Origin of the sequence: Affinirhizobium lemnae (genome assembly GCF_022968395.1) — a bacterium.
Classification (GTDB): Bacteria; Pseudomonadota; Alphaproteobacteria; order Rhizobiales; family Rhizobiaceae; genus Neorhizobium; species Neorhizobium lemnae.
Genome location: NZ_JALJQZ010000010.1, coordinates 1 through 55,902, shown reverse-complemented (window position 1 = coordinate 55,902; position 55,902 = coordinate 1). Strand labels below are relative to the sequence as shown.

The window sequence follows — 55,902 nt, the reverse complement described above, 5'->3', positions numbered from 1 at the left end:
AGGGCATGCAGAACGGCTGATGGCCATGGTTGAAGAAGCTGTGGGCACTGCCGGTATTTCGCTGAGTAGCATCGAGCGGATCGGCGTAACGATTGGCCCTGGCTCCTTCACCGGAATCCGTGTCGGCGTTGCCGCTGCCCGGGGTTTTGGTCTGGCTCTTGGCGTCGATACGGTCGGCGTGTCGACCCTGCACACGCTCGCGCAAATGCATCTCAATGCAGATGCATCACTTCCCGTCATCGCCGCCATGGATGCCAAACGCGACGAGATCTATGCACAGGTCTTTGCGGTAGATGGAAAGCCGCTTAATCCACCGCAAAGCATTGATGTTCAGCAACTCCGACGTTGGGTCGCACATTTCGGAGCTAAAGTGACCGGCACCGCTTGCGCCTTGCTCGACGATGCGGACCAGACAGTCGAACCCGATCGGTTCGACATCGCCGTGGTCGCCCGGCTTGCTGCCTTGGCGGACGTGACTGTGGATTGGCCAAAACCTCTTTACCTGCGCGGGCCGGATGCTAAACCGCAGGATGGTTTTGCCCTACTTCGTGCCTGACGAGACTTCATGTTTGAGGACTACCTGACCTGGAAGCCGTTTTTCGACATCGTACCGATGCGCGATGCGGATGCGGCTGAAGTTTCGGAAATGCACGGGCAGCGCTTTGCGCGCCAGTGGAGTGAGCAGGAGGTTCTGAACCTTCTCGAACAGTCGGGTGTCTTCGGCTTTTGCGCCATTCAGACGAATGCTTTCTTCAGTAGGCCGTTGGGTGGCTTCGTGCTTGCCCGTGAGGCGGGCGGCGAATCGGAAATTCTCACGATTGCTGTTGGCGAAAAAGTCGGTCGCTCCGGGCTCGGCTGGCGGCTCATGCAGGCAGCGCTTCGCGATGCCGTTGAGCGCGGCGCCGAAGAGATGTTCCTGGAAGTCGAGGAGACCAACGACCCAGCTGTCGGGCTTTATCGCAGGCTTGGCTTCAAGCAGGTTGCCCGCAGACCCGCCTATTATGCCAGCGCCGATGGAACGCGTTCCGCGGCGCTTGTCATGAAGCGTGATCTTCGCTAGTCCCTTGGCGATGACGGGAACGCGCAAGGCCGTGACACGATGACCGATTTGACCAAATCGCTGGAAGAGCTTTGTGCTCAAAAGGGCATGCGCATGACCGAGCAGCGCCGCGTGATTGCGCGGACCTTGCAGGAATCCGATGATCATCCGGACGTCGAGGAGTTGTATAGACGCTCCAGCAAGATTGATCCGCGCATTTCGATCTCGACTGTCTATCGCACGGTCAAGCTGTTCGAGGATGCCGGGATTATCGAAAAGCATGATTTTCGCGATGGCCGCTCGCGTTACGAAACGGTGCCGGAAGAGCATCATGATCATATGATCGATGTGAAAACTGGCACGGTGATCGAGTTTCATTCCGCCGAAATCGAGGCGCTGCAGGAGCGCATTGCACGCGAGCATGGCTTCCGGCTCGTGGGTCATCGTCTGGAGCTTTATGGTATCCCGCTCGACAAGGACGACACGTGATCGCTTGGTTGCGAATCGTCGCGATTGTTTTCATCCTCGCAGTCGTCACACTCTGTCTGCTGCCCGTGCAACTGTTGGGGCTGAAGTTCGACTGGCGCCTGCGACGAACCCTGCCGCGTTTGTGGCATCGGGTAGCATGTCGGCTGCTGGGCATTCATGTTCGCACTCACGGGAGCCTGGAAGCGCGTCGCCCGCTGATGATTGCCGCAAACCATGCATCCTGGAAGGATATCCTCGTCCTCGGCTCCGTCGCAGACGTGGTCTACGTCGCCAAGGCGGAAGTCGCTAGCTGGCCGGTCTTCGGCGTTCTGGCCAAGCTTCAGAAGACGATCTTCGTCGAGCGCGAACAGAAGCGCAAAGCCGGAGACCAAGTGAACGAGATTGCATCGCGGCTTGGCGGTGGCGAGATCGTCGTTCTCTTCCCTGAGGGGACAACATCGGATGGCAACCGTCTGCTTGATGTGAAGTCATCGCTTTTCGGCGCCGCAAGCGCCGCCGTGGCCTCCTCACCAGAGGGTGTGGTCTATGTGCAGCCGGTTTCGATTGCCTATACGGGCATCTACGGAATGCCGATGGGGCGCTATCATCGACCGATCGCAGCCTGGCCCGGTGATATAGAGCTTACGCCCCACCTGATGGGCGTTCTGAAGGCCGAAGCGCTGGAAGTCGACGTGGATTTTGGTGAGGCTGTCGAGTTTCGCGCAGACACGAACCGCAAGGTTGCGGGCGCATCGGTGGTCTTGCGCCTGCGCACGATGCTCAATCAGCGCCTTTACCCGCGTTCTGGCTGAAAGAACCCTTCATTTCCGGGCGATCTTGCAGTAAAGAACCCGCCATGACCGACCAGACAGCTCTCATCCCGAACCCGGTGGCTCAGGCCGCTGACCGCACCAATGCACGTAAGGTGTTCATCAAGACCTACGGGTGTCAGATGAATGTCTACGATTCCGTGCGTATGGGCGACGCGCTTGCCAGCGAAGGCTATGTCACGACCGATACGGCTGAGGACGCTGACCTCGTACTGTTGAACACCTGTCATATCCGCGAAAAAGCGGCCGACAAGGTCTATTCCGCTCTGGGCCGTTTGCGCGACATGAAGAAGGAGCGCAATGCCGAAGGCAGGGAGTTGATGATCGGGGTCACGGGCTGCGTTGCGCAGGCGGAAGGCGAGGAAATTCTACGCCGCTCCTCCGCAGTCGATGTCGTCATCGGTCCGCAGACCTATCACCGCCTGCCGCAAGCTCTGAAACGCGCTCGTCAGGGCGAACGTGTTGTCGATACAGACTACGCGGTCGAAGACAAGTTCGAACACTTGCCGGTGCCGGACAAGAAGGTGATCCGCTCGCGCGGCGTAACCTCCTTCCTGACAGTGCAGGAAGGATGCGACAAGTTCTGCACCTTCTGCGTCGTACCATATACCCGCGGTTCCGAGGTTTCCCGTCCACTGGCGCAGATACTCGATGAGGCGAACAAGCTCGTTGATGCCGGCGTTCGTGAGATCACGCTGCTGGGGCAGAACGTCAATGCGTGGCATGGAATGGGATCGGACGGTTCAAGCTGGGGGCTTGGCGATCTGCTCTACCGGCTGGCAGAAATTCCGGGCCTTGCGCGACTTCGCTACACGACAAGCCATCCGCGTGACATGGATGATCGGCTGATCGAGGCGCATCGGGACCTGCGTGCCCTCATGCCTTACCTCCATCTTCCGGTTCAGGCGGGTTCTGATCGGGTCCTGAAGGCCATGAACCGGCGACATACGGCAGACGAGTATGTTCGCCTTATTGAACGTATTCGCGCGGCACGCCCTGATATTGCTCTTTCCGGCGACTTCATCGTTGGCTTCCCCGGCGAGACGGATGCCGAATTCGAGGATACGCTGAAGCTGGTGGAAACAGTTCGTTATGCGCAATCCTTCTCGTTCAAATATTCGACACGGCCGGGAACGCCGGGCGCGGAGCTCGGTTCTCAGGTAGCGGAAGAGGTCAAGGCGGAGCGCCTGGAAAGGCTGCAGGCATTGCTCTTGAAGCAGCAGCATGAATTCGCCGAATCATGCGTCGGCAAAGTCATCGATATCCTGCTTGAAAAGCCGGGTCGCATGCCAGGGCAACTGATTGGTCGTTCTCCGTGGCTGCAATCTGTGAATGTTGATGCAAAATCATCGCAAATCGGTGACATTATTTCTGTACGAATCGTCGGCACCGGACCAAACAGCTTGTTTGCGGAGCGGATTGAGCGTTAAACTCTGACCATCGATCCTGTTGGGAGCATGCCTACTTGAACGAACGTGAACTGGTACACCCCTCATCATCGCGCAACACCCGCGCCGCTGCGATAGACGCCAATCACTTCGTTTTGACGTTTGAGAACAACCGGCTGGCAAGCGAACTGTTCGGTCGGTTCGATCAGCATCTGAAGCTTCTCGAAGAACGCCTTCACATCGATGCCCGCGCCCGCGGCAATTCTGTCAGCATAACCGGTGAACTGCAGGCGACCAACCAGGCACGCCGCGCACTCGATTTTCTATATGAGCGTCTTCAAAGGGGCGGTTCCGTAGACGTGTCGGACGTAGAGGGAGCCATTCGCATGGCAGTGGCCGCCGATGACCAATTGACGCTGCCGACACTTGAACGGAAGGCGAAGCTTTCCATGGCGCAGATTGCCACACGCAAGAAAACCATTTCGGCGCGCACCCCGACTCAGGACGCCTATATGCGCGCACTGGAGCGTTCTGAACTTGTGTTCGGCGTCGGTCCGGCTGGCACTGGCAAAACCTATCTCGCCGTTGCTCATGCCGCGCAACTTTTAGAACGAGGTGCTGTCGACAAGATCATCCTGTCGCGTCCAGCCGTGGAGGCGGGGGAGCGTCTGGGTTTTCTACCCGGTGACATGAAGGAGAAGGTCGATCCCTACCTTCGTCCACTCTATGACGCCCTTTATGACATGATGCCCGGGGACAAGGTGGAGCGCGCAATTACCGCCGGTGTCATTGAAATAGCACCGCTGGCCTTCATGCGCGGACGCACCCTTGCCAATGCGGCGGTCATTCTCGACGAAGCGCAGAACACGACATCCATGCAGATGAAGATGTTTCTGACCCGTCTTGGTGAAAATTCGCGGATGATCATTACCGGCGATCCGAGCCAGGTTGACCTGCCTCGTGGTGTGAAATCCGGGCTTGTGGAAGCACTCCAAATCCTGAAAGGCGTGGAAGGGATTTCGGTAATCCGCTTTAAGGATACTGATGTTGTCCGCCACCCGTTGGTTGGCCGGATCGTTCAAGCCTATGACGCGCAATATGCCGTGCATGAGGAAAGCGAGGCAGCGGATTCGTAAGAATCCCATGTTCTATGCCTAAACTCGACATACAGATCAGCGTCGAAGATGAACGCTGGGGTAATGAAGACGAATTGCTGAGGACGGTGGATAAGGTGCTGGTATGTGCTGCCACGTACCTTGCAGGCCACGAAAAGCAGCCTTTTCCTTCTCATCCCGTCGAGCTTTCACTTGTCTTCACGGACGACGAATCGATTCGTGAAATCAACACCGAATGGCGTGGCAAGGACAAGCCGACCAATGTTCTGTCCTTTCCTGCATTCCCCATCACGCCGGGCAAGAAACCGGGTCCGATGTTGGGTGACATCGTCATTGCCCGTGATACCGTCGAGCGGGAAGCGCTTGACCTCGAGAAGCCTTTCGAGGACCATTTGATCCATCTGATGGTGCATGGATTTTTGCACCTGTTCGGCTACGACCACCTGAATGATGACGAAGCAGAAAAAATGGAAGAGCTGGAGACTCGCATTTTGGCAGAGCTCGGCCTATCTGACCCCTATGCGGGACAGGACCCGATAGTGTAAACTTGGAACTATGAACGAGATTTCGACCAGCGCCGCGCACAGCGGCACCGAATCGGAGCACTCATCTTCTGATGAAGGTGGCAGTCCGTTAAAGCGTGAAGCGAGCAGTCGCAACGGCAATTCCTTCTGGGCGAGAGCTGTAAGGCTTTTGCGTCCGGCGCAAGGAGAACGGTTGCGCGAGGATCTTGCCGATGCGCTTTTGACCGATACTGCGGTGGGTGCAGCATTTTCTCCTGAAGAGCGCGACATGTTGCACAATATCCTTCGTTTCCGGGAAGTCCGGGTCGAGGATGTCATGGTGCCCCGTGCCGATATCGAGGCCATCGATATCACGATGACATTAGGCGAGCTGCTGATCCACTTTGAAGAAACGGGGCGCTCCCGTATGCCGATTTACAGCGAAACGCTGGATGATCCGCGTGGCTTCGTCCATATCCGCGACCTTCTGTCCTATCTGGCTAAACAGGCGCGTAACAAACGCAGGACGTCGACTGCCAAGACGGTGCAGGTGGATGTGGCGCCGGATGCAGTTTCGAAGGAAAAGCCTGTGCGAGTGCCAAGGTCGGCCTTCGATTTGGGGCGCGTCGATCTCACCAAGACCGTGGCGGAGGCGGGCCTCATCCGCAAAGTGCTGTTTGTTCCGCCATCCATGCTCGCCTCGGACCTGCTGCGAACCATGCAGGCAACCCGCACCCAGATGGCGCTGGTCATCGACGAATATGGCGGCACGGACGGACTGGTGAGCCACGAAGACATCGTCGAAATGGTCATTGGTGATGTGGACGATGAGCATGACGACGAAGAAGTCATGTTTTCTCGTACCGGCGACGACATCTGGCTTGCCGATGCGCGCGTCGAACTGGAAGACATAGCGAAAGCGATCGGATCGGATTTCGATATTGCCGAAAAGCTCGACGATGTCGATACTCTGGGCGGCCTGATCTTTTCTGCGCTCGGTCGCATTCCTGTGCGCGGAGAACTGGTCCAGGCGGTGCCCGGCTTCGAGTTTCAGATTCTCGATGCTGATCCGCGGCGGATCAAGCGTGTGCGGATCGTTCGGCGCAAACAGATTGTTGCGCGCCGCCGCTTGCCGAAGGGGGAGCAGGATGCGCCGATTTCCGAGCCCGAGGCAGTCGCGTCAACGCCACGTGCTGAAGAGCAGACCTCATCACCATGACCTTTTGACCCGTTCGGCCTTCCTGCTAAACAGTTGCCAGGAAGGCCGCATCAAATCGGCCGAATCGATTCGTTGAGCGGATCCGAAAAGGGGTGGGAATGGAGCGTCTGGCGGATAGGGTCATTCTGCTATGGGGCTTTCGTCGGGCCCTCCTTGCCATTTTCGCCGGAGCGCTCGGAGCTTTGGCCCTTCCTCCGTTCTCGTTTGTTGCAGCTCTGTTCGTGTCCTTCACTCTTCTCGTCTGGTTGATGGATGGATGTGCCAGTGCGCCCGGAACCGGCATCCTGGGACGATGCCGAGCGAGCTTTGTCCTCGGCTGGCTTTTTGGCTTTGGTTACTTCGTCGCCGGACTCTGGTGGCTGGGCAACGCACTGCTTGTGGACGGAGACGAATTCGCCTGGGCGCTGCCGTTGGCCATCTTCGGTCTTCCTGCATTTCTTGCGCTTTATTATGGCCTCGCGACAATGCTGGCAGGTCTGCTTTGGTCGGAGGGCTTTGGCCGTTTGGCGGCGCTCGCCGTCAGCTTTACGCTTGCGGAATGGCTGCGTGGAATTCTGCTGACCGGCTTTCCGTGGAACGCCATCGGCTATGGCGTCATGCCGATCCCGATCATGATGCAATCCGCGCACGCCATAGGTATTCTGGGCGTGACTGGCTGCGCAGTATTTGTTCTATCCACGCCCGCTTTGTTCGGCACACGTCGTGGATTGGCAACGGGAGTCATTCTGTCGGTTCTGTTGACTTGCGCACATTTTGGTTACGGCTATTACCGCTTGAACCAGCCTCTCCCGACCGACCCAAAGGCTTCAGATACGCCTTTCACCATAAGGATCGTTCAACCCTCCATTGATCAGGCACGAAAGATGGACAACAGGGAGCGGGAGGCCGTCTTCGAAGAGCACCTGTCTTTGTCATCGCACCCCCCGAAGCCGGGCCAGAGAAGGCCAGATATAATTGTCTGGCCGGAAACTTCGGTGCCGTTCTTGCTGACGGAAAATCGCGATGCGCTTTCACGCATTGCAGATGTCTTAAGCGATGGGCAGGTTTTGATTGCGGGTGTAGTGCGAGCGGAGGGGGCGCGCGCAGGCCAGCCGACCCGTTATTACAATTCGATTTACGCCATCGATGACCAGGGACAAATCATTGGTGCATCCGATAAGGTTCATCTTACGCCCTTTGGCGAATATCTTCCCTATGAGGCGTTTTGGAACTCGGTCGGAATCGGCAATATCGTTAATATGCCCGGTGGCTTTACTGCTGGTTCTACCCGCTCGCTCATCACCCTTCCAGACGGAAGGCTCTTGTATCCACTGATTTGCTACGAGGCTATTTTTCCGGATGAAATAACGCCGGACGTAAACAAGGCCTCTTTCGTCCTCAACTTGACGAATGATGCCTGGTTTGGAGATACGCCGGGGCCCTACCAGCACTTTCTCCAATCCCGCTTGCGTGCCGTTGAAACCGGTCTTCCTCTGATTCGTGCCGCGAACAGCGGTATCTCTGCAATCATAAATCCCCATGGTGACATATTGCAGGGTCTCGATTTTGGCCAGAAAGGATTTGTTGATTCCACCTTGAGTGGACCTTATGTCTCTGATTGGAACAGCTTTACGCGCAATAACAATTTTTGGTTGATTTTCATATCGCTGTTTTTGATTGCAGTAATTTCGCGCCTAGGTTACAAAATAAAGCTCAATTGACCGCAAACCCCTAAAATTGCATAGTGCTCGCGCACGTCGTGCCGCCTTATTGCAATCAGCCGTTTGGGCAGCGGATATTAGCAATAACGTATATTTGCACGTTCTGCGGGCTGTGGGGACAATTGAGAAAAAATTAGGACGCGTGAAATGATGGAAAACAAGAAGAAGCCGAACCCGATTGATATACATGTCGGAAGCCGCATCCGACTTCGGCGCACGATGCTGGGGATGAGCCAGGAAAAGCTGGGGGAAAGCCTTGGCATTACCTTTCAGCAGATCCAGAAATACGAAAAAGGCACGAACCGCGTTGGTGCGAGCCGGTTGCAGAATATCTCCAGCATACTGAATGTACCTGTTTCATTCTTTTTCGAAGATGCGCCAGGTGAGCAATCTTCCGCCCTGGGCGGCATGGCAGAGGCTTCCAGTTCAAACTACGTGGTGGATTTCTTGTCGTCATCGGAAGGTCTTCAACTCAATCGCGCCTTCGTCAAGATTTCTGATCCAAAGGTCCGTCGCAAGGTTGTGGACCTTGTGAAGGCATTGGCCGCCGACGGTGATGTGGACTGACGTCTTACCACATTGTTCAGAGAAAAGCGGTTGAAAGGCCGCTTTTTTTCGTTTGACGCAGAAAAAATAGCGAAAGCTACCCTTCTTAAACCAGACTGTGCCATATAAAGATATATTTATGTGGTTCTGTCCTTGTCATGACGGTTGGAAGTGACTAGGACAGTTGCGGTTTGTTCTTGAGGGGAATCCCAGCATGCGCGCCAATTACCTGTTCACCAGCGAGTCTGTCGCAGAAGGCCATCCTGACAAAGTTTGCGATCGGATCTCCGACGAAATCGTGGATCTCGTCTATCGTGAAGCGGCCAAGACCGGGGTTGATCCCTGGAAAGTGCGCATCGCCTGCGAGACGCTTGCTACGACGAACCGGGTGGTCATCGCCGGCGAAGTCCGACTGCCGCCGAGCCTTATGAAACAAGACAAGAACGGCAACGAGGTTATCAATCCTTCCAAGTTCAAGGCTGCGGCGCGCCGCGCGATCAAAGACATCGGCTATGAGCAGGATGGCTTTAATTGGCGCACTGCCAAGATTGACGTTCTCCTGCATTCTCAGTCTGCCGATATTGCCCAGGGCGTGGATAACGCCGCTGACCATCAGGGCAATGAAGGCGCTGGCGACCAGGGCATCATGTTCGGTTACGCCTGCAACGAGACACCGGACCTGATGCCGGCGCCGATCTATTATTCGCACCGCATTTTGCAGTTGCTCGCAACTGCACGCAAGAAGGGGGAAGGCGATGTTGGTAAACTGGGACCTGATGCCAAGAGCCAGGTCACAGTGCGCTATGTCGATGGAAAGCCGACGGAGGCTGTGTCCATCGTTCTCTCAACGCAGCATCTGGATGAGAGCTGGGATTCTGCCAAGGTTCGTACCGTTGTCGAACCCTATATCCGGGAAGCGCTCGGTGATCTGAAGATTGCCGATGATTGCAAGTGGTACATTAACCCAACCGGAAAATTCGTTATCGGTGGACCGGACGGAGACGCAGGCCTGACAGGTCGTAAAATCATCGTGGATACCTATGGTGGCGCAGCGCCTCACGGCGGCGGCGCCTTCTCGGGCAAGGATACAACGAAGGTCGATCGTTCGGCTGCCTATGCTGCGCGCTACATCGCAAAGAATGTCGTAGCTGCGGGGCTGGCGGAAAAGTGCACGATCCAGCTGTCCTACGCGATCGGTATCGCCCAGCCGCTGTCGATCTATGTTGACCTGCACGGTACCGGCAAGGTAACCGAAGACCAAGTCGAGGCGGCTATCCGTCAGGTGATCGATTTGTCGCCAACTGGCATTCGCCGCCATCTCGATCTCAACAAGCCGATCTATGCAAAGACGGCTTCCTATGGACATTTCGGGCGTAAGGCCGGCCGCGACGGCTCCTTCTCCTGGGAAAAGCTGGATCTCGTGAAGCCGCTCAAGGAAGCCCTGAAAAACTGAGGATAGAAGCGATGGACTCCGAACGTCGGTCGCGCGCCACCGAGGCGTTTTTCGGCCGGCGCAAGGGTAAACCATTGCGGGAGCGGCAGGCCGACATGATGGCCACCAGACTCCCGGAACTGAAGGTGGATTTGTCCCAGCCCGCACCTGCGGCACTGGGGCAACTCTTTCCAGAGCCTGTTGAGCGTATTCGTCTGGAAATCGGCTTTGGCGGTGGAGAGCATCTCATCCACCGTGCCAAGGAGAAACCGACAACCGGTTTCATCGGTGTCGAGCCATTCATCAATTCTATGGCCAAATTACTGGCCCATGTCGAAGAAGCGGGCGTGAACAACATCCGGCTATACGACGATGATGCGACGGTACTCCTGGACTGGCTTCCCGACGCATCACTGGATCAGATTGATCTGCTTTATCCGGATCCATGGCCTAAGAAAAAGCACTGGAAGCGTCGCTTCGTGTCGCAGGTCAACCTCAACCGGTTCCATCGTGTCCTGAAACCGGGCGGCCTGTTTTGCTTTGCCTCCGACATTGACACTTACGTCAACTGGACATTGCAACATACCTATTCGCATGGCGGTTTCGCCTGGACGGCGCAAGAGCCAAGCGATTGGCTGACGCCGTTTGCGAACTGGCCCAGCACGCGTTACGAGGCGAAGGCTCGCCGCGAAGGTCGTTCATCCGCTTACTTGACCTTCGAGCGCGTCTCAATCTCTTGAAGTGCCAATCGGTTTAGCTCGGGAAAATCGGGGCGATAACTCTTGGGCAGCCCGTCATCTAAAGTATGTCGCGCAAAAGTGTGCCGCGGTTTTGCGATAACGACATGCGTGAAAACAAAGAGTTAAAGCGTCAGGAGCGAATCTGAAAGATCGCGACGCGCTTTAATGCCATGACGGGCCGATTGCCTCTCAGTGGAGGCTGACGGTCTTCAAGTCGTCTTCCGCTGCCTTGAAAAAGGTGCTGGAACGGTTATCCGTCAGCAGGATCGGTGTGCCATCGGCCCCGAAAAGCGCCCAGAGGTCAAGGCCGGGATCAATTTCCGGAGCTTCCGGAAAGCAGCGGCTCACATCTTCAAGGCGCATCTTGCGAATGTAACCCACTTCTCCCGCGCCAAGATGCGCGAGCTCGTTGAGTGTCAACTGGGCTGAGGTGTTCTTCAGGAGCATGGACGCCTCCGTCTTACTGATTCTGGCAAAACTGCCACGAAGATCAGTCTGAGACGGAAATATTAATTTTTCGCACCATTCGCTCCGGTTCCGGTCGGACGAGATCAACCGAAAGCAAGCCATTCTTCAGACCAGCCCCCGCCACCTGCATCCCATCTGCCAAAACAAACATGCGCTGGAACTGGCGCGCGGCGATACCACGATAGAGATATTCCCTCTCGCCCGGATCAGCCTGGCGTCCGCGAATGATGAGCTGGTTTTCCTCCACGGTGACGTCCAGATCGTCTTCCGCGAAACCGGCGACAGCCAGAGTGATTCGCAGTTTTTCTGGCTCCCCGCCGATGCTTGGGCGTAGGCGCTCGATGTTGTAGGGAGGATATCCGTCATTGGCCTTGGTCAGGCGTTCGAGTGTCTTCTCCATTGTGTCGAAGCCCAGGAGAAGCGGGCTGGCAAACGGTGTCATCCGGCTCATCAAACAGTCCTTGAAACAAGCGACCTATCACGCACCCTTACGGCATGCGGCTGTGCGACAGCATATGGGAACTGGGATCGGCAAGTGCAAGCGCCTGCCTGGATCCTGCAAGGCAGCAGCCTCCCGACCTTCCCTGCTAGATGAACCATACTCGGTATTAGAGATGCCCGGCAACGTCGTCCGAAGTAGGAATCGATGGCTGTGCACCGGCTTTCAGACAAGCGAGCGAACCGGCGACGGCCGCGCGACGCAGTGCCGAGGCAAAGTCCAAACCTTGGTCAAGACTCGCAGCAAGATAACCGCAGAACGTATCTCCTGCTCCAACGGTATCGACGGGTGCAATCTTGAGGCCGGTTGCTCTCAGGATCTGCCCCTTGTGGATCGCCACCACCCCATCGGCGCCGAGCGTTACCACCAGCGTCTGGCCGCTTCTTTCTGCCATCTGCTGCATCTCAGAAACTCGTTCATCGGCTGAGAGCCCAGACCGACCGACGAGGAGTTCGAATTCGGTTTCGTTCGAAACGACGATATTTGCGAGGCAAGCCAGCCGAATTGCATCATCCGTTAAAGGCGCGGTGTTGAAGATGGTGGTAGTTCCTTGCGTCTTGGCAAGACGAAACGCGGCTTCCATGGCGTCTGCGGGCACTTCCATCTGCATCATCAGGATGTCGCGTTCCGACAGCAGACCAACACTTTTCTCTGCGTCCTCTGCAGAAACAGCCCCGTTGGCGCCGGGCACGACCGCAATCATGTTCTCGCCATCACCGCCCACGAGAATGATGGCGGTTCCCGTCGGGTCAGAAACCGGGCGCACCGTATCCAGTAGCACGCCTGCTTCCTTCAGCAAGGTGAGCGCGGGTTCCGCAAAGCCGTCCTCACCCACGGCACCCGCCATGCGAACAGTGCTGCCTGCACGCCGCGCCGCCAGTGCCTGGTTCGCGCCCTTGCCGCCAGCAGCTGTAGTGAAGCTTTGTCCCGCAACGGTTTCGCCCGGTTTCGGCAAGCGGGTGGTGGTGGCGATGAGATCCATGTTGATGGAGCCGAAAACGGTAATCATGATATGAGCCTGTCGTGTCGTATGGTTTTGGAGACACTGCCCGACAGTATCAATCCTCGTCAACCACCCTCAGCTTCAGCATCCCCGTTCTGCTTTCAACACTTTTCGGTTCCACCGTCGTCGCTTCGGCTGGAGTTGATTCGCGCGCCAGGTCGAGAGAGGCAATGCGATCTCCGCGGCGAACAAGCTTGTCGGATGAGGTCAGGATCTGCTCCACGTCCTTCTGCGCCGCCGCGAAGTGTGATTGCAGTTTCCGCGTCCGCTCATCCAGACGACCGAGATCGTCCATCAGGCTTGCGACTTCGCCCTGGATGAGATGAGCCTGCTCGCGCATACGCTGATCTTTCAGCACAGCCTGAATGACCTGAATGGACAGCATCAGCAAGGAAGGGGAGACAATGACGATGCGCGAACGTTGTGCCTTCGCGACGCACGCCTCGAAGTGTTCGTGAATTTCCGCAAAGATTGACTCGGAAGGCACGAAGAGAAAGGCCGTCTCCTGTGTCTCACCCTTGAGGAGATATTTCTCCGCGACATCACTGATATGCTTTTCCAGATCACGCCGGAATTGTTGTGCCGCGATCTTGCGCAGGTCCGGCTGTGTTGCGTCCCGGAATGCGTGCCAGGCTTCCAGCGGAAACTTGGCGTCGATCACCAGCGGCGGAGTGTCGTTTGGCATGTCGATCAGGCAGTCTGGCCGCATTCCATTCGAAAGGGTCGCCTGGAATTGATAGCTGGCCTTTGGCAAGGCATCGGCGATGATGGCTTCCATTCGGCCCTGCCCAAAGGCGCCGCGGGTCTGCTTGTTGGAAAGAATGGCCTGCAGGCCAACGACGTCTCTTGCCAATGTCTGGATATTGTTCTGCGCCGCGTCGATAACCGCCAGACGTTCCTGTAATTGCCGAAGGTTGTCGTGCGTGGATCTGGTCTGTTCGACGATACTGCTGCCCAGACGATGGGCCATGCCATCCAGGCGTTGGTTGACGGCACGGTTGAGCTCGGTCTGACGCATGCCGATGGCTTCCGTCATGGCGGAAACGCGTCCCTGCATTTCTATTTGCGCCTGCATCAGTTCCGCAAAACGCTCATCCAATGCCTTCTCGCCTCCAGACCGACGGGCTTGTATGAGCCAGAACAGCAGCGCGAGCACGGCCACTCCCAGCACGATGAAGAGAGTGCTGTTGCTTTCAACGAACTGCATGAAACGCTCTGTATTCGAAAAGACTTGGCTTTGCATGACCGGAAGCTAGCCCAATCGTGTCCAGATAGGAAGATCAAAACAAGAACAAATTGCATTTGCGCTCCTTCTGACGCTTGCAGGGATGTTCCATCTTGCAAAAAGATCGGCTATGGGAGGCGCATGACGATCAAGCCGCTTATCATTCTTCCCGATCCTCTTCTGCGTCAGGTTTCCAAGCCGATCGAGCAGGTGGATTCCGACGTTCTCAAGCTTGCTGATGACATGCTGGAGACCATGTATGACGCGCCAGGCATCGGCCTTGCCGGCATTCAGATTGGTGTTGCACGCCGTATTCTCGTAGTCGACGTCTCGCGCGAGGATGAGGAAAAGAAGCCGATCGTTATCATTAATCCCGAGATCGTCAGAAGCTCGGACGAGCGCTCAGTTTACGAAGAGGGTTGCCTATCGATCCCGGAATATTATGCGGAAGTCGAGCGTCCTGCGGCGGTGACGGTCAAGCATGTCGGTCGGGACGGCAAGGAGCACCTGCTTGAGGCCGATGGCCTGCTGGCGACGTGCCTGCAGCATGAGATCGATCATCTGAACGGTGTGCTCTTTATCGATCATATCTCGCGGTTGAAGCGCGAAATGGTTATCAAGAAGTTCACCAAGGCTGCCAAAGCCAAGGTTTGAGCGCGCACGGCGCTGATCTTCAATACGTACCGGTCAGGATGGAGGTCTGAATGGCTCTTCGCATCATCTTCATGGGGACGCCGGATTTTTCCGTGCCGACCTTGAAGGCTCTGGCCAAGGCGGGTCATGAGATCGTTGCCGTCTACAGCCAGCCCCCGCGTCCGGGTGGCCGGCGCGGCTTGGATCTTCAAAAGTCCCCCGTCCATCAGGCTGCGGAAGAACTGGGCATACCGGTCTTCAACCCGGTCAACTTCAAGGATCCTGAAGATCGGCTGATATTCCGGGCCTTGAATGCCGATGTGGCTGTCGTTGTCGCCTACGGGCTTCTGCTGCCGGTCGAGATCCTCGAGGGCACCAGGCTTGGCGCCTATAATGGCCACGCGTCGCTTCTTCCGCGCTGGCGTGGTGCAGCGCCCATTCAGCGCGCCATCATGGCCGGGGACGCAAAGACCGGCATGATGGTGATGAAAATGGAAAAGGGGCTGGATACAGGCCCTGTCGCGCTGACGCGCGAGGTCGCAGTTGGTGCGACCATGACGGCAGGCGAATTACACGATATCCTTATGGAGCAGGGCGCAGAGGCCATGGTGGAAGCCATGGCAAGGTTGGAAGACGGCGATTTGCCGCTGGTCACGCAGGCCGAGGATGGCGTTCTTTACGCCTCCAAGATCGAAAAAAGCGAAACGCGCATCGATTTCACGCGCCCAGCCATTGAGGTGCACAACCACATCCGTGGTCTTTCGCCGTTTCCCGGCGCATGGTTCGAGGTTGAACTGGGCGGCAGGCCGGAACGTATCAAGGTTTTGTCGAGTGAAATGGCAGACGGAAATGGCCAGCCGGGTGAGGTTCTGGATGATCGCCTGTCCATTGCCTGCGGCTATGGCGCGGTCCGGTTGACGCGACTGCAAAAAGCCGGTGGTAAGCCCCTCGACGCACAGGAATTTCTGCACGGTACCCAGTTGCCGCCCGGTTTGAGGATTGGTTGATGCCACGCTACAAGATGGTCGTGGAGTATGATGGCACGCCCTATGTGGGCTGGCAGCGACAGGAAAACGGCCATTCCGTTCAGGCAGCAGTCGAAGCGGCCATTCTGTCGCTGACCTCGGAAACCGTTGTCATTCGCGGAGCGGGCAGAACGGATTCCGGCGTTCATGCACTGGGCCAGGTCATCCACGCGGATCTTTCGCGCGAATGGGCGCCTTTCAAACTGCGCAATGCGCTGAATGCACACCTGATGATGGCGAGCGAAAAGGTGTCGATCATCGATGTCGATCGGGTGTCTGATGATTTTGATGCCCGTTTCTCGGCGCTACGCCGCCACTATCTCTACCGCATCATCAGCCGTCGCGCGCCGCTGGCGATCGAAGCGAAGCGTGCCTGGTGGGTGTCCAAGGATCTCGATCACGAAGCCATGCATGCGGCCGCGCAGATGCTTGTCGGTCACCACGATTTCACCACCTTCCGTTCGGCGCACTGTCAGGCGCCAAGCCCGATCAGGACACTCGACAGGCTGGATGTGACGCGGCAGGGAGAGTTGATCGAGATCCGCGCTTCTGCCCAGAGCTTCCTGCACAACCAGATTCGCTCTTTCGCAGGAACGCTGAAGCTGGCGGGTGAGGGCAAGATGAGCCCGCAGGATGTTCGCGCCGCGCTGGAGGCCAGAAGCCGGGCCGCCTGCGGGCCGGTCGCTCCGCCGGAAGGACTTTACTTCATGCAGGTCGATTATCCGGATCAGCCGGGATAGACGCCGAGAAAGCGTTCCAGGACGTCGGACAGCAGCAATGACGGCACGATCAGCACCATTGTCAGCGTCGCAATCGTCAATCCCTGCGGACCGATGATCATGCGAAAGATGCGCGACAGGCAGACGACCAGCGCGACGATCGCGCCAAGCCAGATAAGTGCAATCAGGCCGGTCAGTCCGGGCATGAGCACCAGCAAGATGCTGAGCAATCCGTACAGATAGGAAAACGGCACGGACAGCCAGTTAGCCGTGAAAACAATGGCCGGGAATTGTCGGGCAAGCCCCATTGTGAGAGCCATCAGACCGGCAAGAACGAGCGGCACCAGCCAGTTCGAGGCCTCCAGCAGGGCCATGCGGAAAAAGAATATCCCGCCAAGACGGAAGCCGGGGGGCATGGTTTCCAGAAAGGCAAGCCGCCACCAGATCCAGGAAAAGCCGATGGCCGGAATGCACCAGACGATGGCCCAGAAGGAGCGCATCATTCCACGGTCGGTAAAATCGACCAGTGCTAATCCTGCCCGGTCGCCTTTGACCAGAAGCCAGAGACCAAGCACGTAAAGCTTCACTTCGGAGAAAGAGGGCAAGAATCACGCCTCGCGATGGAACAGAATTTCAAGGATAGGGAATATTGAGTCCCAGAGATATTTCAAGTGTGCGGATGGCCCAGAGCGACGCAGCCAGAACCAGAAGCAGGAAACCGCCACGCTTCCACGCTGGGCCGCCCACAAGTGTCAGAAGAATACGCCAGATGAGATAGAGCGGGATTGCGATTGCTACAATCCAGAATGACATATTCAGCATCCAGGACAGGAGGCCGGTTCCGCGTGTCAAATGTAGGATCGGCTGAACAAGTCCGGCGATGGCGTAAAGCACGGGAACGCTGCCCCAGTTCGCCATGACCACCATCGGTCTCAGCAATGGACGATAACCAAATGCCAGCCCGAACAGGATGATGCAGATCAGAACGAAGGCCCAACTCGCCAGTTGCAGCACGATCGCCTGAAACACAAAGATCACATGTCCGCGTGCAGGATCGGCGAGAACCTCGATATAGGCGGCACGAAGCAGGATCGCTTTGAGCAGGAAGATGGGCAGGCAGTAGGCGAGAGCCCAGAAGGAGCGTGCCAGACCCTCATCGGAAATGTCGAATAGAGACAGTCCACGGGCATCTCCACGGGCTATCTGCCACAGTCCTCCCCAAAGGGAGCGGACCTCTTCAAGCCTTGGCATTCTCGAACCATTGCTCGATGAAGTGAGCGTAGATCTCAGTCAGCTTTTCCAGATCTGCCACGGCCACCCGCTCATCCACCATGTGCATGGTCTGTCCCACGAGGCCGAACTCCACCACCGGGCAGTAATCTTTAATGAACCGTGCGTCGGATGTGCCGCCTGTCGTGGAAAGCACAGGGCGCCTGCCGGTCTTCGCCTCGACCGCCTTGGAGAGCGAAGAGATCAACGCATCGTCGCGGGTCAGGAACACGTGGCTGGGTCGCTCAGACCAAGTGATGTCATAGCGAATGGCAGGGCGGCCCGCGCGCAATTCCTGATCATTGGCAGCTTGGTTCAGCCGCCGGATCAGTTCGGCTTGAATGCTATCAGCCGTCCATGTGTCGTTGAAGCGTACATTGAAGGCAAAGCTTGCCTTGGCGGGAATGACGTTGGTCGCGGAATTGCCTGTGTCGATCGACGTGACTTCGAGATTGGTGGGTGGGAATTCGGCCGTTCCTGCATCGAGAGGCGGGCTCATCAATGCCTTGGTCATAGCCGTGACGGCGCGAATGGGATTATCTGCCAGATGCGGATAGGCCACATGGCCTTGCACCCCATGCACGGTTACGAAACCTGAGATCGAACCGCGACGGCCGATCTTGATCATATCGCCCAGTTGATCCGGGTTTGTCGGCTCGCCGACAAGGCAGGCATCCCAACGCTCACCCTTCGCCGCCGCCCATTCCAGCAGCTTGACGGTGCCGTTGATGGCAGGGCCTTCCTCGTCACCGGTGATCAGGAACGAAATGGAGCCTTTCGGTGCGCCATGCGCCTCGATGTGGCGAGCGACAGCTGCGACAAAACAGGCAATGCCGCCCTTCATGTCAACCGCGCCGCGCCCAAACATCTCACCATTGGCAATATCGGCTGAAAAGGGCGGATGCGTCCAAGAGGCTTCATCGCCAACCGGAACCACATCCGTATGACCGGCAAACATCAGATGCGGCCCGGAGGAACCCAGGCGCGCATAGAGGTTCTCGATGTCAGGCGTGCCCGGCTCGGTAGCCGTGACACGCTCGACGGAAAAACCCAGTGGTTCGAGCATGGCCGTAAGAGCTGAAAGGGCCCCGCCTTCCTTCGGTGTGACCGAAGGGCAGCGGATCAGCGTCTGCAGGTTTTGGACAGGATCTGTAACAGCCATGATCTCGACAATGCTCACTATGCTCAATCAGTCGCGCAGCAACTCGTTGATGCCGGTCTTGGAACGCGTCTTTTCATCGACACGCTTGACGATCACGGCGCAATAGAGGTGCGGGGCTGGCTGGCCATTGCCCATGGTGGCGTTGGCGGATGGCATGGAGCCTGCAACTACCACCGAGTAAGGCGGTACTTCGCCATAGGTGACTTCGCCGGTTGCGCGGTCCACGATCTTGGTGGACTTGCCGATGTAGACGCCCATGCCGAGCACGGAGCCTTCGCGAATGATGCAGCCTTCCACCACTTCCGAACGCGCGCCGATGAAGCAGTTGTCTTCGATGATGGTCGGGCCTGCCTGCATGGGCTCCAGAACGCCGCCAATCCCAACGCCGCCGGAGAGATGGACGTGCTTACCGATCTGAGCGCAGGAGCCGACGGTCGCCCATGTATCGACCATGGTGCCTTCGCCGACATAGGCGCCGAGATTGACGAAGGAGGGCATCAGAACGACGCTTGGCGCGATATAGGCGGAGCGGCGAACGACGGCGTTTGGCACTGCGCGGAAGCCAGCTGAACGGAACTCCGTTTCGCCCCAGTTTTCGAACTTGGAAGGAACCTTGTCCCACCATGTAGAAGCGCCGGGACCACCCTTCACGACTTCCATGTCGTTCAGGCGGAACGACAGAAGAACGGCCTTCTTCAGCCACTGGTGAACAGTCCAGTCACCGTCTTCGCCGCGTGTTGCGACGCGCAGCTTGCCGCTATCGAGCAGGTTCAGCGCCTCTTCCACGCTGTCGCGCACTTCGCCGCGCGTGCTGATTGAAATGCTGTCGCGCTCGTCGAAAGCCTTTTCAATCAGGGCTTCAAGGGAGGCGTAGTCCTGGCTTGCTGTGCTGGTCATCGGAAATCCTGCGGCTGTCGCTCGTAACGTGATGGGGTAGGCTCTCTTGCCGACTGGCAAATTGGTGCCTTTTGCTCTAAGCGAGCGCCATCCGGGCGTCAATGCGAATTGGCGCCCTCCGTGATTCGTATCTTGAGGGATTGTGCGCAATGGCGAAAGCAGGCGATGAGAAGAAGATGCGGCGCAAGGATGGTGTATGGGATCCGTTGAAGGCGAGTTCCGTCGACAAGCTGCGCGCCCGTCAGGTTCCCAAGACGCCGCAGTCTGAGTCGCCGTCCTATCGCCTTGCCTATGTGGATGAGGATTTCCTGTGCCGCCCGGAGCTGCGCCCCGTCCGCCTGCAATTGGAACTGCTCAAGCCTGAAATGATGCTGACCGAGATGGGCATCAAATCCACGGTCGTACTGTTCGGCGGTGCGCGCATTCCCGCACCCGGCGCGGAACCCTGGGCTGCCAAGAACGATGTTCAGCGGGACAATCTTAAGAAGGCTTCCGTTTTCTACGAGGAGGCTGAGAAGTTCGCGGCACTGTGCGCCCGCCATTCGGCACTCTCGAATCATCAGGAATTCGTTGTCGTGACCGGTGGCGGCCCCGGGGTCATGGAAGCCGGTAACAAGGGCGCATCGGAAGCCGGTGCCCCCACCATCGGCTTGAACATTCTTCTGCCGCATGAACAGGCGCCAAACCAGTATGTGACGCCGGAGTTGAGCTTCAACTTCCACTATTTCGCCATTCGCAAGATGCACTTCCTGATGCGTGCACGCGCCGTCGTGGTGTTTCCGGGTGGTTTCGGAACTCTGGATGAGCTGTTCGAGGCGCTGACGCTGATCCAGACACGCCGCATGGAACGCGTTCCGCTGATCCTGTTTGCGCCGGAATTCTGGAACCGCATCATCGATTTCGAAGCGCTTGCCAATTTTGGCACCATCGCTCCGGACGATATGGATCTCATCAATTTTGTAGAGACAGCAGATCAGGCCTGGAAGGTCATCGCCGACTTCTACGACTTGAACGGCAAGAAAGAGTAGAGACTGAAAAGGTCCGCTCCCGGCGGCAGGAGCGGACCTCGCAATGCAGCGGCTGGATAGCGCGCTGCACTACCGGTCGCGATTAAAGCGGCTGGCTCGGGATATCGTCGATGGAAATGACGCCATCCTTGTTGCGGTCCATGCGCTCAAACAGCTTCGTTGCGGCATTGGCAGCTTCATCCTTGCTGATCTGCCCGTTTTCGTCCGTATCGACAAAGCGGATAAGGGCAGCTGCCGGCATCATGCCCGGTCCCTTGCGTGGACCATCCCAATCGTCTCTGCCCCCATGATCGCGGCCATGGTCGCGTCCGTGGCGACCTTCCGCCATGTCGTGATGGCCGCCATGCTTTGGTCCATGACCTGGTTTGCCGTCGGGGCCTGGCGGAGGCGGCGGCGGAGCGTCGGCACCCTTGGCCTGCTCTTCCGGCTTTGCCTGGTCATTTGCAGCCCGTTCAGCCTTGCGCTGCTCCCGGAATTCTTCCATGCGCGCCTTGTGATACTGGCGAATTTCACCGGGCGTCAGGTTGCCGTCCTTATTGGCGTCAGCGGCATCGAACAGCTTGGTCTCCCACGCGGCAACTTCTTCCTTGGTAATCTTGCCGTCCTTGTTCGTGTCGGCGTCTTTCAACAGCCGCACGAACACCAGTTCCTGCATCATTCCGCCACGGGGGCCATGCCCATCTCTGTCCGGGCGACTGGGCGCGGCGAAGCTTGCAGGCGCCAACGCGCCCACCAAAAATGTTGCGCCAAGCGCGGCGAGTGCAACTCTCTTGAGTGTCATTTTGGGTTGCTTCCTTTCTTTTTGTCTTATGACATCGAAGGTAGGAGCAGAGCCGTTCCGACACCACTTAAAGAACCGTAAGGCTATATGAAACTTTGGTAAGCTCGGTTGTGGCGAGATCAGTTCAACCCCGGTTCAGCGTTTGCAGAAATGTCGCAAGGTCATCGGTGACGTAGTCGATGTTCTCGTCGTCTTCGCGCACCTCTTCCCAGCGCTCGATAACGAATTCGCCGAGATTTCTGGGTGCAAGAAGAACCGTCTTCATGCCAAGCGCCCGTGGAGCGATGAGGTTGCGCGGCAGGTCTTCGAACATGGCTGCATGGGCTGTGTCGATCCGCTTCAGCTGGGTGAACTTGTCGTAGGTTTCGCCCGCAGGTTTCGGAACGTAATCGGCAGCGACAATATCGAAGATATCGTCGAAATGATCGAGGATCCCAAGCGCCCGGGCCGCAGCCTCCGCATGCGATACTGTGCCATTGGTGAAGATGAACTTGCGTCCGGAGAGAGCCTTGATCGCCTCGCCCAGTTCCGGATGCGGCAGGAGTGCCGAGTAATCGATCGCATGGGCCTTTTCGAGGAAGGCATTCGGATCGATCTTGTGATGGATCATCAAGCCGCGCAGCGTCGTCCCATGCTCGTGGTAGTACTGCTTCTGCAGTTTCCTCGCCTCTTCCGGCTCCAGTTGCAGAAGGGTCGCGACGAAATCCGTCATGTTGCGATCGATCTGTGCAAACAGATTGACGTGATGCGGATAGAGCGTGTTGTCGAGGTCGAAGACCCAGTCGCGGACATGCGAGAAATCGGCGGGGTCAGGTGTGTTCGTCATCTTTGCCATGCGCGCTTTATGCCTTGAGCCGAGGAGAATTGAAAGGGGAGAACGCTTACGCATCCGAGCGGGCTTGGCGGCTCATGCCCTGCATGTTAGCCCAGCATGATGGAACTCTGGATCCCCATCACCATTGCGGCTGCATTTCTGCAGAATCTGCGCTCCGCCCTGCAGCGTCATCTGCGTTCCAGCCTCGGCACGTGGGGCGCCAGCTTCGTGCGCTTCGGCTACGGTTTTCCGGTTGCCGTTCTTTACGTCGCTGGCCTGCATTTCCTGGGAGGCCATTTTCTGCCACAGATGAACTGGCCCTTCGTTGGCTGGGCAATCCTCGGTGGTCTGGCGCAGATCTACGCAACGATCATGCTGGTCTATCTGTTTTCCTTGCGAAACTTCGCAGTCGGAACTGCATACTCGAAAACAGAGCCCGTGCAGGCGGCGCTGTTCGGTCTGGTGCTGCTCGGTGAAAGACTTCAGCCGGGAACCGTTGTTGCCATCATCATCGGTGTTATCGGTGTCATGCTGATCTCGGTTGCCCGCACGCCACTCAGCGTGCGCAGTCTCTTGGCGGCGCTTTTCAGCCGCACAGCCCTCATCGGCATTGCGTCGGGCGGTGTCTTCGGAATCTCGGCCGTCGCCTATCGCAGCGCATCTCTGTCTCTGGACGGACCCAATGCGGTGGTGCAGGCAGCCTTCACGCTGGCCTTCGTCACCGGGTTCCAGACGCTCTATATGCTGGTCTGGATGGTGTTCACCGACCGTGCGGAAATCGGCAAGGTCATACAGTCCTGGCGGTCGTCAGCTCTGGTCGGGCTTGCCGGTGTTCTGGGGTCTGCGGGATGGTTTACGGCCATGACGCTGCAGCAGGTGGCCTATGTCAGGGCGCTGGGCCAGATCGAACTCGTTTTTACATTCGCAGCCTCGGTTTTCCTGTTCAAGGAGCGCATCAACCGGCTGGAAGTCTTGGGATGCCTGCTCATTCTGACAGGCATCCTCGGTCTCATTTTCGTTTGAGCGATATCAGGGAACGATGAGAGTTCCTGCGCCACCTTCCGTGTAGATTTCCAGAAGAACCGAATGTGACGTCTTCCCGTTGAGGATGACAACGCCCTGAACGCCCGCCTTGATGGCGTCGATGCAGGTCTCGACCTTCGGAATCATGCCGCCGGAAATCGTACCGTCCTTGATGAGCGCCTGCGCCTGCGCAACAGAAAGCTCCTTGATCAGGTTCTTGTCCTTGTCGAGCACGCCCGGCACATCGGTGAGGAACAGCAGACGGTCGGCGCGCAGCGCGCCTGCAATCGCGCCGGCAAAGGTATCGGCGTTGATGTTATAGGTCGCGCCATCACGGCCCGGAGCAACAGGCGCGATAACGGGGATCATTTCCGACTTCGCCAGAAGGTCGAGCAGCGTACGGTCGACTTCCACCACTTCGCCAACGAAGCCGAGGTCCAGAACGCGCTCGATATTCGATTCCGGATCGATCACGGTCTTCTTGGCCTTTTCGGCAAACACCATGTTGCCGTCCTTGCCGCAAAGCCCGATTGCCCATTCGCCAGTCTGGTTGATGAGCGCGACGATTTCCTTGTTGATCGAACCGGCCAGTACCATCTCGACGATCTCGACCGTCTTCTGATCGGTCACGCGCAATCCGCCCTCGAACTTGGATTCGATGCCCATCTTGGAGAGCATTGCACCGATCTGCGGGCCGCCGCCATGCACGACGATCGGGTTAACGCCCGCCTGCTTGAGAAGTGCGATGTCTTCAGCGAAAGCGCGACCAAGTGCTGCGTCACCCATCGCATGGCCGCCATATTTCACGACGATCGTCTTATTCTCGTAACGCTGCATGAAGGGCAGGGCCTGTGCCAGCAACTGGGCCTGCATCTCGCTTTCGGAAGGGGACATGAAAACACCTCTGGAACCTTGGTGCGGCCTTGTAACCCATGTTTTTGACGGAGGAAATAATCCGTTTGAAACAAATGACCGTAAGCGACGTGATGCAGCCAAATGTGCCATGGAAGGTGAGTGCAATGGGTGAAACCGATCTCCCGGATCTGCTGGCCCGGGTGGCGTTGCAGGATCGTGTCGCCTTCCACGCTCTCTATGTTGCGGTCTCGCCGAAACTTTTCGGCATTTGCCTGCGTCTCCTCAAGGTGCGAAATGATGCCGAGGATGCGCTGCAGGAAATCTTCGTCAAGATCTGGTATCGCGCCGATCGCTTTGTCGGAGGGCAGACCAGCGCGATGCCCTGGCTCTGTGCGATTGCGCGTAACCATTCGTTGGATATGCTGCGAAGCCGAAAGCAAGAAACGGAAAATCTGGACGATGAAATGGACAGCCTTGTCGATGACGCTCTGGATCCGGAGGCGCAAACTGTGATCAGTGGCGAAGGAAGGCGCATTGACAGGTGTATGCAAGAGTTGGATCCTGATCGCGCGCAGGCGGTTCGTGCGGCTTATGTCGACGGCATGAGCTATCAGGAACTGGCGGAACGATACGATGTACCGCTGAATACGATGCGGACATGGCTGAGACGCAGTCTTTTGAAACTGAGAGAGTGCATGGACCGATGACTAAGCCGGACCAGAGCGAAGGTGATCGCGCAAGAGACGAAGTTCTTGCAGGCGAATATGTTCTTGGTGTTTTGCCCGCCGAAAAGCGTCAGCAGGTCGAGCAGCGGATCCGGTGCGACCGTGCCTTTGCGGCAATGGTTGCGCGCTGGCAGGAAAATCTGTCGTCTATGGATGATGAATATGTTCCCCAGGTACCATCGGAAGCTGTATTTCCGCAAGTGCAACAACGATTGTTCTCGAGAGGCTCGCAACAAGCGCAGCATTCGGGATTTGGACGGCGCCTGTGGTCCTCTGCTCCGGTTTGGCGAACCTTGGCTCTGACCTCGTTCCTGATGCTGATTGGTGTCGCTATCTTTGGTCTTCAGCCTCCGTCTTCGCTGAAGACTGGCGGACAGATGCAGGCGCAATTGAAAGGGCAGGACGGGACGAATATAAGCCTGCTCGCAAATTACGAGCCGCGCAGTGGAAGGCTCACCATGATGCCAGTTGCCAATCCGCAGTCGGAGCCCAAGTCGTTAGAGCTTTGGATGATCGATGGAAATGCGCCGCCGGTTTCACTCGGGGTAATCCCGGACACCGCGAACGGCGATGTCATCGTTCCAGACACGATGCGCCGCCGTATTGCGAATGGTGTCACGCTGGCTGTCAGTCTGGAACCAAAGGGTGGCTCTCCATCCTTGGGCCCTACCGGCCCGGTCCTGCTGTCAGGCCAGATGCTCGCTCGCTGAACGGTTCATTTATTTTCGATCAACTGAAACTTTCTCTTCGCAGTCTTCGTCCTTCCGGATGAACCGATCATTCCGGGCCACCCAACGGGCAAGAGTCCCGTCGGCGTTTGAACGAAGGAAGAGGAAATATCCATGTTCAAATTCGCGATGCATACATTAGCAACTGTCGCTCTGGTAGCAGGCTCCGCCGCTCCCGTCTTCGCTGCGAATCCGAAGGTCGGCGGTGCGCCGATGTACGAAACCAGGACCATCGTCGAGAATGCCGTCAACTCCAAGGATCACACCACGCTGGTCGCTGCTGTGAAGGCTGCCGGTCTTGTCGATACATTGACCGGCAAGGGCCCCTTCACCGTGTTCGCGCCGACGAATGCCGCATTCAAAATGCTGCCGAAGGGCGCGGTCGATAACCTCCTGAAGCCGGAAAACAAGGCGCAGTTGCAGAAGGTGCTGACCTGCCACGTTGTCGCGGCTGATGCCATGTCCGGCATGATCGCCAAGATGATCAAGGACGATGGCGGTACGCACGACGTGAAGACGGTTGGCGGATGCATCCTGAAAGCGAAGATGAACAAGGGCCGCATAACGCTGACCGATGAAAATGGAAGCGTTGCTCGTGTCACGATTGCCGATGTGAAGCAGTCGAACGGCGTGATCCACGTGATCGACCGCGTTATGCTGCCGAAGACCATGTAACAGCTAAATCAAGGTTCGGCCTGGCTCACCGATGCGTCAGGCCGGACGCCCGATCGTCTTCAGGATTTCCCCGCGCAGGGCTTCAAGACCTTCGGACTTTTCCGACGAGGTGGCCAGAACCTCTGGATAGGCAGCGGGGCGCTTGCGGATCTTCTCCAGCGTTTCGTCGACCAGCTTCGGTACGGCTGGAACCTTGATCTTGTCGGTCTTCGTCAGAACGATCTGGTAGGAGACAGCGGCCTTGTCGAGCAGCGACAGAACCTCATCATCGTTCTTCTTCAACCCATGGCGGCTATCTATCAGAACATAGACACGCTTCAGGGTCGCGCGGCCGCGAAGATAATCGAAAACCAATTTCGTCCAGGCATCCACCTGTTCCTTCGGGGCCTGCGCATAACCGTAACCGGGCATATCCACCAAGGCCATCGGCGGCAGATCGTCGCCTTCACCGGAATAGCCGTCCGGGACGAAGTAGTTGAGTTCCTGGGTGCGGCCGGGCGTATTTGATGTCCGCGCAAGACCCTTCTGCCCGACAAGTCCATTGATCAGCGAAGACTTGCCGACATTCGAGCGTCCCGCAAAGGCAACCTCGAGCGGTCCTTCCGGTGGCAGGAACTTCATGGCGGGAACTCCGCGAATGAAAATCCAGGGGTGCCCGAAGATCGGCTTTGTGCTTTTGGTGTCGCTGGTCATGAAAGGTGCCTTTGTTTCAGCTCCTGTGAATTCAGGGTTTCGCTGCACGAGTCAAGCCGAACGCGTCAGGTTTCGTGTTTCCTTTGGTCCCGGCCTGTTCAGCAAATAGGTAAAAAGTGCTGCGAAAACGACAGCACCTCCGATCAAAGTTCGCTGGGAGGGGACCTCATCGTGTAGCAATACCATCCAGGCCGGAGCAAGGATCATTTCCAGCGTACCCAGCAGGGCAGCAAGCGCTGACGGGATCATTCTGGCGCCAGTCACATACAGCGCCATGCCCAGACCGAGGTTCAAGGCTCCGAACGCGAAGAGCAGCGCCATATCCTGAGTCGGTGCAAGGAATGAACCGGCCTGAGTGGCTGCGGCAAGCGTCGCAATCAGAGAACCAAGACAGGCGGCTGGCGTCATCCTGATGCCGGGGTGGCGCCGCGTGATGACCGTCATGCCCGCAAAGATAAGGGCTATGGATGCCGCGAGCGTAAGCCCAATAACAGAAAGGCCTTCACCGAGCGAAGACGAGACCATTATGCCCACCCCAGCCATGACCGCAATGATGGCCAGCCACGTGACGCGTGTGATCGGCTCCTTGAGAAAGATGCGAGCAAACAGGGCTGCAAAGAGCGGGATAGAGGCCATGAACAAGGCGACATTGGCAACCGGCGTGATGCTGACGGCCAAGACGAAACAGGTAGAAATGATAGCAAAGCCAGTGGCAATCGTCAGCCCTGGCACTCCCATCGATGAAAACAGCCGCGCTGTTTCGCGCGGCCCGTCTCTCAGTATCATAAAGCAAAGCAGGAAGAGTGCAGCAAAGAAGCAGCGCCAGAACACAATCGTCCAGGTGTCATCGATCTGGATGAAGCGCTGGATTGCGCCGCCATAGCTCCAGACGAAAGCAGACGCTGCCACAAGCAGAATACCCATGAAGCGAGACGAAAAACGGTTGGGTATCGGTGTTTCACCGTTCAGCAATCGGAATCTCCTGAAACAAAAAAAGCCCCGGCTCTGTTGAAGCCGGGGCTGGATAAACCACGCTATTTCGTTCCAGCCGGTTTTCGCTGGAACAGACTCTTGAGATTGCCGAACAGTTCGATCTTGGCACCATGACGCTTCATGATCAGAGCCTGCTGGGTGATGGAGAGGGTGTTGTTCCATGCCCAGTAGATGACCAGACCTGCAGGGAACGAAGCCAGCATGAAGGTGAAGACCAGCGGCATCCACGTAAAGATCATGGCCTGCGTCGGATCCGGCGGTGTCGGGTTCATGCGCATCTGCAAGAACATCGTGACACCCATGATGATGGGCCAGATGCCGATCATCAATGCATGCGGCACGTCGTAGGGCAGAAGGCCGAAGAGGTTGAACAGCGATGTCGGATCGGGCGCAGACAGATCCTGGATCCAGCCAAAGAACGGCGCGTGGCGCATTTCGATCGTGACGTAGATGACCTTGTAGAGAGCGAAGAACACCGGGATCTGAAGCAGGACCGGCCAGCAGCCTGCAATCGGGTTGATCTTCTCTTCCTTGTAGAGCTGCATCATCGCCTGTTGCATTGCCATGCGGTCATCGCCATGCTTTGCCTTCAATTCCTCCATCTTTGGCTGAACGCGCTTCATCGCAGCCATGGAAGCGTATTGCTTGCTGGCAAGCGGGAAGAACAAAGCCTTAACGACGATGGTGGTGCAGAGGATAGCAACGCCGAAGTTGCCGAAGAAGCGGAAGAAGAAGTCCATCAGCTTGAACATCGGCTTGGTGATGAAATAGAACCAGCCCCAATCGATGAGCAGATCGAACTTCGGAATAGAGTAGCTCGCCTCATAGCCGTCGACGAGCGGTACTTCCTTGGCGCCTGCAAAGACAAGATTCTTGATCTCTGTTGGCTGGCCCGGCTGGACGGTGAAGCTGTCGGACTTGAAGTCCGCCTGATAGCGTGCCTGACCATCTGCAAGATAGCGGAATTGGGATTCGTAAGCGAGCGTCTGCGGCGGAATGAGCGTTGCAGCCCAGTACTTGTCGGTAATGCCGAGCCAGCCGCCAGTCGCCTTGGGATTGATCGTAGCCTCTTTCTCAACGTTGCTATAGCTGTGTTCGGTGAGACCTGCCTCTGAACCGATCACGCCAAGAAAGCCCTCATGGATGACATAAACGGATGGATGGCTTGGCTTGTTATAGCGTGTGACGCGTCCATAGGTCGAAAGATTAACAGGCGCGCCGGTCGGGTTCTCGATCCTGTCGGTCACCGTCAGCATGTAATGTTCGTCGATCGCGACCGTTCGATTGAACACCAGACCTTTGTCGTTGGTGAAGGTCAACGTTACCGGTGTCTGCACGGTTAGCTTGGCACCTGCAGGTGCAGTCCACACGGTGGACGGGCCCGGAACCGTTCCGGTTTCCTGGCTGCCGATGTAGCCAAGTTCGGTAAAATATCCGTCCTTCGTGTCGGCCGGAGAGAAGAGCACAATGGTTGGGCTCTTCGGATCAACCGTCTCATGATATTCGCGAAGGCTCAGATCATCGAAGCGAGCGCCCACAAGATTAATGGAGCCGGAAAGCGCGGGGGTGTCGATCACGACGCGTACGGATTTCGCCAGCGACTCTTCACGGGTGACCTGAACCTGAGCCTGTGCGCTGGCAGGCAATGTGCCGTTTGGCTGTACGCCAGATTGGGCGCCGGGGCTCTGCGGCTGGATGATCTGGCTCTGCCCCTGGCTTGCGAGCCGGGCCTCCTCAGCGCGACGCTGGGCTTCCAACCTCGGATTCATATAGAGGAATTGCCAGGCAAGAACGATCACCACTGAAAGGGCGATCGCGATGAAGTAATTGCGATTCTTTTCCATCATGCTTTCCTGGAACGGGTCTCCTCGGACCGCTTGTGTTTCGGTCTGCTTCCGATCCGCTCGGAAAGCGCTTTCGTCACGTCGGCGAAAGGCGCTCCGAGTAATTCGCGCCGCGCGACAATGACGTAGTCGTGACCGTCTTTCATTGCAAAATGGGCGACTTGACGAACCGCTTCGCGCAGCCGTCGCTTCATCCGGTTTCGCTCAACAGCATTGCCCTGCTTCTTCGTCACAGTAAAGCCGACGCGGGGCTCGCTTGCGGGATCCTTGCGATCGAGAACCTCTAGAAGGAAGAGAGGTCCACGCCGCTTCTCACCGTCCCTCACGGCAAGAAACTGCGGCCGACTTTTCAGCCGCCCGACAGTTCGCTGCATTTTGTCTTGCGACTTCATCGCCCGGTCGATCTCGGGCTATCGACACTTAGGCCGACAGACGCTTGCGGCCACGTGCGCGACGGGCAGCAAGAACCTTGCGACCACCGGGCGTCGCCATACGAGCACGAAAGCCGTGACGACGCTTGCGAACAAGCTTGGATGGTTGGTAGGTACGCTTCATTTTTTTAACACCGCGGTGTGCGGCCCTTCTTGAAGTTGCTCCGTGAAGAGCAAGAGCGTTGTTTGAAAACGTTTCGGCCACAGGTGCGCGGATGCGCTTCAGCCTGAGATGCCGCACGTGCGCGGCTTATAAGGGCATCAGCCGCGCAAAGTCAATCTTGCCGCCTTCACATCACGGTAACTCTGAGTCCGACATTGTTCAGGTGACCCGTTTGGACGCGTCGGTTGCGACACAAACTCTGATTTAAGTTCAGGTTTCCTTAATTACTCGATGGCAAATTTTGTGCAATCGAAGCTGTCCGGGAGCGGGGGCTCAGTAACCGGCGACAGGCAAGACAGGAAGGGCGGAATGAGAATTCGAGGCAAAATCAATTTACTTGTTGGTATACTGAGTCTGGTTGCATTGGTTGTCGGCGGATTGTCGCTCTTTGCAATTCATGAGTACAGCAATCGTATCGTGGCATTCGATAATGCTGCCGCGCGTGCCTTTAAAGGCGAGGCGCTGAACCGCGCGGTCACGGCCGTTGTCATGGAAGCGCGTGGTATCTATGCTGCCAAAGACGCCGCAGACGCGGAGAAGTTTGGTCCGGGCCTCATGAAGAGCCTGGATAAGATCGATCAGATTTTGGCCTCCTGGCAACCTTTGGTTCCTAAGGAGCAGCGGGCTGTCTTCGACGCTATGTTGTCGCGCGCGAAAGAATTCCGCGCGTTCCGTTCCGAAACGGTCCGGCTGGCGAAGGAAGAAGGTCCTGCCGCAGCCAACAAGCAGGGCAATAACGAGGCAAATCGTAACAATCGCAAGGCATTTCAGGCTGAGATCGATGCCGTCGTTGCTGCTGACCTTGCCGAGCTAGAGAGTGTCCAGAAGAGCACCGAAACCTTCGGTCGAACACTGTTCGTCATGATCGCTGCGATCACTGCTGTCGGCGTTATCGCAGGCGCTGCGGTTGGCTTGTTTATCGGCTCTCGTTCATTGAGTAACCCGATCCTTGGCCTGACCGAAGCGATGAAGCGCCTTGCCAGCGGAGACTATTCTGCCGACATTCCATTGATGGGGCGCCAAGATGAGATCGGCGACATGGCTGCTGCCGTCGAGGTGTTTAAATCGAACGGTGTCGAAGTCAATCGCATGAATGCGCAGGAAAACGCGAATCGCGCCAAGAGCGATGCTCTCCAGAATCGCATGGCCAGTGTTCTTGCGGCAGCTGCGAGCGGTGATTTCTCTTCGCGCATCAACAAGGAGTTCGGTGATCCGGCGCTAGATCGCTTTGCTCGCAATGTCGATGAACTGCTCGAGGCGGTTGACTCTGGACTGACCCAGACCGGTGCAATTCTGAAACGTCTCGCCATCGGTGATCTGACCGATACAATGCGCGGAGACTTCCGCGGTGCCTTTGCCGAACTGCAAACCAACGTGAATGAGGCCATCACGGGTCTGCGCAAGACAATGGAAGAGATCCGCAACGCCACGAGCTCGATCAACAGCAACTCAGAAGAGCTGCGTATAGCGGCAGATGATCTTTCCCGCCGGACGGAACAGCAGGCCGCCGCGCTTGAACAGACGTCGGCCTCGCTTGATCAAATTACCGCTGTGGTCAAGACATCCACAACGCGAGCCCAGGAAGCCAGTGAAATGGTGACCGAAGCCAAGCAGAGCGCCGCCCAATCCGCGACCGTTGTTCGTGATGCAATCACCGCAATGGGCCGCATTGAGCAGGCTTCTCACGAAATTTCTCAGATCATCAATGTGATCGATGAAATTGCCTTCCAGACGAACCTGCTGGCTTTGAACGCAGGCGTCGAAGCGGCTCGCGCCGGTGAAGCTGGCAAAGGCTTTGCCGTCGTTGCCCAGGAGGTTCGTGAACTGGCTCAGCGCTCTGCGAATGCCGCCAAGGACATCAAGACGCTCATCACGAAGTCTGGCGACGAGGTTGCTGGCGGTGTGAAGCTTGTGCAGAAGACGGGCGCTTCGCTCCACGAAATCGAGACGCAGGTCCTCAGCATCAACGATCACATCCATTCGATCGCAGTTGCTGCTAGGGAGCAGGCAACCGGCCTTCACGAGATCAACACCGCCATCAATCAGATGGACCAGGTCACGCAGAAGAATGCGGCCATGGTGGAGGAAACCTCTGCCGCGACACATAAGCTGTCCAGCGAAACTGCAACGCTTTTCTCACTTCTGTCGCACTTCAAGATTGGTGATATGGTCGCTGCTGCCTCTACGAATTACGTTACCGAAGCAACGGCGCGCCCGGTTGTGTCTCGTGCGCCGAGAGCCGCCGATGTTGGATCTGCTCCGAAGGCATCGCCGGCCCGCAAGATCATGGGCAATCTCGCCCGCGCTCTCTCAGCACCAGCCGCCGCTGTTGCGGTTGCACCCAGCGGCGAGAACTGGGAAGAGTTCTGAGAACTTCCGAATTAACGAACTGTAATGCAGGTTTAGCGTCCGAGGGCTGGAAAAACCCTTCGGGCGCTATTATCATCTCGTTGCAACATGAGAGGCCCCGGATGGCCGCTAGGCAACTGAATCGGAGTTCCGCATGAACAGACTGGCGGACCTATCCGGCCGACAGACGCTGACAGCCGACGATGCGGAGGCGGCGATACGCCGGATGCCGCGCCGACTGCACGGCCTTTCAGGACGCCTTCTTTGGTTGACGGTCGCCTTCGTCATGTTTGCGGAAGTTCTGATTTTCATACCGTCCATTTCGGTGATGCGTACCACCTGGCTGCGCGACAGGTTGGACACGGCTGCTGCTGCCGGGATTGTCATCGATGGGCTGCAGCCAGCCGAATTGCCCCGCGAAGTCCAGGACGATACGCTGCTTGCGACCGGGACGAAGGTTCTGGCGCTGCGCAAGGACGGAACGTCACGACTTCTGGCGGCTATTGATGTGCCGCCACAGGTCGATGACCAGTATGATCTCGCCAATGAAGGCGCCGTTGACGCCATGCACAATGCGCTTGGCACACTTTTTTTTGGTGGCGGAAAGGTGATGCGCGTCTTTGGTCCGATCGGTGAGACCGATATGCTCATAGAGCTTGTCATGACGGACGATGCCCTGCGCAAAGCAATGATCAGTTTTTCGAAGCTCATGTTCGGTATTTCGCTCTTGATCTCCATAGTGACGGCGGGACTGATTTACGTCTCGATCAATCGCATGATGATCAGTCCGATCCGTCGCTTGACGCATGGCATGCAGCGCTTTTCAGATCGCCCCGAGGATCCGGAGCGTATTTTTCAGCCGGGTAGGGCAAAGGGCGAGCTTGAAGTCGCTGGTCAACATCTGGCTGCGATGCAGACGGAATTACAGCGCACGCTCAAACAACAAAAGAATCTCGCCGATCTTGGTCTCGCGGTTTCGAAGATCAATCACGATATGCGCAACATTCTCGCCTCGGCCCAACTGATGTCCGACCGTCTGGTAGACGTGGAAGATCCCATGGTGCGAAGCTTTGCCCCCAAGCTGCTGCGCACGATCGATCGAGCAGTCGGCTATACCAATGAAGTTCTTGCCTATGGCCAGGCCTCGGAGGCGGCGCCGCGCCGCAGGCTGCTGAAGCTCGCCGACCTCTGTCAGGATGTTCGGGAAATGCTGGCCATCGATCCGGAAGGAACCATTGGTTTCGTCGAGCAGATTGCGGAGGATTTGGAAGTTGATGCCGATGGTGAGCAGTTGTTCCGCGTTATCCACAATCTGTGTCGAAACGCCGTTCAGGCACTCAGTCAGGCAGAGCTCGGCGAAGAAGGGCAGGCTCATCGCATTACCCTCAGTGCGCAACGCGTAGGATCGGTTGTCAGCATCATTATCGACGATAATGGGCCCGGCATGCCTCAGAAAGCCCGGGAGAACCTGTTCACAGCGTTTCGGGGCGCTGCACGTTCCGGTGGGACGGGTCTAGGCTTGGCCATAGCGCGCGAGCTTGTGCTCGCTCACGGGGGTACGATTGCGCTTGTCGAGAAGCCGGGGCGTGGCACCCAATTTCGCATAGAGATTCCCGATCGTCCGGTCTCGCTGGAGAGCTATCGAGCGCGAGCGTGAAAATAATCATTGTAAATCAATGACATAAATCTGTATTGAAAGAAAATGCCGACTTGCTTTTCAAAAGCGCTTGCAATCCGAAACGTAACGCTTTAGAGGATCGCCAACGCCGACGGACAGTCAGCGAGGCAAGCACCCGTAGCTCAGCTGGATAGAGCACCAGACTACGAATCTGGGGGTCAGGAGTTCGAATCTCTTCGGGTGCGCCATTCCATCTCACTGATGGGAAACAACAATCTGATTTTCCTAATGAATTCCCTGCCGCTTTTGATACACAAAGGTGGCACACATGGTTCTTTCTATGCCCTCACCATATAAGCACCCGGCGACTGGCGTTTATTGGTATCGTCAACGAGTGCCGACGCGACTTAAGTCAGCAGCAAAGGGCAAAGTTGTAACCGTCTTAATCGACGGACATTCATCGTCACCAACCATTGGAGACGATCTCAAGGTGTCATTGCGGACAAAGGTGCCCTTGGAGGCCAAGCGTCTGGCTGGTGAGGCTCAGGCAGAGTTCGACCGGGTTTGGCTGAGCTTCGAGCAAGGTCCAGTCTCTCTGACCCTGAAGCAAATCGTCGCTCTCTCAGGTCAGATGTACCATACAATCCGGCAGGTGCTGGAGGATGACCCCGGCGAAGCCGCTTTGTGGGCTGCACGCAAACGTGAGCGTAAAGCTGAAGAGCAACGTCATATCGGCTCTGCATTATCTGAACTGAGGCTTCGAACAGCACCCAGCCTTTCTGAGCGCCTTGGTTCATGGGTTGATGGCGCGCTCTCGCAGCATCATCTCACCGTCACCGAAGCTACTTATCAGCGTCTTTTGGTTGAGTTCGACCGTGCCGCCGCTGATGTCGCGGACCTACTGGAAAGGCGGGCACAGGGTGATTTCGGTGTAGATACCGTGGGCGGTCGATTTCCTGCTTACATCCCAGCGGACCAACCCAAAGCACCAGAGAGCCAAGGGCCAAGCCTCACCAAGCTACTGTCCGCTTGGTCGAACCGGCTGAAGCAGCCAAAGCCGCAAACTATCATCCGCTATACGGGCATTGTGAAGCAGCTCATCGCCTATCTAGGGCATGACGACGCTTCTCGGGTAACCGATGCGGACCTTGTTCGCTGGCATTCAGAATTGACGACATCAGGGGCGGTGTCTCATGACACCTTCATCAAAGCTTACAGAGCAGCGGTCAGTACCATATACGCTTACGGGATGACCGCGCAGGGCGGGAAGTTGGTCACGGACAATCCCGCTGAGAAGCTACTGCTAGAGGGACCGAAAAAGACCCAGAGTCGGCCTAAGAGCTTCTTCGTTCATGAGGCTCATAGCATCCTTCGGTGTGCGCTGGATGCGCTTACCGTCGAAAACAACTATTCCGAAGCCAATCGCGCAGCCATGCGATGGGTGCCGTGGATTTGCGCGTATACTGGTGCGCGTGCAGGCGAGGTATGCCAGCTTCGAAAGGAGGATTTCATAGAGATTGATGGCGTTCGGTGCATCGCCTTGCTCCCTGATGCCGGAACGATCAAGACAGGGAAGTTCCGCCATGTTCCGTTGCATCCGCATTTATTAGAGCAAGGCATCTGGGAATACGCCAAGAGAGCAAAAGCCGGACCTCTGTTTTACAACGGCAATCTGACTTCCGGCCAGCCTTGGGTGCAGACTGTCCAGATACTTGGCGAGTGGGTGCGAGGTACAGCCAAGGTTACCGACCCGCGAATAGGCCCGAACCACGCTTGGCGGCATTGGTTCAAATCCAAGGGACGGACGGCAGGGGTGGATGACGCATATCTTGATGCGATTTGCGGACACACTTCGCCTGCGCAGGGGCGTAAATATGGCGAGTTTGAGCCTCCTGCACTGCTGCGTGAGATAAAGAAACTACCGGCAATTGATCCCCGAAGGAAGGATGGGGACTGAAGCCCCTTGGTGGGCTCATGGCGCGAAGCCATCGGCTTCTCTGGCCGCTGTCGTAGTTGCGTTCACGCGCCCATCTGGGGACTTCAGTGGCCCTCATGGTGTCTGATAGCGGACACTACCATCTTCAATTAGGTCTGATCCTGGTATGGTTCCTGTTTTAGCCGCTATCGGCGCATTCGTTGCCGTCAATTTCCTTCTCGCCATTTTGGCTGGCTTTCTATGTGGCGTGAGCAGAACCATGTTCGTGCTCATCAGGCTTTCCTATTTTTCTCCTGTGATCAAAGGGGCGTGTTTGGCCGCTTCCGTTTGGGCGGGTGTGTTCGCCTACAACGCCTCAGTCTGAGGCCCCCGATGTATCTTGCCGGTCACTTCAGGGTTGAAAGTGAATTGGCCGCACCCAAGGAAATCTGGACGCTGAACCCCGCGACAGCGAGGCGCAAGGAACCCCAGAATGACCCACGCAATCACCCCTATCGTCACCCTTCAGAACGGCCAGCCGGTCACCACAAGCGCCAACGTGGCTGAGCTATTCGGGAAGCGGCACGACCACGTTCTCCGCGACATCGACGCGCTCTTAGAAGCTGAGCCCACCATTGCCCCCAATTTTGGGGCCATTGAAGTGGCGGTCAAAGTCGGCTTCGGATACCGCAGAAGTCGCGCCTTCAACATCTCCCGAGACGGCTTCACGCTCCTCGCCATGGGCTTCACCGGAGCTAAGGCGCTGCACTTCAAGCTGGCCTACATCACCCGCTTCAATGAGATGGAGCGGGCCCTGCACCACGCAGCCCGCAGCAAAGCCTTCGGTGCCAACGTGGTTCGAGAGTTCCAGCTCGACGGTCTCAGGCTCCGCGCTCTGGCAACCGAACACGGCCCTCGGGTGGTCGCCTGAAATCGATTTGGGCCCACCCGAAGAAATCCAAACCTTTCCTTCCGGCCCCGTAGCTTCCCGCTGCGGGGTTTTTCATTTGAGGATCATCATGAGACAATCCAACATCAACGACAGAGCCCAAAGGGCATTCGACTTCTTCGTTTCGAAGGGGTGGAGCCCTGCACAGGCCGCTGGCATCGTCGGTAACGGACAGGCCGAAAGCGGCAAGGGACTAAACGAACGTGCAGTAGGCGACAGCGGTGCAGCCCTCGGCATCTTTCAGTGGAACGACCGGAGACCCAAGCTCATCCAGTGGGCGAAGAACAACGGTCGGGACCACCTCGACTTCGACACCCAGCTTGAGTTCGCGCAACACGAGCTGGAGACTTCCGAGAGCTACGCGGCCAGCCGCCTGAGAGCTGCCACTACAGTGGACGAAGCGGCTGCTGCATTCATGCACTTCGAACGTCCCAGCGGCTACAGCCGGAACAACCCCACAGCGGGCCACAATTGGGCTGGCCGTCTGGCGAACGCTAAGGCCATCTTCGGTGGCAACATGAGTTATCCCCAGATTGACCGTGGGAACATCCCTCGCGAGTCCGTTTCCTCCACCCCGAACGGCGATAAGGTCTCCTTCGACAATCCGATTTCTCCGCGTGCGGTGACCACTGATGTCGAGATGAACCAGTTCAATGCACAGCAGGCCGCTCAGGCACCTGCGTTCGACTCGAAGTGGGATGCCTTCAAGGCCGCTCGCGAGGACGAAAGCATGATCAATTGGATGATGAAGGGCCGCACGGACCTCCTTCCTGATCCAAACTGGCAACCCACTCCCGACATCCTCAACGCTGCCAAGGCTGGCGTGCCAGAGCAATTCTGGCCCCAGCTCGGTAAGGCGCACTCTCAGGCCCACCTCGAACAGATCAAAGAGGGCATCCTCGCTGACGTGGACTATGAGAAGAAGATGGAGGGTCTGGGCTGGACAGGCACGGGCCTGCGTGTCGGTGCGAGCCTCACGACCATCGACAACCTGGCACTCCTCCTGCTGGCCCCTGAAGTGAGCCTCCCGAAATACGGTGGGATGCTCGCTAAGGTCGGCATAAAGGCCGCTGAGGGCGCATTCATCAACACCCTCACGGAAATCCCTCGCGTGGCCTACAAGCCATCAGCGAACGGAACTGACCTGCTGTGGGCGGCTGGTACAGGTGCGGCCCTCGGTGGTGCCTTCGGTGCATTCGCCAAGAACCCCGCACTGGCCCAAGAGAGTGCCGAGTACATCCGCATCGGCAAGAGCCTTCAGGCCCATGCTGAGGAAGAGCTGAAGGCGGGCACCATGCTCCGCTCTGTGGACCTTCCCGGTTCCGCTGGTGCTGCCCGAGTAAGCTCCCGTGACGTGCTCACTGACGCTGGCGAAGACTGGCTTCACGGTGCGGTGGACAATGCCATTGAACGCTCATGGGCTTCTCGCATCCGCTGGGATGTGGCTGGCAAGGGTAAGGCTTCCGAGAACCCCGCAACGCGAGCTTTCACAAGCCACGCTGTGGTGGACGTTGTGGGCAATGCCGACAAGACGAAGGTATCCCACATCGCTGCCGAAGAGTGGCAGAAGCAGCTCGACTTCGACTTCTCCATGCGTGCCGAGCAAGGGCACGTTCAGCACTTCAACGAGTTCATGACCTCTCGCGGGATCACCGGAGCGGGCAAGGACGAGGCTGAGGTGGAGTTCAAGAAGCTGGTCACCAACTATCTCGACAACGTTCGTCCTGAAAAGGAATGGGACGCTGCCGTGAAGAAGCAGGGTGACCTCATCCGCAAGAGCTATGCTGACTACCTCGAATACCTCAAGAACCCCGGCTTGCTGGATGGTTCAGAGCGTCGAGCGGTGGCAGGCTTCGAGAACGTGGACCGGGCTCCCTATCGGCCCAACATCGCGGACCACCAGAAGATTGACGCACACAGCGTCCGTTATGGTGACGATACGATGCGTGAGTTCGTGGCCCAAGCGTTCCTTCGGAAGGTGCCCGAGCTGGGCGAAGAGCTGGCCCGTCGAATGGGCAAGGGTTACTGGCGCACCCTCCGAGAAGCTACGGCTGGCATGAGCAACCTCGATAGGGTGCTTCATGGCAACGATATGGAGGCCCTGAAGAAGGCGTTACAGGACATCGACCTCTCGGACGCTGACATCCAGAAGGTCATCAGCGTGGCGAAGCCCAAGCCCTCGAAGGAAGGCGGCACGGCCCGGTCGAAGCGCAAGGCGCTCTACGACAACAACTTCGAGATGATGGTCCGCAACAAGAGCACGGGGGAGATGGAGAAGCTGAGGATGGCCGACCTGTTTCAGGACGACTACCTCTATGGCTTCAAGAGCTATTCCCGTCAGATGTCCGGCCAGATTGGCATGGCGATGATGCGGATTAAGAACCCGCTCTACAGCGCAGATAATCCTCACGCTGCTGAGTTCCTTGTCGATGGCATCACCTCGCGTGGTGAGTTCGACAAGTTCGTTCGTGAGATGCGTTCTGTCTGGGATGCCAAGACCCACATCCCGCACGCTGACCGCATGAAGGCAGCGAATGCGGACGAGGCTCGGCTCCAGTTCATCTACGACCGGATCACCGGCACGCCGGATCAGACCAAGTTCCCGAACCTCGCGAAGTGGGCTCGTGCCGTTCACGGCTACAACTACACCCGCGTCATGAACCAAGTCGGCCTTGCGCAGCTTGGTGAAATGCTGGGCGTGGGAACTCAGATTGGCCTCAAGGCTGCACTCGAAGGGATGCCCTCGTTCAGGGCCATGTTGCGTGACGCGAAGACCGGCCAGCTCCAAACATCGTTCGCTCGCGAGATGGAGGAGCTTTCAGGCTTCGGTGCGGACTGGTTCCGTGACGGCTTCAGGCATCACCTTGACGACATGGGTGAGATGATCAACCGGAGCGCCAACGGCCAGCGGTGGAACAAGGTCGATGACCTTCTGCACACCGGCAAGCGGATCACCAACGTGGTCTCTGGCATGAGCACCGTGGACACGTTCTCACGGCGCTGGGCATCCGCAGCAGCGGTCATGAAGATTGTCAACGCAGCCGCGAAGACAGCCGAAGGGGGTAGCGTCAAGGGCCTCAACATGAACCGTATGCGTGCCCTCGGACTGGACGATGACATGGCCCATCGCGTGTTCGCTCAGATCAGGAAGCACGCGGACTTTGAGGATGGCGCAATCTCCAGCCGGAAATATCTCGCAGGAAACTTCGGCAAGTGGGATGATCAGGAAGCCCTCTCGCACTTCCGCACGGCTGTGTGGAGGTGGAGCCGAATGGTCATTCAGGACAACGTGGTGGGGCAGGGGAACGTGATGCTCTCGCATCCGATGGCCCGCACCATCCTTCAGTTCCGAAACTTCATGATGAATGCATGGACGAACCAGCTTCTTCGCAACCTCCACCACATGGACTTCAACACCTTCGCCTCCTTTATGACCACTTCGGTGGTGGGTGGCATGGTCTACACGGCTCAGCAGTACCTCAACTCTACGGGCCGCTCGGACCAGAAGGACTACTTGGAGGAGAAGTTGAGCCCTAGCGGCATTGCAAAGGCAATGGTTCAGCGTGGCGAATGGTCGAGCATCATGCCCACCATCATCGATACGGGCCTGTATGTGACGAGCTTCAAGCCTTGGTTTGAAGACCGTGCGTCAGGTCTGGCATCTAACGCCTTCAGCAATCCTACCTTTGATCTGGCGAGCACTGGCTTGAAGGCCAGCCACGGGATTGGTCGTGCAATCCGACAGGGGGGCTGGTCGCAGAGCGAAATCAGAGCCCTGCAACGCATCATGCCTTTCCAGAACGTCATCGGCGTTCAGCCTCTGGTTAACTCGTTGATCCGTCATCAGCCGGAACGGACACGAAGCTCCTCGTGGTGAGGCAGTATCAAAAGCATCCCTCGGAGTAAAAGCTCCGGGGGTGCTGATCATCCCAGCCTCTTTCCTGTTGGCTCGTGGTCCTTCTGGGCCGCGCTGCCGTGGCTTCTGGAACAGCTCATCAACATCCCCTCGGCTTCGACCCTGCGTGACCTGAACGGCGCGTGGGCAAACCGCAATCACCACTGAACCCAGCGTCTTTACGCACCTGACTTCAAGGAAAATGCAAATGAACCAGATGGTGAACCTGAACACCGCTTCCACTCTCACCATGTCCAGCCGTGAAATCGCAGAGCTGACCGGCAAGACACACGATAACGTTCGCCGTGATGTTCGTAACATGGCGCAAGAGCTTTCCCTCAAACTTGAAGAAAAGGTCGTCCCTTCTACTGGTGGCCGCCCTTCGCTTGAATACCTACTCCCCAAGCGGGAAACCCTCATCCTCGTCTCCGGCTATTCGGTCACTCTCCGCACCCGCATCATCGACAGGTGGATGGAACTGGAAGCTAAGGACACGCACCAGCCGGTCACCATGCTTTCAATACCCAACTTCGCAGACCCGGCAGAGGCCGCTATTGCGTGGGCTGCTGAGTGGAAAGCGAAGCAGTTAGCCGAGCAAAAGTTCGAAGAGGCCAAGCCTCAGCTTGCTATTGCCGAGCGCGTAGTCTCCCACAACCACAGCCTCAGCCGGTTCATCCGCACGCTGGACGGCATTAACCAGAAAGCCATCAAGAAAGACCTGATGCGGCTCGGCTACTTCTACAAGCAGGGCGGCACCTATCGCGTCTATGCCAAGCACCGCAACGTCTTCACCGAGAAGGCGCTGGCTGAGTTCGGCAGCGTAGACATCTTCCCCACGGCGGAAGGCAAGGCACTGCTGGTGCAGCTCTACGAGGCTGGCAAGCTGACCATGCGCAAGGGCTGCGATGAGATGGGACGCCCGACCACATCCACCTAAGTCAGCTCTCGTTCATCTCCTCATCACCCACCCTCAGCGCCCCCGTTCTCACCAGAGCGGGGGCTTTTTGTTTCCAACAACCGTAGGATCACACATGCTCTATACCTCCCAGCTCCTCGATAGAAAGACCGGGGAACTTGTCCTTGTCGAAGACGGGGATTGGATCACCATCACTGAACTGGCGGAACTTCACTCAGTCGGCCCTCGCCGCATTAGGATCATCCTTCGGCACATGGACTTTCTGCAAATCGAAGGCGGGGGAAGACAACATCGTCATAGGCTCTGCCCATGGGTGACGGCCAAAGGTTGGGGCAAACGCATTCAAGCGAAGGGGACCATTCCTTTTGATGTCATCAGCCCTCTTGCCAGAGACTGGATAGCGGAGCGGTGGTCTCAAGCAACAAGCTCGCTTGAGCTGAAAGAGAATGGTCCGGTGGCGGAAGCCAAAGCGGCATTGGAAAGCTTCCGAGACGGTCGGAACAGCTACAGACGTTCTATCCGCGAACGGTTTGCACATCGCGAAGACAACCCGCCAGACATGGAGGTCACGGAGATGGTCTCGTGGCTGAACCACTTCTTCCCGAGGCTCAGCCATTCCGACATTGCCACGATCCTTGATGTCAGTCAGCAGCTCGTGAGCCGCTATCTTGGGGAGCGTCAGAGGGAAAAGGCCAGATGGAAGGAATGCAGGGAAGCGCAATTGAAGAGGAAGCCCGGTTCACTTTGGTTCTCTTGATGGACCGTTTGAGGCCGCTTAGGGGGGTACGTAGGTATATTACTTAAGCCCACAACACGTCAGAAAATGGTGAGGGCCACGGTGGTGCTTACCGTGACCCTCGTTCTTGTAGTCACTCTAGCGGAGTGGGGCCGGGTGATGGCCGAATGCCATCAACAGGTAATTTAGCTGGCACTCCGAAGACACTGCGGAGATAGCAAGGACACCCGGAAGACAGCTCAAGACCACTATGAGGCCAATGCCGAGCTGAGGAAGTCCTGTAAGAAGTTCACTGGTGGTCCTAAGGTGGACACTTGGGTGGACGTGTACAAACAGGGTGTCAATAAAAGTCGGTGCAAGTTGTGCTGGCAGCTAGACAGTTTCTTACCTTCGATTAATGATACATCCATCAGACACAGGTAGGGAGGAACCATGGACTGCATCATACTTGTGGACAACTCGAATATATTCATTGAGGGCCAGAAGGCTTCGGCGTTTCGCAAGGGGCAATTACCTGCTGAAGCTGGCGGCAAGCGTCCCGCCGATCCGTCGTGGCGTATTGACTTTGCCAAGCTCCTGAAGGTGCTTGCGAATGGGCGAAACATCCACGCCGCCTTTCTGGTAGGTTCTCGTCCGCCGCCGAAAGACGATGTCTGGGAAATGGCCAAGAACGGTGGCTTTGAAGTCATCACCCATGACCGCGACTCCCAGAACAAAGAGAAGGCTGTGGATACGGAGCTCGTCGCTCAGGGGACCCTTGCCGTTGCGACCGGCCCAAATACAGGAGTTCTTGTTATCGCGTCAGGCGACCGCGATTTTATCCCTCTGGTCAATATTGCTCACAAACGCGGATGGACCGTCGAGATGGCGGCATTTCAAAGTGCTTTCACCGATGGCGGTGAGATGGCCACGACGGTCGATATGACACGCCCTCTTGATGGTTCGTTGGACTTGATCGGACACAATGCCTACAAGTGGCCCGCTTGATTGCCGCACGACGGACAGACCACAGGTGATTAGGGCCCACCTAACGTCGTCAATTAGGGCCCACCCTAGGAGAGAGTGATAAATAGGTGAGGGAGAGGGGATGTGAGAATACCCTCTCTCTCCCTGATCCTATTTCTGATGATGGGAGTGGATAGTGAGAGTGAACAGATAGAGGTGAGAGATAGGAGACCTAAAGGATAACCTAAAGGGGGAGTGAGGGATTGACCGCCACCAGCATCCTCCGACACCTATTCTCCGATGCAATTGAGCAATTTTCACCGACCACCCCGCCTCCTCACGTCCTTCGTTGGTAGGTGGTCTCCCAAGCTATTATTGCCCCATCTGGGAAAATGCGAAGTAGGGCGTCACGTGGTCCGAAATGGGCCGTTTAGTTGGCGGCAAAAATCCGAGCGTCAGCCTCGACTGGACTTGCTTGTAGTTTCCCCCGTGCCCTGCCTAATGCAGTGAGGCGGCCTAGAATCCGCAGACGGCTACGATACACGACGCTCGCATACGGAGGATTGAGACAAGTATGAAAATGGACACCATCAAGAAGTATCTTAAACGTCACACCGTCATGAGCAGGAAGAGCACCTTCTCGAATGCATTTGCCTCTGCGCTCGCTCCGCAGGACAGGTACTCTCCATTAGCAGTCGCTGACGGTTTACGTGAGCTGGGCCAAGACCCTGAAGATGACCTCAACTGCGTTTATTGCGGTGACGCTGCGCAAACTTGGGACCACGTGTTCAATAGGGTCGTTGATGGTGAGTTCTCGGGATACGGGCACTACATCCGAAATTTAGTGCCTTGTTGTCGTAGCTGCAATGAACGGAAGGGTAAGGACAACTGGCGGCACTGGTTGGCCAAGCTTGCTCCTCCTGATGAGGCAGAAAGAGCTGCTCGCATCGAAAGTTTCCTCGCGCCTCTCAAGTCTCCCGAGCACATCCATGATCACTTGAAGAATGAGCTGGCGGACGAACTGGAGCGTTATCGGGAAATTCGGAGAAAAGTATTTGATCTTATGAAAGAGGCAGACCTCGTCGCTGAAGCCATTCGCAGCAGGATTACGGAGAACCTTCTTACTCACGGCTCGACTGATGACCGTTGAAGTATACCTCAGCGTACATCTTCATGCTGACCACAAAGACCGTCCGTAAGGGTTGACTTCATTCTACGGACATGCATTTCTGCGGACACAATCCATACGGTCAGTCAGGAAGCTTCATGTCCACTATCCTCTATGCCCGCGTCTCGACAGCGGACCAGACCCTTCATCACCAAAAGACACAAGCCGAGCAGGCGGGTTTCGTCATTGACGCTGTGGTAAGTGACCATGGCGTCTCAGGCGCATCCACAGCCCTCAGAGAGCGTCCTGAAGGCAAGCGGCTCTTCGACATGCTGCGCAAGGGTGACACCCTCGTGGTGCGCTGGGTGGACCGCCTCGGGCGAAACTACCAAGACGTTACGGACATCATCAGAGAGTTCATGGGGCGTGGCGTCATCATCCGCACGGTCATCAATAACATGACCTTTGACGGCTCGACCACGGACCCCGTTCAGATGGCTGTGAGAGACGCGCTCATTGCGTTCATGGCGGCAACCGCACAGGCACAGCACGAGGCAACGAAAGCCAGCCAGCGGGCCGGTATCGAGGCGGCGAAAGCGGAAGGCAAAACCTACCTCGGGAGAAAGCCGAGCTATGACCGGAAGTCGTTCAATGCCGTCATTGATATGCTCGGAACCGGAGCGACGAGCGTCAGCGAGATTGCAAGAGTGACGGGTCTCACAAGGCAGACCGTTCTCCGCATCAAGCAAGACCCCGCGAAGGCTGAAGCTCTGCTTGCCACTTGGGGGCTCGCTTAATCGCGTCCGCGCTTCTCTCCGGGCGTATCGATTGCTTTTCGGCAGATCACCAAAGCGAGCCACGTAAGCTGACACATGAGGGCTGGTTCAGTGGCCCTCTGAGAGGCCAGTTTTTCAACACCGAAGCCGTTCCTTAAGCTCCCGTGCGGCAATCCCGGATCTATCCACCTGTGCGATAAACCCGTAAGTGAATGATTTTATTTATCTTTACAGGATTTGCGGTTTGACTCATAAGCCTCTGCCAGCAGCATGACGCAGCATAACGGAGGCAAACATGGGTCCATTCATCGTCAGCTTCAACATCCCCTACATCTGTGACTTTTTCTTCTCGTCTGATGACGTAACGTCCTCCAGACCGGGGCGCTTCTTTGACGCCATGTGGATTGCCGGGGGCGTAATGCTGTGGCGGGGCCACAAGCATCTCATCATCGAACTGCACCTACTGCGAACGATGCACGCCATGTTCCTTAGGCATTCGAAGCCTGTATCGGACACGCTTGCTACCCGCTAAGCGCACCTCCTCGTTCCACAACGAAACCAATTTCAAGGAAGGCCCAACATGAGAATGACTGACCACAACGCGGAAATTGTCGAGCTGAAGATTGTCCCTCGAAATCGAATGAAAGCTGCCGAGCACAAGCGCTTCAAAAAGTGGGAACACTGGTTGATCCACACGCTAACCGCAATCCACCACATGGGGGCCTTCGGACTGCCAAGAGCAAGCAACATCCTCGAAGAGACGAGGAACACTCTACAAGCCATGCATGACGGCGTGGAGTGCTTCGTCGAGCAGGAGGAGGCTTTGCGCTATGAAGCCGCCCCTGAGCTTCCTGATGTATGGCCTGCCGACTTTCCAGTGAGGCTGGCGTTTACGGCATTCACCTACATTCAAGAGGTACGTGAGGCCGCCAAGATGAAGAAGGCGGCTGCGGGAGGACCGGAATAAGGCACGTCAACCCTTGACGGGTGGTCCACCACATTGGTACACAGACAACAGTTGGCAGGGAAAATTCTCCAACGAAATCAGTGAAATGGGCGCTCTCTGAAGGTTTTCGAATCTCTTCGGGTGCGCCATTTCAGTACAGAACTGCGAACGCCGATTGCCGCCGATTCCACGCTGGAAGCGGCGACGAGCGTTTGCAGCAGTTCCGATTTCGTCCCCATGATGCGAATTTCATCGTCCGCGACCTCGACGCGTTGCGCGAAGGCGCGCAGGTAATCCCGCCGATAGCCGCCTCCTTCGATCCGCAGGCTACCGCGCGCCGCGGCAGACAGCGTGTCGATCATGTCCGGTGTCACGGCCCTGTCGCCCGAGCCGTCGAGCGTCGCCCGTATCCGCTCGGCATCGGCCGCCGCCTGGTCCCGGATCGCCTTGAGGCCGGCGATGCGGTCCTTGAGGCCCACATCGTCGAGCGCGGCCACGCCTGATTCGATCGCGTCATAGAGCCGGCCCAACCGCTGATCGGTCTCCGTGATTCGCCGGTGGAGATCCGCCAGATGTTCGCGACGGCGTTCGGTTCGCTCCTGCCGGCGGTCGAGAAGGCTGGAAAGGATCGTCTCCAACCGCTTTGGCTGTAGCAGGCGTTCTTCGAGATGGCTGGCGACCAGATGGTCGAGCCTGTCCATCGGGATCGAGCGACCTTCGCAACCAGCCTTTCCCTGCCGGGCCTTGGTGGAGCAGGTGTAATAGCGATACATGCCGCCCGCGCTGCCCTTGCCGGTACGCATTGTCATCGCCCCGCCGCACTTTGCGCAGAAGCAGATGCCAGTCAGGAGCGTCGGACCGCTCGTGACCCGCGATGGGATCACCATCGGGTTGCGGGACTTGAGGCGGGCCTGAACCGCATCGAAGATGTCGCGATCGATCAGCGATGGAACCGCCATGATCGCTACTTCGCTCTCCGGCTTCTTCTCGCGATTCTTGAAAGACCGGGTATTGAACCTGTGCTCGCCGATATAGGTCGTGCGGGTCAGGATGGCGTGGATTTGCGCCAAGCCCCATTTCCCGCCATCGCGGGTAAAAATGCGGCGTTCATTCAGGTAGGTGGTAATTGCCTTGACGCCTTTCGGGCCAGAGATGCCATCGCCTTCCAGGAACAGGCGATAGATGAGCCGGACCGTTTCCGCGTGCAGCGGGTCGATCTCCAGCTTCTTCTTGGTCTTCGACCCACGCTGTTCGGCAGCGATGATACGATAGCCGATCGGCGGCCGCGCGCCATTCCAAAAGCCCTGCCTCGCGTTCTCGTTCATGGCGCGCAGGACGTGCTTGGCGTTCTCCTTCGATTGGTACTCGTCGAACAGCGCCATGATCTGCCGCATCATGACGTGCATCGGATCGTCACCCATCTCCTGCGTGATGGAGACGAGCTTCACGCCATTCTTGGCGAGCTTGCGGACGTAGAATTCCAGTTCGAAGTGATCGCGGAAGAAGCGGCTGAACGAGTGGACCACGACGACATCGAAGGGGGCCGGTTTGGTCGTGCCCGCTTCGATCATGCGCTGAAATTCCGGACGCCGATCGTTGGTGGCGGATGCGCCGGCCTCGACGAAGGTTTCGACCAGTTCGTACCCGCGCGAGGCGCAATACGCTTCGCCCTGTTTACGTTGATCGGGGATGGAGACGTCATGTTCGGCCTGGCGGGTGGTCGAGACACGGAGATAAAGAGCGGCGCGCTGGGCGATGGAGGGCGATTGCATGTTCATGCGCGGCCTCCCTTCGCTTCACGCCGTTCGAGGATGGGGAGTTCAAGCGCCACTCGATCGTGCAGCACCTTGGGCATGAGCTTGCGGCCCTGGCCCGGCTCCATACTGACGAGGCCGTAGCCCGCCATCGTCTTGAGGGTTCGGGACAAGCTGGATTTGGCGCGGCCGGTGATCTGCGACAGCTCGTCCAGCGAACGCGGCGCCTGCTCGTCGATGACACGCAACAATTCGCGGTTCCCGCTGGAGAGCACCTGCGCAAAGGATTCGGTCGAGGTGAACCACACCTTCGGATCATCGGCCGCCGGCTTCTCCTCGCCGCGCGCGATCCGCATGGTGCGCGCTTTCATCTCATCATAGTCGGCAATCCCGATCTTCAGTGTCGTCATAACACGCCTCGTTCCTTCAGCACCGCGTCCACCACCTGCCAGAAGTCGGCCAGCAGCGTGGCCGCATTCTCGTAGGCATATGGCTTCACGGTCTGGAACCGGTGGCGATGATCCTGCGGCTCGCCTTTCTTCTGACGACCGACCGGATGGGCATTATCGAACCCGACCAGCCGTTCGCCCGAAGGCCCGTGAAGCGTGAGCGAGTAATCGAGGCCGTGTGGCTTTTCCGACGAAACCGGGACGCGGGTGACAATGAACTTCACCCAATGACCGCCCGCGGGATCGACGACGAGAACCTGACCATGAAGGTTCAGCAGCGTATCGAGGCTCGGGTCACGATCCTCGCTCATGGCTTATTGTTAACATCAGATGTTAATAATGACAAGGCCGGATTTGGATGGTCGGCGGCGGAGGAACTGAACAAACGGTCGAGGACATCACTGAAATAACGCTCGAAGATATCGACCTCGGCTTCGGTCACGGGAATGCTGTCCGGCCAGTCATCGACGACGGTCACATGGTCGATGCCGTCGATGCTCTCACCAGCATGTCGGGTCTCGCGACGATGCGACGGCCTCTCTATGAGATAATCATAGAGATCGGCGGGAAGGATCATCTGCGCTGGTTTGCGCGAGCGTTCCTTGCGGAGGCGTTTGACGTTTGCAGACATGCCCCCTCCTTAACGGTCCGCATTCGGCGCTGACTTGCGCGCTTTGGCGAAGCCGCGATCGGTGGCGATGAAGCGTTCCAGCATGGGGACGATCAGGCGAATGGGGTCGGTCGGCGGGTGTCCGGCCTCGCGTCCGAGGATCTCGGCATATGCTGTGAGATCGCGATGCAAGGCGGCCGGCAGTTCGAGAGTGACCTTGACCGGCTTGGTCTCGGTGATCGGGCCGAGCTTCAGCTTGCTCATGGCGTGCCTCCATAGGGTTCGAGGACGAGATCGCGGGTGACGAGGACACGGACAGGGAAGCCGGGGCGGATGGTCAAAGTCGGCGCTATGTCGAGCTGACGGCCGACGACCTGCCGCCCGACTTGGGCAACGCTGTCCGACGCGCCTTGGCGCAATGCGCGGGCGATCTCGCTCTCGTCGCTCGAAGACCCCATCTGGCTCCCGATCGACAGCAGAGTGGAGAGAGCTGCGGCCTTGAACAGCTCGCCCCAATGGTAATCGACGCCATCCTGAAGACCGGCATAGCCTTCGGCGTCCGCGCCCGGCTGGCGTTCCAGCACGATCGAGCGGCCGTTCGGGAAGATCAGCCGGTTCCAGACCAGCAGGATGCGCTTCTGGCCGAAACCGACGCCGTTGTCGTATTGGCCGACGACGCGTGTGCCCTGCGGCACGAGCAGGATCTTGCCGGTCGGGCTGTCATAGATGTTTTCCGTGACCTGGGCGGTGATCTGGCCGGGCAGGTCGGAACGGATGCCGGTGATGAGCGCGGCGGAAATCACCGCGCCGGCCTGAAGCACGTTGGCCGATGCGGGTGTTGCGACGCGATCGGGCGAGGCCGTGCGCTTGTCGGGCGTCTGGTTGAGAAAGGCGAGTTGGCGATCCTGCGCCGTGGGCGTTGCCGGCTGCGGCGCGAGACCGAGGCTGGCGAGGTCGGTCTGCGGCGTCGGCGTCGTAGTGGCCGGGACCGTTCCCGTATTCGCGGGCCTTGTCTCGGTGGAAGCGAACAGTTTCGCGTTGCGCGCCGCTTCCCTCTCCTGCGCCTGCCGTTGTTCCTCCGGTGTGGGGCCGACAGGCCCGGACGGCGTGGCAATCGCCGGCGTCGGGACCGGCTGACCGGCGTTTTGCGCATTGAGGATCGGACGGCCGAGATCGCCAGGCAGCGGCGGGCCGAGTTTTGGCACGCCGCTATAATCCTTCGGCAAGCCGGCCAGCCCGTCCGGGGTGGCGCGGTTGTCGGTGGAAATCAGTTCCTGGCCCTGATCGCCGCCATGCCGGGTCTGGAGCGCATAGACCAGCGCGCCGCCGATACCGACACTGGCGACGAGGCTTAAGCCCGCCAGCACCTTGCGCGACAGGCGGGTGACGCGCGGCGGCTCGGGACGCAGCCGCATCGGCGCGACCGGCTCGCCGGTCAGCGGCCGGGCGTCATCATCCACCTCCGGCGTATTGACGGCGCGCGGGGCATCGGGCTTCTGCCCGTCCTCCTTCTCGGGGTGTTCCTCGCTCACGACGCCGGCCTCCCGTCGGTGCGGGAGATACGGACGCGCTTCTGGTCCTTGCCCGCTCCGAAGCGCAGCTCGGCGGCGGCGAAGAGCCGGTCAACGATCATGTAGTTGCCGCGCACGCGATAGTTCACCAGCTCGGACGTGTCGCCTTCCGGCCCGACGACAAAGAGCGGCGGCATCTCGCCCTGTCCGATCCCGCGCGGAAACTCGATGAACACCTGCCGCCCGTCATCGAACGCCCGCAACGGCCGCCACGGCGCACGGTCGCCCGACACGTCGTAGCGGAAATTGACCCTCGACAGGTCGACGCCATTCGCGACCGGCTGCTGAGCCTCGGCCTGAGCGTTCTGGCGGCGCAGCGCGATGAGCTGGTCCTGCGGATACTGCCAGGACACCGAGGCCATATAGGTCTTCTCGGTGGAGCGCAGTTCCATGTGATAGGTGCGCCGGTCAGTGTTGATGACCAGATTGGTCATCAGTTCGGGCCGCGTGGGCTTCACAAGAATATGCACGACCTTTGTCGCGCCCGTGCCGCTCTCGGTATCGCCGATGATCCAGCGCACGGTGTCACCGGCGGCGACGGGACCGGAGCCGACGAGCTGTTCGCCGGGCTGGAGCGAAATGTCGGTGATCTGCCCCGGCGAGGCATAGACCTGATAGAGCGCGCCATCGACGAAGGGATAGACCTGTATCGAGTTGATGAAGCCGTTGCGGATGGGCTGCATCCGTGCGGCAGCATTGGCCTCGTTCACGCGCGCGGCCGGGTCCGGCAGTTCGGGCGTCGGCTTTCCGTCCTTGCCGACCGGCTTCAACTGGCCGGGAAGTGGCAACGGCTTCGGCAGTTCCACGATCTGCACGGGCTTGGGCGGATCGGCGGCGATGACGGCCGGCGCGGCATCATCATAGGAAATCTCCGGCGGTGGGATGTGCCCCGCGCATCCGGCGAGCGCGGATACGGAAATCAGCAAAGCCGCGAGTGAGGCATTTCGGAAGGCCGGACTTCCTGCACTCCAGGGGGCGGCTTTGCGGAGTGCTGGTGTCATTGTCCAAGCTCCTTCGACCAGTTGATGGCGTTGATGTAGATTCCGAGCGGGTTCTTCCGCAGCGTGTCGGCATCGCGCGGTGGCTGCACGGCGACGGTGAGGATGGCGGACCAGCGTTCGGTCGCGGCTAGCGATCCGTCCTGATAGCGGCGCTCGATCCAGGCGATGCGGAAGCTCGATGGTGAGGCGCGGATCACGCTCGATACCTCGATCGCGATCTGCTGCTTGCCGACCTTGGCGAAGGGGTCGTTGGCGCGGGCATAGTCGTTGAGCGCCAGCGCGCCGGCCTGCGTGGTAAAGTCATAGGCGCGCAGCCAGTTCTGCCGCACTATGATGACGTCGGCCGGGATCGAGCGGACCTGCTCGATAAAGTGCGCAAGGTAGAACGCGATCTGCGGATCGGAGGGCTGGTAGTCGGCGGTCGCCGGGGCGATAGCCTGCGACTGTCCCAGCCGATCGACCTGCACCACCCAGGGCACGATCGAGCCGTTCAGCGACTGCCAGAACAGCGCGCCGGACAATCCGGCCGACAAAGCGAGCGATCCGAAGGCCATCAGCCGCCAGTTCTTCGCCTGTATGCGGGCGGAACCGATGCGGTCGTCCCAGGCTTGGCTCGCGCGCTGGTAGGGCGTCTCGGGTTGCGGGGATTTGCCGTAATGGGCGGACGGTCGCTTGAACATGATCAGTCGCTTTCGGAGAGGTTGACGGAAGCGCCGCCGCCGTGGGCGTCGCCGGATTTGACGGCGTGGGCGGCCGCCTGGACCCCGTGGGAGAGTTTCTGGGAGCGCTGCATCCGCTTGGCCCAAGCCGGCGGGCCATCAGCGGAAGCTGCGGCGGTGGAAGGAGCGGCGGACGAGGCTTCGGCCTCGACTGCGCCGGCTTCACCGGAGACGGCGCGGCTTCCAGCATCGAAGCTCTCTCGCATCGAGGCGGCGGCACGGCGAAACGGGCTGGTGATCGCTGACCCGGCCTTCGACGCGCCGGTCGAGGCGACATTGCCGAGACCGGAAGCCACGCCCGATGCCCCGGACTGACCGGCCGCGCCGAGGCTGTAGGCGGTGGACGCCCCGCCCGCGAGCGCGGCTCCGCCACGGGCGGCAGCGGCGGCGCCTCCGATGAGCGATGCACCGCCAGATGCGACGGCGCCAACCGCCGCACCGCCTGCCGCGACCATGCCGCCTGCGGCGAGACCCGTGCCGACCGCCGCTCCAGCGCCAAGCTGCGGGCCGCCGGAGACGAGACCATTGGCGATGCCGGGGCCGAAAATGCCCAAGCCCAGCAGCGCCAGGGCCGCGAGCACGATGGTCATGGCGTCGTCAATCGAGGGCGTCGCGCCGTTGAAGCCCTGGGTGAACTCGGAAAACAGGGTCGAGCCGATGCCGATGATGACGGCGAGCACCAGCACCTTGATGCCGGACGAGATGATATTGCCGAGCACCCGTTCAGCCATGAAGGCGGATTTGCCGAACAGACCGAAGGGAATGAGGACGAACCCCGCGAGCGTGCTCAGCTTGAACTCGATCAGCGTGATGAAGAGCTGGATCGCGAGAATGAAGAAGGCGAGCAGGATCAGCGCCCAGGCGAACATCAGGCAGGCGATCTGGATGAAGTTCTCGAAGAACGAGACCCAGCCCATCAAGTCGGAGATGGAATCGAGCAGCGGTCGCGCTGCGTCGAGGCCGGTCTGCGCCACCTTGCCGGGCCGCAGGAGATCGGCGGTCGTGAACCCCGTGCCCGATGCTTTCAGGCCAAGACCCGCAAAACTCTCGAAAACGATGCGGGCGAGATTGTTCCAGTTGCCGATGATGTAGGCAAAGACGCCGACGAACAGCGTCTTCTTGACGAGGCGCGCGATGATGTCCTCGTCGGCACCCCACGACCAGAATAGCGCCGCCAGCGTTACGTCGATGACGATCAGCGTGGTGGCGATGAACGCCACCTCGGGGCGCAGCAGGCCGAAGCCGCTGTCGATGTAGCGGGTGAAGACATCGAGAAAATGGTCGATGACGCCGGCGCCCTGCATGTCAGCGGCTCCCGTTCTGGTCAGGCGTGGTGGAGGCTGGCGCGGACGGGAACAGCGTCGTCGGTGTATCCGAAGCCGGGGCAGTCGCCGGTTCGGGCTGACCCAGGAACCGGCGGCGATTCTCAGCCCAGGCGCGCAGACAGGATGGATCGCGGCCACCGGCTTCCCCCATCGCGCCGCACCTGGCGAGTTCCGCGCGCAGCGGATCTCGCGCCGCGACGGGCTGCGCTACCGTGACCGGATCGTCCGGTCTGTCGGCAGGCCGGTTCATCTCGATCGCGGTGGCGGTGATCGCCAGCGCTACGAAGATGATGGCGCCAATCCGCGCGAGGGTCTTGCCATCCATCGCGCTGCCCTCAATTGCCGTCGGGGAACATCTGCGCGTTGCCGGGCTGGTAGCCCGCGCCCGGCGTCAGGAAGCGGCGGCGCTGTTCCTGCCCTTGCGCGGCGGCGGCGGCGCGTTCGGCGTCCGACAATGCCTGCGCGCGGCCATTGGCGGCGACGACGGCGGTGAGATCGGCGAGTTGCTGGGCCTGGAGCGCGAGAAGCTGATTGCCGGCCTGCGTCGCCTGAAGCGCGCCGGTGGCCGACTGGCTGGCGCCGACCAGCGCCGACATCTGAGTGCGGTTGGTGTCGATGTTGCCGACGACGGTGGCCTGCACGCGCATGGCGTCCTGCAAGCCACCGACCGTGTTCTGCCAGCGCGAGCGGGCATCGGCCACGAGCTGCTGGTCGGTCGCCGACATCGAGACGTTGCCATATTTGGTCTGGAATGCCCGGTCGATCTGCTGCACGTCATAGGCAATGTTCTGCGCCTGTTGTAGAAGCTGTTGGGTCCGCTGCACGGACTGTTGCAACTGTTGCAGCGATGAATACGGCAGGCTTGCGAGGTTGCGGGCCTGGTTGATGAGCATCTGCGCTTCGTTCTGAAGCGAGGTGATCTGGTTGGTGATCTGCTGAAGCGCGCGAGCGGCCTGAAGCACGTTCTGCGCATAGTTGGTCGGATCGAAGACGATGATGGCGTAGGCCGGCGTTGTGACGATCGGCGACAGGGCGAGCGGGATCGAAAGCATGGACGCGGCAAGCAACGCCGCGCGTGAACGGCGCAGTTTCATGGCAGTTTCTCCTTGTTGATGAGGTTGGGAATGAGATCGGCGGCCCAACTCACGCCGCGATGGCGCAGCCAGGCGTCGAGGAATCCGTCCGCGCCATGCTCGGCGACGATCTTGGCGATGGCGGCCTGATCGGTCTTGGCGGACGCAGCGCAAAGCGCCAGTGCCACTTCGGACAAGCCCAGCTCGAACAGCCGGTTGCCGCGCCGCGACTGGCAGTAATAGTCGCGCTTGGGCATGGCCCGCGCGACGATCTCGATCTGGCGGTCGTTGAGGCCGAAGCGGCGATAGATGGCGGTGATCTGCGGCTCGATCGCGCGCTCGTTCGGCAAGAGAAGCCGGGTCTGGCAGCTTTCGATGATCGCCGGAGCGATGGCGCTGCCGTCGATGTCCGAGAGCGATTGCGTGGCGAAGATGACGCTGGCGTTCTTCTTGCGCAGCGTCTTCAGCCATTCGCGGAGCTGGCCGGCAAAACCTTCGTCGTCGAGGGCGAGCCAGCCTTCATCAACGATGATGAGGGTCGGCGATCCGTCGAGCCGGTCTTCGATCCGGTGAAACAGATAGGCGAGCACGGCGGGCGCGGCTTCGGTGCCGAT

General features: G+C 58.4%; 60 protein-coding genes and 1 tRNA gene (1 of these 61 only partly in view). 33 read left to right on the top strand and 28 right to left on the bottom strand.

What is annotated here, in order from left to right; translation table 11 throughout:
• The 12 genes from tsaB to trmB form a co-directional block, all read left to right on the top strand.
• Window positions 1–556 carry the 3' portion of a tRNA (adenosine(37)-N6)-threonylcarbamoyltransferase complex dimerization subunit type 1 TsaB gene (gene tsaB, locus MUU53_RS08665; protein ID WP_247260552.1) on the top strand. The gene continues 104 nt to the left of window position 1, outside the view, so the window shows 556 of its 660 coding nt (coding positions 105–660); the start codon falls outside the window, past its left edge; it ends in the stop codon at window positions 554–556.
• 9 nt (window positions 557–565) lie between these two features.
• A complete protein-coding gene (locus MUU53_RS08660; RefSeq protein WP_247260551.1) occupies window positions 566–1,060 on the top strand; it encodes a GNAT family N-acetyltransferase in 495 nt (164 codons plus the stop codon).
• Window positions 1,061–1,099: 39 nt separating this feature from the next.
• A complete protein-coding gene (locus MUU53_RS08655) occupies window positions 1,100–1,528 on the top strand; it encodes a Fur family transcriptional regulator (protein WP_062555200.1) in 429 nt (142 codons plus the stop codon).
• Entirely contained in the window at window positions 1,525–2,319 is a 795-nt protein-coding gene (olsA, locus tag MUU53_RS08650) for a lyso-ornithine lipid O-acyltransferase (RefSeq protein ID WP_247260550.1), read from the top strand. The genes MUU53_RS08655 and olsA overlap by 4 nt, the downstream gene beginning before the upstream one ends.
• Window positions 2,320–2,363: 44 nt before the next feature.
• A complete protein-coding gene (gene miaB / locus MUU53_RS08645) occupies window positions 2,364–3,767 on the top strand; it encodes a tRNA (N6-isopentenyl adenosine(37)-C2)-methylthiotransferase MiaB (RefSeq protein ID WP_247260549.1) in 1,404 nt (467 codons plus the stop codon).
• 35 nt (window positions 3,768–3,802) lie between these two features.
• The gene (locus MUU53_RS08640) at window positions 3,803–4,861 is read left to right on the top strand and encodes a PhoH family protein (protein WP_247260548.1); all 1,059 of its coding nucleotides are present in this window, start codon (window positions 3,803–3,805) and stop codon (window positions 4,859–4,861) included.
• Between the two features lie 14 nt (window positions 4,862–4,875).
• Window positions 4,876–5,385 carry an rRNA maturation RNase YbeY gene (gene ybeY, locus MUU53_RS08635; RefSeq protein ID WP_247260547.1) on the top strand — a complete coding sequence of 170 codons (510 nt, stop codon included), beginning with the start codon at window positions 4,876–4,878 and terminating at the stop codon, window positions 5,383–5,385.
• A 10-nt stretch (window positions 5,386–5,395) separates the two neighbouring features.
• Window positions 5,396–6,562, top strand: coding sequence for a transporter associated domain-containing protein (locus tag MUU53_RS08630; protein ID WP_247260546.1), 1,167 nt, complete (start codon window positions 5,396–5,398; stop codon window positions 6,560–6,562).
• Between the two features lie 98 nt (window positions 6,563–6,660).
• Window positions 6,661–8,262, top strand: coding sequence for an apolipoprotein N-acyltransferase (lnt, locus tag MUU53_RS08625; protein WP_247260545.1), 1,602 nt, complete (start codon window positions 6,661–6,663; stop codon window positions 8,260–8,262).
• Between the two features lie 147 nt (window positions 8,263–8,409).
• Window positions 8,410–8,829 (top strand): helix-turn-helix domain-containing protein, encoded by a 420-nt coding sequence (locus MUU53_RS08620; protein ID WP_247260544.1) that lies wholly within the window; start codon window positions 8,410–8,412, stop codon window positions 8,827–8,829.
• 193 nt (window positions 8,830–9,022) lie between these two features.
• Entirely contained in the window at window positions 9,023–10,261 is a 1,239-nt protein-coding gene (metK, locus tag MUU53_RS08615; protein WP_247260543.1) for a methionine adenosyltransferase, read from the top strand.
• An 11-nt stretch (window positions 10,262–10,272) separates the two neighbouring features.
• The gene (gene trmB, locus MUU53_RS08610) at window positions 10,273–10,980 is read left to right on the top strand and encodes a tRNA (guanosine(46)-N7)-methyltransferase TrmB (RefSeq protein ID WP_247260542.1); all 708 of its coding nucleotides are present in this window, start codon (window positions 10,273–10,275) and stop codon (window positions 10,978–10,980) included.
• Window positions 10,981–11,169: 189 nt separating this feature from the next.
• On the opposite strand, the gene MUU53_RS08605 is transcribed toward trmB, so the two are convergent.
• From MUU53_RS08605 to MUU53_RS08590, 4 genes are all read right to left on the bottom strand, one after another.
• On the bottom strand, window positions 11,170–11,427 hold the full coding sequence (locus MUU53_RS08605; protein ID WP_062555210.1) for a BQ00720 family protein: 258 nt from the start codon (window positions 11,425–11,427) through the stop codon (window positions 11,170–11,172).
• A gap of 43 nt (window positions 11,428–11,470) precedes the next feature.
• Complete coding sequence (locus MUU53_RS08600; RefSeq protein ID WP_062555211.1) at window positions 11,471–11,899, bottom strand: Hsp20 family protein; 429 nt, start codon at window positions 11,897–11,899, stop codon at window positions 11,471–11,473.
• Between the two features lie 157 nt (window positions 11,900–12,056).
• A complete protein-coding gene (locus tag MUU53_RS08595) occupies window positions 12,057–12,956 on the bottom strand; it encodes a ribokinase (RefSeq protein ID WP_247260541.1) in 900 nt (299 codons plus the stop codon).
• A gap of 49 nt (window positions 12,957–13,005) precedes the next feature.
• Entirely contained in the window at window positions 13,006–14,193 is a 1,188-nt protein-coding gene (locus MUU53_RS08590) for a DNA recombination protein RmuC (protein ID WP_247260540.1), read from the bottom strand.
• Window positions 14,194–14,316: 123 nt separating this feature from the next.
• On the opposite strand from MUU53_RS08590, the gene def reads away from it, so the two are divergent.
• The 3 genes from def to truA are packed head-to-tail and all read left to right on the top strand — an operon-like array spanning window position 14,317 to window position 16,573.
• Window positions 14,317–14,829, top strand: coding sequence for a peptide deformylase (gene def, locus MUU53_RS08585; protein WP_247260539.1), 513 nt, complete (start codon window positions 14,317–14,319; stop codon window positions 14,827–14,829).
• 50 nt (window positions 14,830–14,879) lie between these two features.
• Complete coding sequence (fmt, locus tag MUU53_RS08580) at window positions 14,880–15,815, top strand: methionyl-tRNA formyltransferase (protein WP_247260538.1); 936 nt, start codon at window positions 14,880–14,882, stop codon at window positions 15,813–15,815.
• Window positions 15,815–16,573 (top strand): tRNA pseudouridine(38-40) synthase TruA, encoded by a 759-nt coding sequence (gene truA, locus MUU53_RS08575; protein WP_247260537.1) that lies wholly within the window; start codon window positions 15,815–15,817, stop codon window positions 16,571–16,573. The genes fmt and truA overlap by 1 nt, the downstream gene beginning before the upstream one ends.
• On the opposite strand, the gene MUU53_RS08570 is transcribed toward truA, so the two are convergent.
• Genes MUU53_RS08570 through dapD form a run of 4 tightly spaced genes read right to left on the bottom strand, consistent with a single transcriptional unit; the run spans window position 16,561 to window position 19,880 of the window.
• Window positions 16,561–17,157 carry a hypothetical protein gene (locus MUU53_RS08570; RefSeq protein ID WP_062555217.1) on the bottom strand — a complete coding sequence of 199 codons (597 nt, stop codon included), beginning with the start codon at window positions 17,155–17,157 and terminating at the stop codon, window positions 16,561–16,563. The two genes, truA and MUU53_RS08570, sit on opposite strands and share 13 nt — an antisense overlap.
• A gap of 28 nt (window positions 17,158–17,185) precedes the next feature.
• Entirely contained in the window at window positions 17,186–17,803 is a 618-nt protein-coding gene (locus tag MUU53_RS08565) for a hypothetical protein (RefSeq protein ID WP_247260536.1), read from the bottom strand.
• Window positions 17,790–18,983, bottom strand: coding sequence for a succinyl-diaminopimelate desuccinylase (gene dapE, locus MUU53_RS08560; protein ID WP_247260535.1), 1,194 nt, complete (start codon window positions 18,981–18,983; stop codon window positions 17,790–17,792). Before dapE ends, MUU53_RS08565 begins: the two co-directional genes overlap by 14 nt.
• A 27-nt stretch (window positions 18,984–19,010) precedes the next feature.
• Window positions 19,011–19,880 (bottom strand): 2,3,4,5-tetrahydropyridine-2,6-dicarboxylate N-succinyltransferase, encoded by an 870-nt coding sequence (dapD, locus tag MUU53_RS08555; RefSeq protein ID WP_247260534.1) that lies wholly within the window; start codon window positions 19,878–19,880, stop codon window positions 19,011–19,013.
• Window positions 19,881–20,029: 149 nt separating this feature from the next.
• On the opposite strand from dapD, the gene MUU53_RS08550 reads away from it, so the two are divergent.
• The gene (locus MUU53_RS08550; RefSeq protein WP_062555220.1) at window positions 20,030–20,908 is read left to right on the top strand and encodes an LOG family protein; all 879 of its coding nucleotides are present in this window, start codon (window positions 20,030–20,032) and stop codon (window positions 20,906–20,908) included.
• Window positions 20,909–20,990: 82 nt separating this feature from the next.
• On the opposite strand, the gene MUU53_RS08545 is transcribed toward MUU53_RS08550, so the two are convergent.
• Complete coding sequence (locus MUU53_RS08545; protein ID WP_247260533.1) at window positions 20,991–21,689, bottom strand: EF-hand domain-containing protein; 699 nt, start codon at window positions 21,687–21,689, stop codon at window positions 20,991–20,993.
• A gap of 124 nt (window positions 21,690–21,813) precedes the next feature.
• Complete coding sequence (locus MUU53_RS08540) at window positions 21,814–22,524, bottom strand: pyrimidine 5'-nucleotidase (RefSeq protein WP_247260532.1); 711 nt, start codon at window positions 22,522–22,524, stop codon at window positions 21,814–21,816.
• Window positions 22,525–22,623: 99 nt separating this feature from the next.
• On the opposite strand from MUU53_RS08540, the gene MUU53_RS08535 reads away from it, so the two are divergent.
• Window positions 22,624–23,526, top strand: a complete 903-nt coding sequence (locus MUU53_RS08535; RefSeq protein ID WP_247260625.1) for a DMT family transporter — start codon at window positions 22,624–22,626, stop codon at window positions 23,524–23,526.
• Between the two features lie 6 nt (window positions 23,527–23,532).
• On the opposite strand, the gene argB is transcribed toward MUU53_RS08535, so the two are convergent.
• On the bottom strand, window positions 23,533–24,420 hold the full coding sequence (gene argB / locus MUU53_RS08530; protein ID WP_062555223.1) for an acetylglutamate kinase: 888 nt from the start codon (window positions 24,418–24,420) through the stop codon (window positions 23,533–23,535).
• A gap of 125 nt (window positions 24,421–24,545) precedes the next feature.
• On the opposite strand from argB, the gene MUU53_RS08525 reads away from it, so the two are divergent.
• The 3 genes from MUU53_RS08525 (at window position 24,546) to MUU53_RS08515 (ending at window position 26,509) form a co-directional block, all read left to right on the top strand.
• Window positions 24,546–25,088, top strand: a complete 543-nt coding sequence (locus MUU53_RS08525; protein WP_247260531.1) for a sigma-70 family RNA polymerase sigma factor — start codon at window positions 24,546–24,548, stop codon at window positions 25,086–25,088.
• Window positions 25,085–25,816, top strand: coding sequence for an anti-sigma factor (locus tag MUU53_RS08520; RefSeq protein WP_247260530.1), 732 nt, complete (start codon window positions 25,085–25,087; stop codon window positions 25,814–25,816). Before MUU53_RS08525 ends, MUU53_RS08520 begins: the two co-directional genes overlap by 4 nt.
• A 132-nt stretch (window positions 25,817–25,948) precedes the next feature.
• Window positions 25,949–26,509 (top strand): fasciclin domain-containing protein, encoded by a 561-nt coding sequence (locus MUU53_RS08515; protein WP_247260529.1) that lies wholly within the window; start codon window positions 25,949–25,951, stop codon window positions 26,507–26,509.
• A 36-nt stretch (window positions 26,510–26,545) separates the two neighbouring features.
• Here the strand turns inward: MUU53_RS08515 and yihA are convergent, their stop codons facing one another.
• The 5 genes from yihA to rpmH form a co-directional block, all read right to left on the bottom strand.
• The gene (yihA, locus tag MUU53_RS08510) at window positions 26,546–27,202 is read right to left on the bottom strand and encodes a ribosome biogenesis GTP-binding protein YihA/YsxC (protein ID WP_247260528.1); all 657 of its coding nucleotides are present in this window, start codon (window positions 27,200–27,202) and stop codon (window positions 26,546–26,548) included.
• 51 nt (window positions 27,203–27,253) lie between these two features.
• The gene (locus MUU53_RS08505) at window positions 27,254–28,174 is read right to left on the bottom strand and encodes a DMT family transporter (RefSeq protein ID WP_247260527.1); all 921 of its coding nucleotides are present in this window, start codon (window positions 28,172–28,174) and stop codon (window positions 27,254–27,256) included.
• 62 nt (window positions 28,175–28,236) lie between these two features.
• A complete protein-coding gene (gene yidC / locus MUU53_RS08500) occupies window positions 28,237–30,039 on the bottom strand; it encodes a membrane protein insertase YidC (protein ID WP_247260526.1) in 1,803 nt (600 codons plus the stop codon).
• Window positions 30,039–30,431: a ribonuclease P protein component gene (gene rnpA, locus MUU53_RS08495; RefSeq protein WP_247260525.1), complete on the bottom strand. Its 393-nt coding sequence runs from the start codon at window positions 30,429–30,431 to the stop codon at window positions 30,039–30,041. The genes yidC and rnpA overlap by 1 nt, the downstream gene beginning before the upstream one ends.
• 28 nt (window positions 30,432–30,459) lie before the next feature.
• A complete protein-coding gene (gene rpmH / locus MUU53_RS08490) occupies window positions 30,460–30,594 on the bottom strand; it encodes a 50S ribosomal protein L34 (RefSeq protein WP_062555230.1) in 135 nt (44 codons plus the stop codon).
• A gap of 348 nt (window positions 30,595–30,942) precedes the next feature.
• On the opposite strand from rpmH, the gene MUU53_RS08485 reads away from it, so the two are divergent.
• From MUU53_RS08485 to MUU53_RS08425, 13 genes are all read left to right on the top strand, one after another.
• Window positions 30,943–33,003, top strand: coding sequence for a methyl-accepting chemotaxis protein (locus MUU53_RS08485; protein WP_247260524.1), 2,061 nt, complete (start codon window positions 30,943–30,945; stop codon window positions 33,001–33,003).
• Window positions 33,004–33,208: 205 nt separating this feature from the next.
• A complete protein-coding gene (locus MUU53_RS08480) occupies window positions 33,209–34,639 on the top strand; it encodes an ATP-binding protein (protein WP_247260624.1) in 1,431 nt (476 codons plus the stop codon).
• 132 nt (window positions 34,640–34,771) lie between these two features.
• A tRNA-Arg gene (locus MUU53_RS08475) sits at window positions 34,772–34,848 on the top strand.
• 80 nt (window positions 34,849–34,928) lie between these two features.
• Window positions 34,929–36,557: a site-specific integrase gene (locus MUU53_RS08470; RefSeq protein WP_247260523.1), complete on the top strand. Its 1,629-nt coding sequence runs from the start codon at window positions 34,929–34,931 to the stop codon at window positions 36,555–36,557.
• Between the two features lie 451 nt (window positions 36,558–37,008).
• Complete coding sequence (locus tag MUU53_RS08465) at window positions 37,009–37,446, top strand: Rha family transcriptional regulator (protein ID WP_247260522.1); 438 nt, start codon at window positions 37,009–37,011, stop codon at window positions 37,444–37,446.
• Window positions 37,447–37,534: 88 nt separating this feature from the next.
• Window positions 37,535–41,341, top strand: coding sequence for a phage tail tip lysozyme (locus MUU53_RS08460; protein ID WP_247260521.1), 3,807 nt, complete (start codon window positions 37,535–37,537; stop codon window positions 41,339–41,341).
• Window positions 41,342–41,567: 226 nt separating this feature from the next.
• Window positions 41,568–42,296, top strand: a complete 729-nt coding sequence (locus MUU53_RS08455; RefSeq protein WP_247260520.1) for a Rha family transcriptional regulator — start codon at window positions 41,568–41,570, stop codon at window positions 42,294–42,296.
• Between the two features lie 94 nt (window positions 42,297–42,390).
• Window positions 42,391–43,032 (top strand): hypothetical protein, encoded by a 642-nt coding sequence (locus MUU53_RS08450; protein WP_247260519.1) that lies wholly within the window; start codon window positions 42,391–42,393, stop codon window positions 43,030–43,032.
• Window positions 43,033–43,443: 411 nt separating this feature from the next.
• Complete coding sequence (locus MUU53_RS08445) at window positions 43,444–43,998, top strand: NYN domain-containing protein (protein ID WP_247260518.1); 555 nt, start codon at window positions 43,444–43,446, stop codon at window positions 43,996–43,998.
• A 532-nt stretch (window positions 43,999–44,530) separates the two neighbouring features.
• Window positions 44,531–45,106 (top strand): HNH endonuclease, encoded by a 576-nt coding sequence (locus MUU53_RS08440; protein ID WP_247260517.1) that lies wholly within the window; start codon window positions 44,531–44,533, stop codon window positions 45,104–45,106.
• A 116-nt stretch (window positions 45,107–45,222) separates the two neighbouring features.
• Window positions 45,223–45,861: a recombinase family protein gene (locus MUU53_RS08435; RefSeq protein WP_247260516.1), complete on the top strand. Its 639-nt coding sequence runs from the start codon at window positions 45,223–45,225 to the stop codon at window positions 45,859–45,861.
• 274 nt (window positions 45,862–46,135) lie between these two features.
• A complete protein-coding gene (locus MUU53_RS08430; protein WP_247260515.1) occupies window positions 46,136–46,372 on the top strand; it encodes a hypothetical protein in 237 nt (78 codons plus the stop codon).
• Window positions 46,373–46,420: 48 nt separating this feature from the next.
• Window positions 46,421–46,807, top strand: a complete 387-nt coding sequence (locus MUU53_RS08425) for a hypothetical protein (RefSeq protein ID WP_247260514.1) — start codon at window positions 46,421–46,423, stop codon at window positions 46,805–46,807.
• A 77-nt stretch (window positions 46,808–46,884) separates the two neighbouring features.
• Here the strand turns inward: MUU53_RS08425 and MUU53_RS08420 are convergent, their stop codons facing one another.
• From MUU53_RS08420 to MUU53_RS08365, 12 genes are all read right to left on the bottom strand, one after another.
• A complete protein-coding gene (locus MUU53_RS08420; protein ID WP_247260513.1) occupies window positions 46,885–48,564 on the bottom strand; it encodes a recombinase family protein in 1,680 nt (559 codons plus the stop codon).
• Window positions 48,561–48,950, bottom strand: a complete 390-nt coding sequence (locus tag MUU53_RS08415; RefSeq protein WP_247260512.1) for an HVO_A0114 family putative DNA-binding protein — start codon at window positions 48,948–48,950, stop codon at window positions 48,561–48,563. Before MUU53_RS08415 ends, MUU53_RS08420 begins: the two co-directional genes overlap by 4 nt.
• Window positions 48,947–49,300 (bottom strand): toxin-antitoxin system TumE family protein, encoded by a 354-nt coding sequence (locus tag MUU53_RS08410; protein ID WP_247260511.1) that lies wholly within the window; start codon window positions 49,298–49,300, stop codon window positions 48,947–48,949. Before MUU53_RS08410 ends, MUU53_RS08415 begins: the two co-directional genes overlap by 4 nt.
• Window positions 49,297–49,620: a hypothetical protein gene (locus tag MUU53_RS08405; protein ID WP_247260510.1), complete on the bottom strand. Its 324-nt coding sequence runs from the start codon at window positions 49,618–49,620 to the stop codon at window positions 49,297–49,299. Before MUU53_RS08405 ends, MUU53_RS08410 begins: the two co-directional genes overlap by 4 nt.
• Before the next feature lie 9 nt (window positions 49,621–49,629).
• Window positions 49,630–49,863, bottom strand: coding sequence for a DUF2274 domain-containing protein (locus MUU53_RS08400; protein WP_247260509.1), 234 nt, complete (start codon window positions 49,861–49,863; stop codon window positions 49,630–49,632).
• A complete protein-coding gene (locus MUU53_RS08395; RefSeq protein ID WP_377307132.1) occupies window positions 49,860–51,131 on the bottom strand; it encodes a TraB/TrbI/VirB10 family type IV secretion system protein in 1,272 nt (423 codons plus the stop codon). The genes MUU53_RS08400 and MUU53_RS08395 overlap by 4 nt, the downstream gene beginning before the upstream one ends.
• Complete coding sequence (trbG, locus tag MUU53_RS08390) at window positions 51,128–52,171, bottom strand: P-type conjugative transfer protein TrbG (RefSeq protein WP_247260508.1); 1,044 nt, start codon at window positions 52,169–52,171, stop codon at window positions 51,128–51,130. Before trbG ends, MUU53_RS08395 begins: the two co-directional genes overlap by 4 nt.
• On the bottom strand, window positions 52,168–52,851 hold the full coding sequence (trbF, locus tag MUU53_RS08385; RefSeq protein WP_247260507.1) for a conjugal transfer protein TrbF: 684 nt from the start codon (window positions 52,849–52,851) through the stop codon (window positions 52,168–52,170). The genes trbG and trbF overlap by 4 nt, the downstream gene beginning before the upstream one ends.
• Window positions 52,852–52,853: 2 nt before the next feature.
• Complete coding sequence (gene trbL / locus MUU53_RS08380; RefSeq protein WP_247260506.1) at window positions 52,854–54,194, bottom strand: P-type conjugative transfer protein TrbL; 1,341 nt, start codon at window positions 54,192–54,194, stop codon at window positions 52,854–52,856.
• Between the two features lies 1 nt (window position 54,195).
• The gene (gene trbK-alt / locus MUU53_RS08375) at window positions 54,196–54,540 is read right to left on the bottom strand and encodes a putative entry exclusion protein TrbK-alt (RefSeq protein ID WP_247260505.1); all 345 of its coding nucleotides are present in this window, start codon (window positions 54,538–54,540) and stop codon (window positions 54,196–54,198) included.
• Window positions 54,541–54,550: 10 nt separating this feature from the next.
• Window positions 54,551–55,309, bottom strand: coding sequence for a P-type conjugative transfer protein TrbJ (gene trbJ / locus MUU53_RS08370; RefSeq protein ID WP_247260504.1), 759 nt, complete (start codon window positions 55,307–55,309; stop codon window positions 54,551–54,553).
• A partial coding sequence (locus tag MUU53_RS08365) for a TraG/VirB4 family ATPase (protein WP_479683723.1) occupies window positions 55,306–55,902 on the bottom strand: 597 nt, incomplete at its 5' end. The genes MUU53_RS08365 and trbJ, both read right to left, overlap by 4 nt.

Coding starts and splice junctions, on each gene's coding strand:
- MUU53_RS08660 (WP_247260551.1), top strand. CDS start 566: ATGTTTGAGGACTACCTGACCTGGAAGCCGTTTTTCGACATCGTACCG.
- MUU53_RS08655 (WP_062555200.1), top strand. CDS start 1,100: ATGACCGATTTGACCAAATCGCTGGAAGAGCTTTGTGCTCAAAAGGGC.
- miaB (WP_247260549.1), top strand. CDS start 2,364: ATGACCGACCAGACAGCTCTCATCCCGAACCCGGTGGCTCAGGCCGCT.
- ybeY (WP_247260547.1), top strand. CDS start 4,876: ATGCCTAAACTCGACATACAGATCAGCGTCGAAGATGAACGCTGGGGT.
- MUU53_RS08630 (WP_247260546.1), top strand. CDS start 5,396: ATGAACGAGATTTCGACCAGCGCCGCGCACAGCGGCACCGAATCGGAG.
- lnt (WP_247260545.1), top strand. CDS start 6,661: ATGGAGCGTCTGGCGGATAGGGTCATTCTGCTATGGGGCTTTCGTCGG.
- MUU53_RS08620 (WP_247260544.1), top strand. CDS start 8,410: ATGATGGAAAACAAGAAGAAGCCGAACCCGATTGATATACATGTCGGA.
- metK (WP_247260543.1), top strand. CDS start 9,023: ATGCGCGCCAATTACCTGTTCACCAGCGAGTCTGTCGCAGAAGGCCAT.
- trmB (WP_247260542.1), top strand. CDS start 10,273: ATGGACTCCGAACGTCGGTCGCGCGCCACCGAGGCGTTTTTCGGCCGG.
- MUU53_RS08605 (WP_062555210.1), bottom strand. CDS start 11,427: ATGCTCCTGAAGAACACCTCAGCCCAGTTGACACTCAACGAGCTCGCG.
- MUU53_RS08600 (WP_062555211.1), bottom strand. CDS start 11,899: ATGAGCCGGATGACACCGTTTGCCAGCCCGCTTCTCCTGGGCTTCGAC.
- MUU53_RS08595 (WP_247260541.1), bottom strand. CDS start 12,956: ATGATTACCGTTTTCGGCTCCATCAACATGGATCTCATCGCCACCACC.
- MUU53_RS08590 (WP_247260540.1), bottom strand. CDS start 14,193: ATGCAAAGCCAAGTCTTTTCGAATACAGAGCGTTTCATGCAGTTCGTT.
- def (WP_247260539.1), top strand. CDS start 14,317: ATGACGATCAAGCCGCTTATCATTCTTCCCGATCCTCTTCTGCGTCAG.
- fmt (WP_247260538.1), top strand. CDS start 14,880: ATGGCTCTTCGCATCATCTTCATGGGGACGCCGGATTTTTCCGTGCCG.
- truA (WP_247260537.1), top strand. CDS start 15,815: ATGCCACGCTACAAGATGGTCGTGGAGTATGATGGCACGCCCTATGTG.
- MUU53_RS08565 (WP_247260536.1), bottom strand. CDS start 17,803: ATGCCAAGGCTTGAAGAGGTCCGCTCCCTTTGGGGAGGACTGTGGCAG.
- dapE (WP_247260535.1), bottom strand. CDS start 18,983: ATGGCTGTTACAGATCCTGTCCAAAACCTGCAGACGCTGATCCGCTGC.
- dapD (WP_247260534.1), bottom strand. CDS start 19,880: ATGACCAGCACAGCAAGCCAGGACTACGCCTCCCTTGAAGCCCTGATT.
- MUU53_RS08550 (WP_062555220.1), top strand. CDS start 20,030: ATGGCGAAAGCAGGCGATGAGAAGAAGATGCGGCGCAAGGATGGTGTA.
- MUU53_RS08545 (WP_247260533.1), bottom strand. CDS start 21,689: ATGACACTCAAGAGAGTTGCACTCGCCGCGCTTGGCGCAACATTTTTG.
- MUU53_RS08540 (WP_247260532.1), bottom strand. CDS start 22,524: ATGGCAAAGATGACGAACACACCTGACCCCGCCGATTTCTCGCATGTC.
- MUU53_RS08535 (WP_247260625.1), top strand. CDS start 22,624: ATGGAACTCTGGATCCCCATCACCATTGCGGCTGCATTTCTGCAGAAT.
- argB (WP_062555223.1), bottom strand. CDS start 24,420: ATGTCCCCTTCCGAAAGCGAGATGCAGGCCCAGTTGCTGGCACAGGCC.
- MUU53_RS08525 (WP_247260531.1), top strand. CDS start 24,546: ATGGGTGAAACCGATCTCCCGGATCTGCTGGCCCGGGTGGCGTTGCAG.
- MUU53_RS08520 (WP_247260530.1), top strand. CDS start 25,085: ATGACTAAGCCGGACCAGAGCGAAGGTGATCGCGCAAGAGACGAAGTT.
- MUU53_RS08515 (WP_247260529.1), top strand. CDS start 25,949: ATGTTCAAATTCGCGATGCATACATTAGCAACTGTCGCTCTGGTAGCA.
- yihA (WP_247260528.1), bottom strand. CDS start 27,202: ATGACCAGCGACACCAAAAGCACAAAGCCGATCTTCGGGCACCCCTGG.
- yidC (WP_247260526.1), bottom strand. CDS start 30,039: ATGGAAAAGAATCGCAATTACTTCATCGCGATCGCCCTTTCAGTGGTG.
- rnpA (WP_247260525.1), bottom strand. CDS start 30,431: ATGAAGTCGCAAGACAAAATGCAGCGAACTGTCGGGCGGCTGAAAAGT.
- rpmH (WP_062555230.1), bottom strand. CDS start 30,594: ATGAAGCGTACCTACCAACCATCCAAGCTTGTTCGCAAGCGTCGTCAC.
- MUU53_RS08485 (WP_247260524.1), top strand. CDS start 30,943: ATGAGAATTCGAGGCAAAATCAATTTACTTGTTGGTATACTGAGTCTG.
- MUU53_RS08480 (WP_247260624.1), top strand. CDS start 33,209: ATGCCGCGCCGACTGCACGGCCTTTCAGGACGCCTTCTTTGGTTGACG.
- MUU53_RS08470 (WP_247260523.1), top strand. CDS start 34,929: ATGGTTCTTTCTATGCCCTCACCATATAAGCACCCGGCGACTGGCGTT.
- MUU53_RS08465 (WP_247260522.1), top strand. CDS start 37,009: ATGACCCACGCAATCACCCCTATCGTCACCCTTCAGAACGGCCAGCCG.
- MUU53_RS08460 (WP_247260521.1), top strand. CDS start 37,535: ATGAGACAATCCAACATCAACGACAGAGCCCAAAGGGCATTCGACTTC.
- MUU53_RS08455 (WP_247260520.1), top strand. CDS start 41,568: ATGAACCAGATGGTGAACCTGAACACCGCTTCCACTCTCACCATGTCC.
- MUU53_RS08450 (WP_247260519.1), top strand. CDS start 42,391: ATGCTCTATACCTCCCAGCTCCTCGATAGAAAGACCGGGGAACTTGTC.
- MUU53_RS08445 (WP_247260518.1), top strand. CDS start 43,444: ATGGACTGCATCATACTTGTGGACAACTCGAATATATTCATTGAGGGC.
- MUU53_RS08440 (WP_247260517.1), top strand. CDS start 44,531: ATGAAAATGGACACCATCAAGAAGTATCTTAAACGTCACACCGTCATG.
- MUU53_RS08435 (WP_247260516.1), top strand. CDS start 45,223: ATGTCCACTATCCTCTATGCCCGCGTCTCGACAGCGGACCAGACCCTT.
- MUU53_RS08430 (WP_247260515.1), top strand. CDS start 46,136: ATGGGTCCATTCATCGTCAGCTTCAACATCCCCTACATCTGTGACTTT.
- MUU53_RS08425 (WP_247260514.1), top strand. CDS start 46,421: ATGAGAATGACTGACCACAACGCGGAAATTGTCGAGCTGAAGATTGTC.
- MUU53_RS08420 (WP_247260513.1), bottom strand. CDS start 48,564: ATGAACATGCAATCGCCCTCCATCGCCCAGCGCGCCGCTCTTTATCTC.
- MUU53_RS08415 (WP_247260512.1), bottom strand. CDS start 48,950: ATGACGACACTGAAGATCGGGATTGCCGACTATGATGAGATGAAAGCG.
- MUU53_RS08410 (WP_247260511.1), bottom strand. CDS start 49,300: ATGAGCGAGGATCGTGACCCGAGCCTCGATACGCTGCTGAACCTTCAT.
- MUU53_RS08405 (WP_247260510.1), bottom strand. CDS start 49,620: ATGTCTGCAAACGTCAAACGCCTCCGCAAGGAACGCTCGCGCAAACCA.
- MUU53_RS08400 (WP_247260509.1), bottom strand. CDS start 49,863: ATGAGCAAGCTGAAGCTCGGCCCGATCACCGAGACCAAGCCGGTCAAG.
- trbG (WP_247260508.1), bottom strand. CDS start 52,171: ATGACACCAGCACTCCGCAAAGCCGCCCCCTGGAGTGCAGGAAGTCCG.
- trbF (WP_247260507.1), bottom strand. CDS start 52,851: ATGTTCAAGCGACCGTCCGCCCATTACGGCAAATCCCCGCAACCCGAG.
- trbL (WP_247260506.1), bottom strand. CDS start 54,194: ATGCAGGGCGCCGGCGTCATCGACCATTTTCTCGATGTCTTCACCCGC.
- trbK-alt (WP_247260505.1), bottom strand. CDS start 54,540: ATGGATGGCAAGACCCTCGCGCGGATTGGCGCCATCATCTTCGTAGCG.
- trbJ (WP_247260504.1), bottom strand. CDS start 55,309: ATGAAACTGCGCCGTTCACGCGCGGCGTTGCTTGCCGCGTCCATGCTT.